Genomic DNA, 57,671 nt, shown 5'->3' on the forward strand with positions numbered 1-57,671 from the left:
GTCCCAGCCCGCCCATGGCCGTCCGCGCCTGTGGGGGCGCCATGCCGTGCTCGCAGCACTGGCAAATCCCGAACGCACCATCCGCAAGCTGTGGGGCACGCGCGAGGCATTGACCGCGCTCGATCTGCCCCCGGTGATCCCCGTCACCTATTGCGATGTCGCCGATCTCGGCCGGCTCGTACCCTCGGACGCGCCGCACCAGGGGCTGGTGGCCGAAGTCGAGCCGCTGGAGGATATCTGGCTGGGCGATCTGCTCGAACAGGGCGCAGAGGGCACACAGCCGCTGGTCGTGCTCGACCAGGTGACCGATCCGCACAATGTCGGCGCGATCCTGCGCTCGGCCGCCGCGTTCGGCGCACTGGGCATCGTCACCCAGGATCGGCATTCACCGCCCGAATCGGGCACGGTCGGGCGTGCCGCCTCCGGCGCGCTCGAACTCGTTCCCTGGGTGCGCGTCGTCAATCTGGCGCGGGCGCTGGACGAGATCGCCGAAGCCGGCTTCTGGCGGATCGGCCTGACCGGAGAGGCCAGTGCGACGCTGGCGGATTCGATGGGTGGTCCACGCATCGCGCTGGTGCTGGGTGCGGAGGGCGAGGGACTGCGCCTCAACACCCAGACGCATTGCGATACGCTTGCAAGGCTGCCGATCAGCCCTAAGGTGGAAAGCCTCAACGTGTCGAACGCGGCGGCAATCTCGCTCTACGCGGTCGCGACACGCTGAAGACGGGGGTGTCATGACGGTTTATCGCTTCGGTCGGCTGGCGCTTGCGCTGTGCGCGCCGCTGCTGCTGCTCGGCTGCATCCTGACGCCCGGCAAGTTCACATCGACATTGTCGGTGAATGCCGATCGCAGCTTCGCCTTCACCTATAAGGGCGAAGTGATCGCGGTCGACATGGCCGACGAGATGTCGAAGGGGCTCAATTCGGGCTCGACCGACAGCGATTCCGAATCGATCGAACCAAAGGACGCTGACCCGGAGAAGAAGGACAGCCTGTTCACGCCGACCGCATTCCAGCAGGACGACGACAAGGCCGAAGCCGCCAAGTCCAAGGCGGAAAAGGAAAGCAAGAACCGCGCGATCGCGGAGGCGCTGTCAAAGGAAGCGGGTTACCGCTCCGTCCAATATGTCGGCGACGGCAAATTCATCATCGATTACGCGATCAAGGGCACGCTCAACCACAGCTTCATCTACCCCTATAATCTCGATGCCGAGATCATGTTCCCCTTCATCGCCATCGAAGTGCGCGCCAATGGCGCCGTCCGCGTGAAGGCGCCGGCGTTCGGCAACGACAAGAGCGGCGACAAGTCGATGGGGATGGGTGGCATGGGCGGCGAGGACAAGGCCGCCAAGCTGCGCGAAGGCACGTTCACGCTCGACACCGATGCCGAGATCATCAGCCAGAATAACGAGGACGGCGTTCAGACGGTGAACGGCCGCAAGACCATGGTCTGGAAAGTCACCCCGCTCAGCCAGTCCGCGCCGACGGCGGTGCTGAAGATGAACAAGTAGATCCCGGAAATCGCTGTCGCTCCAGCGAAAGCTGGAGCCCATGCGATACCGGCAACGCTATCGCAGTATCAGCCACCCCATGGGCTCCAGCTTTCGCTGGAGCGACAGGGTGCGGGCCAACCTCAATCCTCGGCGGCGATGGTGACGCGCAGGCCGTCGAGATCGTCGCCGAAGGTGAGCTGGCACGACAGTCGCGAGCTATCGTCGCGGTGATCGGAGCTGTCGAGCAGGTCGTTCTCGTCCTCGCTCATCGCCGGCAGCTTGTCCGCGAATGCGGGATCGACATGGACATGGCAGGTCGCGCACGAGCAGCAGCCGCCGCACAGCGCGAGCAGTTCGTCGAAGCCGGCATCGCGGATCACTTCCATCACCGACAGTCCGGATTCACCCTCGACCGTCCGTTCGGACCCGTCCCGTGTCACGACGACCAGTTGCGGCATCTCAATCTCCCTTGCGTTCCCGCTGGGCTAATAGGGCGTACGGCCCGCAAATCAAGCACCCAGGCACGACGGGACTGTTCAGCATGGTCTGCATGCGGCATGAGAACAAAATGGCACTCTCTCAGGAACAGATCACCCGTTCGATCGACGCGATCGCCGCGATCGAACCCGGTTTCGCCGCCGCGCTCGGCCGGGTCGGCTATCCCGAGCCGCGCATCCGTGCGCGCGGATACGACACGCTGCTGCGCACGATCGTCGGCCAGCAGGTGAGCGTGAAGGCGGCCTCCGCGGTCTGGAGCCGGCTGGAGGAAGCGTTGGGCACCGGCTGCGATCCCGCCGCTCTGCTCGCCAGCGATTTCGACACGCTGCGCGGCTGCGGCCTTTCGCGCCAGAAACAGGGCTATGCGCGCAGCCTGGCCGAACTGGTCGTGTCGGGCGGAATCGACCTCCATGCGCTGCCGCAGGACGACGAGGCGGCGATCGCAGCACTCACGCGGATCAAGGGCATCGGCCGCTGGTCGGCCGAGATCTATCTGTTGTTCGCCGAGGGGCGGCCGGACATCTGGCCGGCGGGGGATCTGGCCGTCCAGATCGAGGTCGGGCGGATATTGGGGCTCGAATCGCGCCCAAGCGAAGCGCTGACCCGCGAGCTGGCGGAACGCTGGCGGCCGCATCGCGGGGCGGCCGCGATCATGACCTGGCATCACTATAACAGCGACATGGGCATCCCGGTCTGACGATTGCCGACCGGCGATGCGGGAAATTCGCTTGCATCGCCGATGGATGGAATGAAATCGTCTTCCCGATGAACCGGGGGGTCAACAGGGATTCGCAGGCGGCGGCACCGTCGCACCATGTGCGCTTCGCGCGTCCCGCCCCTGCGCTCGCCGACTGCCTGGCCGGCTACCACAGCTATGATGTCGAACTTCTGATCGATGAGACGCGGGAAGAGATCTTCTTTCCCGCCTGGGCGAATATCCGCTTTCAGCTGACCGGCAAGCCATGGGCGATGCGGTACGGTGCGGTCCGGATCGATCCGATCCCGCGCAACGCTCTGTTCGGACCGACGGGATGCGCCGGTTTCGCCGAATTCTCCGGCGGCCATATGTTCGGCGTCGGCGTGACTCCAATGGGCTGGGCGCGACTGATCGGCGGAGACGCCAGCCGCCTTACCGACACGATCCTGCCGCTCGAGGCCGTGCTGGGCGCCGATGCGGCCATGCTGGCCGCGCGGATCGCGGCGGTGCGCGACAGCTTCGAGGCGATGGTCGAAACGCTCGAGACCTATCTGCTCGCCCGGCTCGCACGGTCGCGCCCGGCGGCACCCGAGCTCGCGCGCATCATGGGCCTGCTCAACAACCCCGGTATCGAAAGCGTCGAACAGGCGGCTGCCCGGCTGGCGATGCCGGTGTGGCAGTTCACCCGGCTCTGCCGCCGCAATTTCGGTTTTGCGCCCAAAAGGCTGATGCGCCGCGCCCGCTTCCTGCGGACGCTGATGGCATTGCGCGAATCGTCGCCGCTGCCATGGACCGAGCGGATCGAGGAAAGCTATCACGACCAGTCGCATTTCATCCGCGACTGCCACGATTTCCTGGGGATGACGCCCGGTCAGTTCCTGGCGCGCGCGCAGCCTGTGGCCAGCACCTCATTTGCCGAACGTACGCGCGTGCTGGGCGCCCCCGCCCAGGCGCTGCAACGCGGATCGGACGATAGACCATGATCACGTAAGATTGAATCAATCTGGAGTGTGAAACGCAGTTCGGCGAAGCCAATCATGGTCTCAACCATTTGAGTAGAGCCTGATTGGCTGCGCCGTACTGACGTTTCACGCCATCGGCGGAAGCGCACAGCGCTTCCACCTCAAGCGATCAGGCTCTAGCGCCCGGGATTGACGGGAATCCGCGGCGCAACTCTTGTCGATGCGCAGGATCGCTCTATCTGATCTTGCGATGGCCAATAGCAACGCTCCCTCGCCCGCCGCCGCCGTCGAAGCCGCGGCCCCGCTCATCGAACGCGCCAAGCTGTTCGGCAATCCCAGCCGGGCCGCGGGTACGCTCAGCCCCGACGGCAACTGGCTGAGCTGGATCGCGCCGCGCGATGGTGTGCTCAACATCTGGATCGCGCCGTCGAGCGACCTCGCGGACGCGAGGCCGATCACGGTGGAGAAAGTCCGCCCGATCCGCGAGCATTTCTGGGCGCCGGACAGCCGATCGGTGCTCTATATCCAGGACAAGGGCGGCGACGAGAATTTCCTGCTTTATGGCGTCGATGTCGCGACGGGCGTCGAAACCAACCTCACCCCGTTCGAGAATACACGGGTGATGCTGGTCGGATCCTCGGTCACCATCAAGGACCGTATCCTGATCGGCCTCAACAATCGCGATCCGCACTGGCACGACATCCACAGCCTGGACCTCAACAGCGGCGCGCTGACCGAATTGATCCGGGGCGACGGTTTTGCCGGTTTCCTGGCCGACGACACACTGACGCTGCGGCTGGCGGTCGCCCCCAATGCGGCGGGCGGCATGGATTATTTTCGAGTCACCGACGGCGTGGTCGAAGACGAGCCCATCGCCTCCGCAGGCCTGGAGGATGCGCTGACCACCAGCCCGGCCGGCTTCACCACCGACGGCAAGACACTCTACTGGATCGACAGCCGGGGCCGGAACACCGCGGCCCTGATCGCGCAGGACGTCGCCTCCGGCGACAGCGTCGTCGTCGCGGAGGATGCGCGCGCCGATATCGGCGGCGTGCTCTCCGATCCGAAAACCGGCGTGATCCAGGCCTATTCGGTCGATTATCTCACCACCGAATGGACGGCGATCGATTCCGGCATCGGCGAGGATCTCGCCTTCCTCAAGGGCCGGCTGTCCGGTCATATCGCTGTCACCTCGCGCACAGAAGCCGACGACAAATGGACGATCGCATACGATGCCGTCACCGCATCGCCCGCCGTCTATCTCTACGACCGCATCGCGAAGACGCTCGACCGGCTCTATGTCAGCCGGCCCGAGCTGGACGGAGCGCCGCTCGTCGCCATGCACCCGCGCGAAATTCCAGCGCGCGACGGGCTGACATTGGTTTCCTATCTCTCACTGCCGCCGGGCAGCGACGCGGCGAGCGACGGGCGGCCGGATGCGCCGCTGCCGATGGTGCTGCTCGTCCATGGCGGGCCATGGGCGCGCGACGGCTATGGCTATAATCCCTATCACCAATGGCTCGCCAATCGCGGCTATGCCGTGCTTTCGGTCAATTTCCGCGGCTCGACCGGCTTCGGCAAGGCCTTCATCTCCGCCGCCGACCTGCAATGGGGCCGCAAGATGCATGACGACCTGATCGATGCGGTCGCCTGGGCGGAAGCGCAGGGCATCGCATTGCCGGGCAAGACCGCGCTCATGGGCGGCAGCTATGGCGGCTATGCCACGCTCGCCGGCCTCGCCTTCACGCCGGAGACCTTTGCGTGCGGCGTCGATATCGTCGGTCCATCCAATCTGGAGACGCTGCTGGCGACCATCCCGCCTTATTGGGAGGCGGCGCGCCAGCAATTCCACCAGCGCATGGGCAATCCCGAAACCGCGGACGGGCTGGCGATGCTCAAGGAGCGTTCTCCCCTCCACAAGGCAGGCGACATCCGCAAGCCATTGCTGATCGGCCAGGGCGCCAATGATCCGCGCGTCAACCAGGCCGAATCCGACCAGATCGTCGGCGCGATGAAGGCGCACGGCATTCCGGTCACCTATGTCCTCTTCCCCGACGAAGGCCATGGCTTCGCCCGGCCGGAGAACAACATCGCTTTCAACGCCGTCGCGGAAAATTTCCTCCAGGCCTGTCTGGGCGGCCGCGCCGAACCGATCGGCGATACGGTGAAAGCGTCGAGCGCCGAGGTACCCGAAGGCGCCGGATTCACGCCCGGACTGGAAGAAGCGCTGAAGTAAAATCCTCCCTGAAGGGGAGGGGGACCGACGACCGAAGGTTGGCGGTGGAGGGGTCGGCGACGCCAGTCGCCGCTACGCGGCTCACCCCTCCACCATGCCTGGCGGCATGGTCCCCCTCCCCTTCAGGGAGGAATTATTCCGCGAATCTCTTCCTTGCTTCCGCCATGCGGGCGATGCCCGCGTCGAGCGTCTCGTCGCGCTTGGCGAAGCAGAGCCGCGCGACCGAGGCCACCGGGTCCTCGGCGTAGAAGGCCGAAACCGGGATCGCCGCCACGCCACCCTCACGCACCAGCATCTGGCAGAATGTCTCGTCATCCATGCGGATGCCCGATCCCGGCAGATCGATCGAGAGGAAATAGGTGCCCTGGCTCGGCAGCACCGCCCATCCGGACGCTGCGAGCCCCGCGGTCAGCCGGTCGCGCGAGCGCGCGAGTTCGGCGCGCATTTCGACGAAATAGGCCTCGTCCTTGCCCAGCCCATAGGCGACCGCCGCCTGCAGGCTGGGTGGCGTGGTGAAAGTGAGGAACTGATGCGCCTTGGCCAGCACGCGCGTCAGCGCGGGGGCTGCGACCATCCAGCCGACCTTCCAGCCGGTGACCGAGAAGATCTTGCCGCCCGATCCGATCTTCACCGTGCGTTCGCGCATGCCCGGCTGCGCCATGATCGGCTGATGTGCCTGGCCGTCGAAGATCACATGTTCCCACACCTCGTCGCTGACGACGATCGCGTCGTGACGCACGACCCATTCAGCGAGCAGCGCCAGATCCTCTTCCGGCCAGACACTGGCGGTGGGATTGACGGGATTGTTGATGACCACGAGCCGGGTCTTGTCGCTGAACGCCGCCTCCAGCGCGGCTTCGGTCAGCCGCCATTCGGGCGGCTGGAGCCGGACAAAGCGGGGAATGCCACCCGCGCGCAGCACCAGCGGCAGATAGGCGTCGTACATGGGCTGGATCAGCACGACTTCGTCGCCGGGCGAGACCAGCGCCAGGATCGCCGCGGCCAGCGCCTCGGTCGCGCCCGAGGTGACGGTGACTTCGCTTTGCCAGTCGAGATCGAGGCCCTGGTGGCGGCCATAATGATCGGCGATGGCGCTGCGCAATTCGGGCAGCCCCGCCATCGGCGGATACTGGTTCGACATCGTCGTCAGCGCATCGGCGGCCGCCTGGACCACATCGGGAGGGCCGTTCGAATCGGGAAAGCCCTGGCCGAGGTTGATCGCCCCGGTTTCGCGCGCAAGGCCGGACATGACCTCGAAAATGGTGGTGGGCATGGAAGCATAGAGCGGGTTCATGCCAACACCCTTATCGTCATGCTGAACTTGTTTCAGCATCCATCTGCACGCCGTCCGATCTTGGGGTTGAAATATGGACCCTGAAACAAGTTCAGGGTGACGGTCTTGTCGGGACTGGGTAGAGCGCAACCATGGCAACCGTCTCCCTCCCAGAAGCGCGCCGGACGATCGTGGCGGTCGGGCGCTGGCTCGATTCGAAGGGCTGGGCGCCCGCCACTGCCGGCAATTATTCGATGCGGCTGGACGACGGCAGCGTCGCGATCACCGTTTCGGGCCGGCACAAGGGACGATTGACCGAAGACGATGTGATGCGCGTCGATGCGGCGGGCAATTCGCTCGACGGCAAGAAGCCCTCCGCCGAAACCGCGCTGCACATGGCCATCTATCGCGACTTTCCGGACGCGGGCGCCGTGCTCCACAGCCATTCGCCCCAGGCCGTCGGGCTCAGCCGCGCCTTTCCCGCCGCCAGTGGCTGGACGCTCGCCCAGCACGAGATGCTCAAAGTCTATCCGGGCATCGCCACCCATGATCTCAGCCGCACACTGCCGATCGTCGACAACAGCCAGGACATGGCGGTGATCGACGCGGCGATGGCGCCCCGCCTGCTGGACGCCGATGCGCTGCCCGCCTATCTCATCCGGGGGCACGGGCTTTACGGCTGGGGCCGCGACATGGCGGAAGCCGAGCGCGTGATCGAGGCGACCGAATGGCTGATCGCGGCAGAACTCGCCGAGATCGGCTTCAGGCACGGGAGCAAGGCATGAGCAATCTCCAGATCTTCGCCGAAAGCGGCGCATTGCTGTCCGAGACGAGTGAAGGCGATGCGATCGCAGAGGCGCTCGACGAGATCGGCGTAAGCTTCGAGCGTTGGCCGACACGCGATGCGGAGGGCGACATCCTCGCCGCCTATGCGCCCGAGATCGATCGATTGAAGGCCGAGGGCGGATACCAGTCGGTCGATACGATCAGCCTGGGGCCGGACCATCCCGATCGCGACGCGCTGCGCACCAAATTCCTGTCCGAGCATATCCATGCCGAGGACGAGGTGCGTTTCTTCGTCGCAGGCGAGGGCCTGTTCACGCTGCACAGCCAGGGCCGCGTCTTCAACATATTGTGCACCCAGGGCGACCTGATCCGCGTGCCCGCCGGCACGAAACACTGGTTCGACATGGGCCCCCGGCCCAGCTTCACGGCGATCCGGCTGTTCATCAATCCGGATGGCTGGGTGGCGCAATTCACCGGCGACGACATCGCCGCGCGTTTCCCGCGCCACGAACCGGTCGCGGCCTGAATGGTCGGCGCGGTCCTGACCGATATCGAGGGAACGACGAGCAGCATCGCTTTCGTCACCGATACGCTGTTCCCTTATGCCAAGGCCAATCTGCGCGGCTTTGTCGCGCGGAATCCCGGGATCGCCACGCCGCTGCTCGATGCGGTACAGGTGGAAGAGCCGGGCGATCCGGTCGAAACGCTGCTGCGCTGGATCGATGAGGATCGCAAGGCGACGCCGCTCAAGACGCTGCAGGGCCTGATCTGGGCGGAGGGCTATGCCGACGGCACGCTGCAAGGCCATGTCTATCACGACGCCGCTGACGCGCTGAGGCGCTGGCACAATGCCGGCATCGCGCTTTATATCTACTCCTCCGGATCGATCGCCGCGCAGAAACTCATCTTCGGCCACAGCAATGAAGGCGATCTGACGCCCTTGTTCTCCGGCTATTTCGACACCACCAGCGGACCGAAGAAAGAGGCGGAGTCCTATCGGACGATCGCGCGCGCGATCGGGCGCGAACCCGGCGACATCCTGTTCCTCTCCGACAATATCCAGGAAATCGACGCGGCACGTGCCGCCCGCATGCAGGCGATCCATATCGATCGCGAGACCGGCGGCGGCGAAATGGCGAGCTTTGCAGGGATCGAATTGTGAAACTCGAAGGCGCGCATCGCCGCTCGATCCAGCGGACGGCCGATGGCCGGGGCGCATTGATCCTCGATCAGCGCAAACTGCCCTGGACGGTGCAATGGGTGGAATTGCGCAGCGCAGAGGATGCGGCAACCGCGATCCGCGACATGTGGACACGCGGCGCGCCGCTGATCGGCGCGACCGCAGCCTATGGCCTGGCCATGGCGCTGGCGGAGAATCCGGACGGGCTGGACACCGCTCATGCGATGCTGCTGGCGACACGCCCGACCGCGGTCAATCTGCGCTGGGCGCTCGATACAGTGGCCGATGCGGTGCGCGCGCTGCCGGCCGAGGCGCGCGCCGACGCGGCCTTCACAAAGGCCGATGCGATCTGCGACGAGGATGTCGCGCTGTGCCGCGCGATCGGCGAACATGGCCTGGCGCTGCTGCGCGATCTCCATGCGAAGCATCCCGATCGGCCGATCAACATCCTGACCCATTGCAATGCCGGCTGGCTGGCGACCGTCGATTACGGCACCGCGACCGCGCCGATCTATCTGGCGCACGAGGCGGGCATCCCCGTCCATGTCTGGGTGGACGAGACGCGCCCGCGCAATCAGGGCGCGCTGCTCACCGCGTTCGAACTTGCCGGGCACGGCGTGCCGCATACGGTGATCGCCGACAATGCCGGCGGCCTGCTGATGATGCGCGGCCAGGTCGATGCGGTGATCGTCGGCACCGATCGGGTGACCGCCAATGGCGATGTCTGCAACAAGATCGGCACCTATCTGAAGGCGCTCGCCGCGTTCGACAGCGACGTGCCTTTCTATGTCGCGCTGCCCTATACCACCTTCGATCCCGACACGCCGTCAGGCGCGGAAGTGCCGATCGAGGAACGCGATCCGAGCGAGTTGACGGCGTTGTCGGATGGCGAGACGACCGTCCGCGTGACCGGATCGCCGGCCTATAACCCCGCCTTCGACGTCACGCCCGCGCGGCTGGTGACGGGCTATATCACCGAAAGCGGGATCAAGGACCGGATCGGCTGATCGCACCACAGGCTGTCATCACGAGCGCAACGAAGCGATCCAGGGATGCATCAGCATTGGATTGCTTCGTCGCTACGCTTCTCGCAATGACGCTCGGGCTCGGCTCAATTCCGCTTAGAAACTCAGCTTCCCGCTGATCCCGTAAGTGCGTGGCTCTCCATATTCGACGAGCTGGGTCTGGAAGAAATCGAAGACGCGATTGTCGATCCAGCGTTCGTCGAACAGATTGCGCCCCCATAGCGCCAGCGACCAGCGCTTGCCGTCGCCCACCAGCTCCACGCGTGCATCGACGGTGGTGCGCGCATCGAGCTTTTGCGTGGCGATATTCTCCGGCCCCGAAAAGGCGCCCGATTTATGGCTGACCTGGGCGGACAGATCGAGGCTGCCGAAGCCGACCGGCACCGAATAGGCCGCCCCCGCCGACGCGGTCAAGCGGGGTGCGTAGGGCAAGCGGTTGCCGTCCAGATCGACGCCGGGTCCACCGCCATCGGGGAAACGATCGAACTCGGCATGGGTGTAACCGAGGTCGGCCGTCAGCAGCAGGTTCTTGACGGGCGCCGCCTGGACGCTCGCCTCCGCCCCCCAGCTCGTCACCTTGGCGGCGTTGCGGAGCTGGAGCGAAGTCTGGCCGAAGCCGATATCGACGAACTGGTTGATCTGGTAATTGTGGTAGACCGCGTAGAAGGCGGCAGAGTTGAAGCGCAGCGTGCGATCGGCATTCTCGGTCTTGAAGCCGACCTCGCCCGAATCGACGCGCTCGGTCTTGAACGGCACACCGTCAAGCGTCAGCGGCAGGCTGATGAAATCGACGTTCCAGCCGCCGCTCTTGAAGCCGCGCGCATATTTCACATAGGCATTGGTCCGATCGGACAGCTTGAAGGACAGGCCCAGGGTCGGGTCGAAGCTGTCGACCGAGCGCGCATCGTCATAATCGGGAAGCGAAGCGAGGCCGAGCACCGCCGGCGCCGAAATCGCATAATCGACGATCCTCAGCTTCTCATGGCTGAAGCGCGCGCCGAGATTGAGCGTCAGCCGGTCGGTCAGTTCCCAGTCGGCCGAACCGAACGCGGCATAGGATTTGGTCTTCACCCGCGCGCTGACAATGCCACCCGGGCCGGGCTGCAGGCCGAGCCCCAGGAAACCGATCATCGAACCGCCCGAAACCACGCTCAGCGATTTGGCGCTTTCGTCGAAATAATAGAGGCCGGCGACGCCGCTCAGCGGCCCGCCCTTGCCGAAGGCGACGCGGACTTCCTGACTGAACTGGCGGAAGCTCTGGTCGAAATCGATGAAGAAGAAATCGAACGACGAGTAATCGAGATCGTTGGTGCGATCGTAGCGAGTCCAGCGATAGCCGCTGATCGCGGTCAAGGTCGCGCTGTCCGATAGATCCCAGTTGAGCGTCGCGGAACCGCCCGCCAGCTCGATGCGCTGGCGCGGATCGCGATTATAGGGCGTCCGGAACGCACCCGGTTCCTCGGAAGGGCCGGTGCCGAACGTGTCGGTGATCGCCTCGCCCGCCTGCTTGTTGCTGCGGTCTCGGCTATAATCGGCCGCCAGATCGAGCCGGACACCGTCGCTGAGATCGGCGCTCAGCTGCGCACGCGCACTGGTGCGATCGATATTGTCGAGATCGGTGCCGGTGGGCACGTTGAGCGTGAAGCCATCTCGCTCGCGGTGCGAGGCGGAGACACGCAGCGCCACGCCTTCGCCGAGCGGCGCGTTGACCATGCCGCGGATCTCGAACAGATCCTTGTTGCCGATACCGCCATCGACGCGACCCTCGAACGTCGACCCCGGGCGTTCGGTGACGATGCTGACCGCACCCGACACGGTATTGCGGCCGAAGAGCTGTCCTTGTGGACCGCGCAGCACTTCGATGCGGGCAATGTCGAGCGTATCCTGGTTGATCGAGGCGAACTGCCCCGCATAGACGCCGTCAACATAGACGCCGGCGCGTGTCGAGAAACCGATATTGCGCCCGCCGCCGCCGACGCCGCGGATGAAGATCGTGTCGATCGCGCCCTGGCGCTCGACCGAGAAATTGGGAACATAGCGTGAGAGGTCACGCAGCTCGTACGAACGCGTCGCTGCCAGCGTCGCCGCGTCGACCACACTGATCGAGATCGGCACATCGACAAGCGCCTGTTCACGCTTTTGCGCGGTGACCACGATATCATCGAGCGCACCCGCATCGCCGGCCGCATCCTGTGCGTGCGCCGCAACCGGCGCGCAGATCATGGCGATCGCAATCGCCCGTATCGAAACCATCTGTCCCTAATCCCATTGGCACGCGCCAGAGCGGCGCGCGACGACTTTTCAGACAATGGTTAACGGATAAGGAATTAGGATTTGGTTACCCGGTGGCAACAAGCCCCAGCCGGTCGCGCCGTATCCAGCGCCGCACCATCAGAACCGCCACGGCGGCGAGCCCGCTGGCCAAGCCCAACCAGATTCCGATGCCGCGCAGACCCAGCGGGAAGGCCAGAACGGTGCCGACCCCGATCCCGACCACCCAATAGCCGATACCGGCATAGAGCATCGGTACGCGGGTATCGTGGAGACCGCGCAACACGCCCGCACCAACCGCCTGCGCACCGTCGACGATCTGGAACAGCGCCGCGACCGCCAGAAATGACACCGCTAACCGGACCACCAGCGCGTTCGCCGGATCGGCGAGATCGAGGAAGACGCCGATCAGCAGCCGCGGCGCCCCGATCAGCACCATCGCCGCCAGCACGGAAAAGCCGAAAGCGATGGCGAGCGACAGCCAGCCGGCGCGCGCGACCGCGCGCGCGTCGCCGCGCCCCTGCCAGAAGCCGACCCGCACCGTCGCCGCTTGCGCAAGCCCCATCGGCACCATGAAGGCCATCGCGGCGATCTGGATCGCGATGGCGTGCGCGGCCAGCGACGGCTTGTCGATCAGCCCCATCAGGAACACTGCGGCGTTGAACACCGTCACTTCGAAAGCAAGCGTAACCGCGATCGGCAGACCCAGCGCCCACACCGCGCGATAGCGCGGCCAATCCGGCACCCAGAAGCGTCCCAATAGCCGATAGCGGCGGAATTGGCGATCGGTGCGGATGACGAGGAGCAGCCCCAGGAACAGGAGTAAATTGGTAAGTGCGCTCGCCAGCCCGGCACCCGGAAGCCCCATTGCGGGGATGCCGAGATGCCCGAAGATGAATATCCAGGCCAGCAGCGCATTGACCGGAAGCCCCGCCGCCAGCACGCCGACGGCCCAGTGCGGCCGCTCCAGCGCGGAGATATAGTTTCGCAGCACCAGGAAGAAGAGGTAGGGAAGCAGCCCCCATTGCAGCCAGCGCAGCATCCCGCCCGCCATCGCCGCAAGCGCGGGATCCTGATCCATCAGCAGCAGCAATGTCTCGCCGTTCCACATCGCGATCCACAACGGAATCGCGATGGTAACCGCGGCCCACCAGGACTGGCGGACGGTGCGGCGCACGTCGCGCACCGAGTTGAGGCGGCGACCGCGCTCGCTTGCGATCATCGGTGAGGCAGCGGTCATCAGCCCCATGCCGAAGATCATGCAGGCGGTGTAGAGATTGACGCCGAGCGCCGCGGCCGCAAGCGAATCCGCACCGAGCCTGCCGACCCAGATCAGATCGGTCGCATAGATCGCCGATTGCGCGAGATTGCCGAAGACGAGCGGCAAGGCGAGCAACACGGTCGCCCGCATCTCCGTCCGCCATTCGCCCTTTGCCGTTGCGTTCGTCATCACCCTGCCTCTTACGGGGCCGGGCTATGCACCTTAGCCGATGGAAGGTGAAGGCCCGTCGGCACGCTCAACGATGCAGATCCGCCGGCCGATCGATATCCGCGAGCATTGCCCCATCGGCAGGCACCAGAACCGCGCTGGCCAGCAATGCACGCGCACCGCGATCACCCTCGAGCGCAAGCAGTTCGAGCGCCATAGCTCTGGAGAACAAAGCGGGCGGCATCGCCTGTCCGTCGCGCGCGGACGCCACACATGCACCATCCGCCGCCAGCAGCGCATGAAGATGCGATGCCGGCACGAACGGCATGTCCCCGAGCATGACGAGCACGGCATCCACGTCGCGCTCCAGCGCGCACGCCACGCCGAGGCGGATCGAGCGCGACTGGCCTTGCGCCGGCGCATCGTTGATCACGATATCGAAACCGTCGAGCAAAGGCGCGGTCGCGGATCCACACACTGCGATCAACGCGCCGAAACCCAGTCCCGAAAGCGTCGACGTGGCGTGCGTGACAAGCGGTCGCCCGTTCAGATCAGCATGCAGCTTGTCCGCCGCGCCGAAACGCGTCGACCCGCCGGCGGCGAGCAGCAGCGCGGCGACGCGGTCAGCCGCGATCATTAGGGTCTAGCCCCATTATTTATGAGGCCGTGACGAGGGAGAATTGGGTTCATGGCTAGGCGTGAGTGCGCCGGATAGCAACGCGCTATCCGGCAATCGAGCAACGACGCCAGGAACCCAATTCTCCCTCGCCCGAAGGGTGGTATCATATCGGGCGATCCGCGGCGTCGGAACGCTTGCACGTGGCGATGGCTGCGCGCTCCTCCTGGCGGCTCATCCCGATCTGATACCATCACGACCTCATAAATAATGGGGCTAGACCCTAAAGGCGGCGACCATGCCCGCCGCGATCGACAGCGCGATCTCGGCCGGACCGATCGCGCCGATGTCGAGCCCCGCCGGACCGTCGATCCGCGTCAGCGCTTCAACCGGCACCCCGGCCGCAGCCAGCCGGTCGAGCCGCGCCGCATGGCTGCGCCGCGATCCCAGCGCCGCGACATAGCCGGTCGGTGCCGCCAGCGCGGCGATCAACGCGGGATCGTCGATCTTGGGATCGTGGCTGAGCGTCACGACCGCAGTCGCCGCATTGGGCCGGCGTGCGGCCACGGCATCGTCGGGCCAGCCATCGTCGAGCTCGGCCCCGGGGAAACGCTCGGCGGTCAGGAAACGACCGCGCGGATCGATGATCACCGGCATCACGCCGATCTCGCGCGCAAGTCCGGCCAGCGCCTGCGCGATCTGCACCGCGCCGACGATCAGCAAGCGGCGCGGCGGCAAATAGCGATTGTGAAACCCATCTGCCGCGCCCTCGACGCTGCGGCCGGTCTCGAGATCGGTCGAAACGGTGAGCGTATCGCCCCGCGTCCGCGCGGCCGCGATCCGATCGAACAGGATCGGGGGAAAGCCGCTTTCCGACACCGGCTGGACAAAGACCGCAATCTCGCCGCCGCATGGCAGCCCCACTTCCCAGGCCGATGCATCGGCAACGCCGAAACGCATCAGCCGCGCTGGCGCACCGGCGATCACCTCCGCGGCGGCGTGGAGAATCTCGGCCTCGACGCACCCGCCGGAGACCGATCCCTCGAAACGGCCATCGGCGTTGACGATCAGATGGCTGCCCATCGGACGGGGCGCGGAGCCCCAGGTCGAAACGACCGTCGCCAGTGCAAGCGGTGCGCCCTGCCAGCGGCGTGCGGCGTCCAGGATGATATCGACATCGGCCATTCCCTCTCCCTAGCGGTCCATACCGGGGAGAGGGAAGCCGTCCTTAAGGTTTATACCAAGCTGCGGATGCGTCAGCATCCCTGCACCTTGGTATTAGAGGCCGAGATTGAGCGAGACGCGGAAGGCAAGCGCGACGCGGCCCTGCTGTTCTTCAGCGCTGGCCTCGCCACCGAGCTGGAAGTCGCCAAGCCCGCCAACGGCGCGGAACTTGCCGACCCAGCCATCGGTGCGCTGCTCGGGCTCGAGCGTGAAACGCTCGCCTCCCTTGAACTGCGCGATGGTCGAGCCGAGCGATCCGCCGACGATCTGCCGGCGACCACCTTCGAGTTCGATACGCATCCAGGTCGAATCGGGTTCGCGTTTGCCGAAGTTGAGGCCCGCGGCGACGCTGCCGGTCGCGGCCAGTTCGTCGCTCTTGCGACCCAGCACGGTCAGGTTGAAGGCATCGCCGCCGCCCGTCTCGGTATAGCCGTCCTCGTCGAGCTTGTAATAGTCGATCGCCGCGGCCGGGCGCAGCGAGATGCGGCCGAAGCGCAATTCGTATGAGACACCGCCCGACGCCGAATAGAGCTTGCCGTTCCAGGCGCCACTCGCGGTGCGCGATATCGTCTCGCTGCCGATCCGGCCGCTGAACAGGCGGATGCCGTCGAAATCGATCTGCGCCGCCGAGACGCGGGCAAAGGCATTCAATCCGCCCCATTGGCCGCGCCAGTGCGCCGCCAGCTCGATCTGGTCGGCCGTCACTTCGTTGGAGGTATCACCATCGGAATCCTTGCCCGACAGGTAGGCGACGGACAGGCCGACATTGCCGAAGCCGCCGGTCTTGATCTCAATCCCGCCCGAGGCGCCCCAGCCGGTGATGTCGTAGGACGCGGTATCGCCGATGCTCTTGGACGTGCCCCACGCCACCTGCTGCAGCCAGAATCCCCAACCGCCCTGATCGCTCATCGGTGCATTGGGATCGGCCAGATAGCGCGCGGTGGCGCGCGAGCCCTGGGTCACCGTCTCGAAGGCACCACCCGCATGGTCAGGCAGCATGCTGGCGACCGCGCGACGGAAATCTGTACCATCGGCATAGCCCAGGAACACGTCGGCCACCTTCTTGTCGCTGTCGAGCACCTTGAAGATCGCGTCATAGGCGCTCGCCTGCGACCGATTGAGTCCGAGTTCGGTCGAGGTCTTGCGCGCGATGTTGAGCTTGACCTCACCCGCCGCGTCGTTCGCGGTCACATTGCTCTTGAACATGAAGGGCAGCGCCGCCGCTTCGCTTGCCAGATTGGCGCCCCCCGTCATCGATCCCGATTTGACGATGAGATATTCGCCCTCGGCATCGCTGACATTGGCGAGCGACACCGCCACTTTCGATCCCGCCGCGAAGTTCGCGCCGCCACTCACCAGATATTGGGTGAATTTGTTGGCCTGCGCATCGATATTGACGCCGATCGTGCCCTGGCCGTTCACCGCAAGCGACGAGACGGCAACAGCATTGGTGCCCTGGACGAGCAGCTTGCCGCCATTGACGGTGATCGCGGCTCCCGTGCTGTTGAGCAGAGTACCAGTGAAGACCGACGTGCCACCGAGCGTCAGGCTGTCGGCACCGCCGCCAAAGTCGAGCGTGCCCGTCATCGTCGACATGCCGGCAAGCGCAATGGTGTCGACGCCCGCGCCGAAGCTGACATTGCCGACATATTTCGCGTCGCCGCTCAACGCCAGCCGGTTGGCGCCCGCGCCGAAGCTGGCATTGCCGGTCACGGTACCGTCGGCGATATCGAAGGTGTCCGCACCCGCGCCGAACAGGATGTTGCCGCTGATGACGGGTGCCGCGACGCCACTGGCGACCGCGAGTTGCTTGATTGTCGCGCCGGCATTGTTGGCCGAAAGGTCGATCGCGATCGCATTGCCGCTCTTGCCGGTCGCCACGATCGAGCCGCTATTCTCGACCAGCGCCAGCGTGCCCGCTTTGTCGGAGATCGCGATCGCGGTTCCGTCGCCCGCGGCATCGGCTTGGATCTTGCCGCTATTGGCGAGCGAGCGGACGTCGGCGCCCGCGTCGATCGCAACGGCGCGTACCAGCGAGCCGGCGGCGCTCCCTCCGGAGGCGGTGATGCTGCCCGAATTCTTGATCTTGGGAACACTCGCGCCACTCCCGACGCGCAGCGCCGTGGCATTGGCACTGTTGGCCGTCGCGCTGATCCCGCCGGTGACGGTCATCCCGCCGGCGACGGTGACCGGCGCACCGGCCCCGCCGATCACCATGCCGTTGGCCGCGACGTCCTTGTAGACGCCCGCGCCGGCGATGGCGCCGTTGATGACGATGCCGTGACCATCGGCATTGCCCGCAACCGCACCGATCGTGGTCGCGGTGCTGTCGGAACCGATCTGGACGGCTGGTGCCGCGCCATAGGAGGTAACGGCGGCGCTGCCCTCATTGGCGTCCGGAATGCCGTCCTTGTCCTCGTCGGCATCATCCTTGTTGTTGTCCGCGGGCGGAATGGCGAAGAGGATACCGCCGCCGACATTGCCGGTGACGCGCAGCGCCGGTCCGCCCTGGAGCAGATCGTCGGCATCGAGCTTGCTGACATCGCTCGGCGCGGTGGTCGAGCGGTAACCGGAGGACGAGATCGCGCCCTGGATGACGAGTGCGCCGCCGACATTGCCGTCGATCGCGACGCCGACCGCGCCCGCGCCGCGCGCCGAGACCGCCGCCTGGATCTTGACGTCGCCGCTGACATTGCCGGTGCGCACGCCATAGCTGCGGTCGCCGGTCACCGAAATGGTGCTGCCGGTGTGCGAAAGCGATCCGGTCAGCGGGCCGCCGAGCGAAATGCCGGCGCTGTCATTGCCCTCGATCGTGATGTTGCCGCTATTGGCGATATTGCCGGTGAAGGCGCCGTCGGTGCGGATGCCGAAGCGGTTGGAGCCCTGGGCGAACGGCCCGTCGAGATCGCCGTCATTGTCGGTATCGGTCGCGGTATAGTTTTCGTCGATGGTGATCGTGCCGGTGTTGGTGATGCTCGACGTGACCCCGGCATTGGCGCGGATTCCGGCAGCGCCGTTGGCACCGGTGATCTGGATCGTGCCTTCATTCTTCACGCTGTTGTTGCTGTCGATCGTGACAGCGGTGCCATTGGCCGGTTTCACCGAGCCCGCGGAGGTGATGCGGATATCGTCGGCGCCGCCGCCCTTCACGGTCGAGGTCGCAACCGGCGTGGTGCGGGCGGTATCGATCGCGGTCTCGGCGCGCAGCGGGCCGACGGTCGCGATCAGCGCGATCGGGGTCAGGCAGGTACAGGCAAGAAGGGTACGCATTGGAACTCCGTCATTGGGCAGCGGAGCGTCGATATGCGCTCCGTGAATGCCCGCATGACGGCGCGATGCGGGAGGACCCGCACGAGATTTCGATCAACCGATGTCGGATGGCTCTGCGTGAAGGTAACCGGTTCCCGGTTTTCCGCGGGATATGCTAGAACCGGATATCCATGCCGATGCGCAACGTGCGCGGGCGGAGCGGCGTGATCTGCCGCTCGTGCGGCAAGGTGAAGGGCGAACCGAGCGCGAAGCGATTGCCGATCGTGTCGAACAAATTGGTCGCGCTCAGGAACAGGCCATAGCCGCCCCGCCCGATCCGCGCGCTGAGCGCGGTATCGAGATAATTGCCTTGCGAAACGCCGAGCACCGGCCCGACGCCGAGCCGCGAGCGGCCGACATAGCGCGCCCAGCCCGACACGCGCAGGTCGAAACCGCCGCGAAGAACCGTGCTATAGTCCGCGCCGATCCGCGCATTGAACCGCGCGACATTGGGTAGATCGTCGCTTTCCGCGATCACCGCCGTCGCCGGGAGCGGGAATATCGCGCCAAGACCGCCATTCGACACGCCAGTGCCGCCGTCATAGGCGACCAGTGACGAGCGCAACACCACCGCCGGCGCGAACGGATCGGTGAGCTTGCTGTCCGCATAGACGCCGGACGCCTCGAGCAGCAGCCCGGGCAGTGGACGCCAGCCGATCGTCGCGTCGACCGACCAGATCCGGCCATCGCCGATATTGTTGGTCGCCGGCAGGCCGGTGTCGTCGATCAGATCCGCCTGGATATCGTTCCAGCGGGTATGCGCGATCGACAGCGCAATGTTCAGATCGCCAGTACCGGTGCCGCCATAGCGCAGACCGACTTCGGTCGAAGCGACATCGTCATTCTGGTAACGCTGGACGAAATTGTTGCGGACCGCGATGCCGCCGGGCCGGAACCCTTCCTGATAGCGCGCGAACAGCGTGAAATTGCTGCCGGGGGAATAGTTGAACGCGAGCGAGGGCAGGAATGTCGTCTCCGACCGCCTCGCCTGCGACTTTACGTCCGCTTCCTCCAGCAACGGCGCATCGAGCGCATCGCCCGACAGCCGGGCATGCGTCAATCGTCCGCCCCCCGTCACACTGAGCGACGGGGTGATGGCGAGCGTCATTTCGCCGAACAGTGTGGCTTCGTCGACGCGGTTGGAAACGCCGGTGACGTTGTTGATCATCTCCGCGCCGGTACTGCGCGCAAGCCGATAATGGTTCCGCACCAGGCTGGAGCCGACCACCCAGCTCAGGCCGCCATCCATGTCGTAGGCAAGGCGATTCTCGCTCGACAACAGGGTGATGCGACTCAACTGGCGGAACAATGTCGGCGGCCCGTCGGGCTGAGTCGCGTCGTAGGTCTCGTCGATATCCTGGCGCACGATACCGGTGGCCGAAACGAAGCTGAGCCCCGAATCCCATTGCTTGCGCAACACGAACTGGCCGAGCGCATAATCATTGCCGAACGCCTGTGCGATCGGGCTTTCCTTGACCAGATCCGCCACCAGATCGCGATTGGCATATTGACTGTCGCGCCCGCGGATCGACTGATAGGTGCCGCCGATATCGACCGTCCATCCCGGTGCCGGTTCCGCACGCAGCGAGATGCGGCCGCCATAGGTATCGGTGCGATTGACGTCCTTCAGATCGCGCAGCGTATCGTCGATATAGCCGCCGTCGCGCACCGCATAGCCGACCGCGCGCACCGCCACCGCGTCACCGGCAATGGGCAGGTTGACCATGAAGTTCGCATCGTAGCTTGGTGCGCCATGGGCCGTCGCCGCGGCCGACAGCGCCGCGCTCGCCTGGGTTTCGCCCAGCCGTGGCGCGACCGGCAGGATGCGCATGACGCCGCCGAGCGAACCCGCGCCGTGCAGCGTGCCCTGCGGTCCCTGCAGCACCTCGATCGTCGCGATATCGTACAGCCTGAGATCGGGATCGGGCGCGTTGTAGTTCAGCCGCGTCTCGCCGAGATACTGGCCGACCGTCGCCTGGGTCGGGCCGTTGAAGCTCGAATCGGCGATGCCGCGGATGAACAGCTTGTTGCGTCCGGGGCCGAAATGCGTGGATCCGACGCCAGGCAGACGCTGCGCGATCGCATCGGTGCCGCGGCCTTCGGCACCCACCGGCAGGTCGTCCATCCTTAAAACCGAAACGCTCCCCGGATAATCGGAGAGCGGAGTCGCACGCTTGTTACCGGTCACGATGATGTCGTCGGGCGGCGGTTCCTCGACCGTCATCACGGCGGGCCGAATGACCGCGCGCTGCACGACGCGCTGCGGTGTCGGGACCATGCGCCGAACGATCCGCCAACTGTCCGCGCCGATATTCACAAAGCCCGCATCGGTGCCGTCGAGCAGCTTCTGCAACGCCTGGCGGACGGTGAACTGGCCGCGCACCCGGCGCACCGGCAATGCCGCCAGCCGTGGATCGGACACGCCGATGCTGATCCCCGCCTGGCGCCCCAGTGCGACGACGGCGCTGCCCAGCGATCCGGCCGGCAAGTCGACCGGACGACGCGTCTCCGCCTGGGCGGCGGATGCACTCGCCACCAGGGCGATCGCAATCAGCGCGCGTTCAGCGTTCCGCATCGCTCCCCGCCATGAGCACCCAGCCATTGCCTTCGCGCCGCGCCGACACGCCGAGCACGGCACCGGCGCGCGGCACCGCACGTTCCGCACCGCCATCGAGCAGGATCACACCACTGAACCGGCGACCGCCCAGGCCGGGCGCCGCGGCAACCGGCACGCCCAGATTGCGTGACAGATCGTCGGCGACCGTAGCGAAGGCGGTGCCGCTGTAGATCAGCCGCCCTTCGCGCCAGGCCGCGACCGCGCCGGGATCGGTGTCGCCGGCTTCGGCGCGGCGGCCATCGACCGCGCGCAGCCTGCGTCCCACGGGCAAGGTCACCCGCTCGCTGCCCTTGCCGTAGATCACCACGCCTTCGGACACCGCGACTTCGGTCACGCCGCTGCCGCGCACGACGTTGAAGGCGGTTCCGGCATCGGTCAGCGTCGCGCCGCCCGTCTCGACGATGAAGGGGCGGCTGGCGTCGTGGACGACGGTGAACAGCGCCTCGCCGCGTTCGAGCTGCGCGAAGCGGGGATTGTCGCGATCGAGCATCAGCCGGGTCCCGCCGTTCAGATCGATACGGCTGCCATCGGCCAGTGCGACGCTCTGGCGCTGGCCCGCCGCCGTCTCGACAGCATAGGTCGCGCTGGCGGGCATCAGCACCGAATAGCCGGCGACCGCGACCAGCGACGCGGCGACCGCGCCCCAGCCCATCGCCATGCGCCGGGTGGGGCGCCGCACAGGTGCCGCCAGCGGTTGCGGCGCGGGTGCGGCAAATGCCGCCATGTCCTGATCGGCGAGAGCCATTTCGTCGTAGATTTGCGCGTGCATCGGATCTTCCTCCAGCCACAGCATGAAGGAGTCCCACCCCGCGAATCCGGGATCGCGCTGGCGAATGAGCCAGGCGATCGCTTCGTCTTCGATGGTGGTGCGCGGTGTGTTCATGTCTGTCTCAGGACCATGACGCCGCGGCGCCCGCTAATCCGCATCGTCCTGCCTCCTTAATTCGATCATCGCCCGATAGGCCTTTTGCAGGTCCTTCTCGACCGCGCTCAGGCTGATGCCGAATTCCTGTGCGATATCGCGCTGGCTGACCCCGTCGACGCGGAAACGCCGGAACACCGCGGCCGGGCGCTCGCCGAGCGCGGCAAGCGCGGCCTCGGCCTTGCGCAACCGTTCGCGCGCGATCAGCAGCCGTTCCGCCGACGGCTCGTCGGAGACCCCCGCGACCGTCGTGCCCGCGGCATCGGACCAGTCATGGTCGCGGCGCTGCGCACGCGAGGTCGACCGGTGACGGTCGAGCATCAGATTGTTGGCGGTGGCGTAGAGATAGGAAAGCGGCTCGGCGATCGGCCCCGCCTGGGCGCCCGACGCGCGCAGCCACAATTCGTGCAGCAGATCCTCCGCCGCGTCGCCCCCGCCGCGCGCGCGCAGGAAACGCAGCAGCATATCCCGGTTCGCGAGGAACACCGCTTCGAGACCGCCGACGGTCATGGGTTGCTGATCGGCCCGAAAAACACGTGCGCTCCATGCAGCGGATCGACGGTTCGATGCAAGAGGCGCCCCCCCTTTCGACCCCCGTCCGATTTTTCCGTGCGGGTTTCGCAGCGCCACGGCGTCTTACCGGCAAGCCTCGATTTGTATCCCCCCCGAGGTGACCCACTCCCCCAGACAGTGGGCCGGGGAAGGCAGCGTATCAGCCTTCCCCGGGAATTCTCCGGACGGGAGCGCGTGGCGTGCCAACGGCATCCGAGCGCTTCCCTTGGCCTCGGCGCCCAGCCGAGCGCGCTCCCGTCCGGTTTTTACTGCCATATCGCCTAGGGCGTGGCTGCGGCCGGCATGTAGCGATCGCGCAGATCGAGCGGACGCGCGGTCAGCGGCATCTGGATGCCCTTCACGAACACGGCCTGTGGCTGTGACAGCGGTTCCAGCGGATCGCCGTTCCATAACACCAGATCAGCCTCTTTTCCTGCATCAAGCGAACCGATTCGGTTCGCAACGCCGAACACCCTTGCCGGATTGATTGTGATCGCGGCGACCGCAGCCGCATATGGCAGCCCCCGGGCGACCGCATTGCCCGCACCGTAGCGCAGCTCGCGCGCGCGGTGCGCGACGCCGCTGCCGGTCTTGATGATCAGCGTCACGCCCGCGGCGTCGAGCCGGGCGGCATTCTCCTCGGTCGCGCCAAGTTCGGAGAAGCTCCGCGGCAGGTTCACGAGCGGATCGACGATGACGGGCACGCCCGCCGCCGCGATCTGCGGCGCGACACGCCAACCCTCCGCCGCGCCGTCGAGAATGATCCTCAATCCTTCCTCGCGCGCTACGCCAAGCATCTCGACGATATCCGATGCGCGATCGACCTTGACGATCACCGGCATCTTCCCCTCGACGACGGGAACCAACGCTTCGAGATCGATGCGCGACAGCGGCTGCGGGCGCCCCGCGCCACGATCGTAAGCGGCGCGATTGCGTGCGAAGTGACGGACGTCCGCAAGCGTCGCCTTCAACTGGACGATCGCCGAACCGCGGGCGCCGCCGGCACGCTCGGCACCGCTTTCGCCCATTTCGAGCACCATCGCGACGCGCGGACGCGTCACCATGTCGGGCTGCTGCGCCAGGTCGATCACCGCCGCCTGCCCCGAAAATTGCAGCTCGCGGCCGCGCCGGTCGTCATAAAGCGGGGTGGTCACCGCATGGGTGATGCCCGCCAGCCGCGAGACCGGCAGCAGGATCGAATCGGGATTGAGCCCATGCGAGATATCGAAGCCCGCGCTGATCCCGGCGCTGTGCGTCGCGCGATCGGCGCTCGTCGGCACCTGGCTGACCTCGACCGCGCCCAGGCTGCTGTCCGCCTGGATGAAGCCCGGCGTCACCACCCCGCCCTTGCCGTCGATCACGCGTGCACCCGCCGGCACGGCCACGCCGGGTCCGGCCGCGACGATGCGACCGTCGCGGATCAGCACGGTGCCGCGCGCGACCTCGCCCGCCGGCCCCATGGTGATCAGCCGGGCATCGACGATCGCGACCGTCTCGGCTGCGGCCTGAGAGGACAGAATGAGCGCAAGCGCACCCAGCAGCAGACGGATCATCGCGAGCCTCCCGGCTGACCGAGGGTGAAATCGGAATGCGGACGATAGCTCTTGTCGGAGCGATCGAAGACGATGCCGCCATCGATCCAGACCTTTTCCGCGCGCGCATAGATGCTGAACGGATCGGCGCTCCACAGCACGACATCGGCATTCTTGCCGGGCTCGAGCGTGCCGACCTTGTCGGCAATGCCCAGCGCCTTGGCCGAGTTGGCGGTGAACCATTTGATCGCCTCGGCCTTCGGGATCTTCAGCCCCGCACGCCAGGCCGAGGACAAGGCGACCGCCGCTTCCTGGTTCAATCGCTGGATCACCAGCGGATCGTCCGAATGGATGATCGCGCAGCCGCTGGCCGCGTGGATCAGGGGCGCATTCTCCTCGATCGCGTCGAACACCTCCATCTTATACCCCCACCAGCTTGCCCAGGTGGCGACGCAGATATCCTCCTTCACCAGCATCGGCGCGATCTTGTACGCCTCGTTGGCGTGGTGGAAGGTGCGGATGCGGAAGCCGAATTCGCGCGCGATATCGATCATGTTCGCCATCTCGTCGGCGCGGTAGCAATGATTCTGGACGAGGATCTCGCCCTTGAGCACGCCGGCCAGGGTTTCGAGCTGGAGGTCGCGCTTGGGCGGGTCCCCCGTCTTGCCGCCCTTTTCCCATTTATCCCAGCGGCGCGCATAATCCTGCGCGTCGATCCAGGCCTTGCGATAGCCCGCGACATTGCCCATCCGCGTCGCGGGCGAGCGCCCCTTGGCGCCATAGACACGCTTGGGATTCTCGCCGCACGCGATCTTGAGGCCATAGGGCGCGCCGGGGAATTTCATCGCCTGCATCGTGCCCGCGGGCACATTCTTGAGCGTCACCGTCCGCCCGCCGAACAGGTTCGCCGACCCCGGCAGCACCATCAGGGTCGTCACCCCCGCCTGGCGCGCGGCATCGAGCCCGGGATCCTGCGGCCAGACCGAATGCTCGACCCAGGCCTGGGCGGTGTTGGGATCGGTCATCTCGTTGACGTCGTTGAGCGCGTCCGCGCTTTCGGGCTGCGACCAGGCGCCAAGGTGCGAATGCGCGTCGATCACCCCCGGCGTCACCCATTTGCCGTGCGCGTCGACGCGCTGATAGCCGTCGGGCACTGCAAGCCCGGCCCCGACCGCGACGATCCTGCCACCGTCCATCAGCACCGTGCCGTCAACGATCTCCGCGCCCGTCGCGGTCAGCACCGTTCCACCGACCAGCGCGACGCGGCCGGCGGCCGGCGTGCGATAGGTGCTCGGAAACGGGTTGGCGTCGATCGCCCGCACCGGCTCCGCCGACGCCGCGACAGGCGCGGGCTGCGGAGCGGTGGCGCAGCCTGCAAGCGCGGCGGCCGTCAACAAAACGAGCGCGGCGTGCCTCATTTGCCGTCCGGCGTCACCGAGCGGACCACGCCGCCCTTCTCGTCGAGGAAGTCGATCGAGGCCTTGCCGTCGGGCATGACCTTCATCAGGATGCGCGGACGGCCCATCGCGTCGTTGAGCATCACTGCGGAATCGCGGTCGCGGGTCTTGCCGACATAGACGCGCTGGCGGCCGAACGTGCCCTCCGCCTGGAATTTCTGCGCCAGCGCGGTCTTTTCGGGACCGTCGGGCAGCTTGGTGAAGCGGACGGCCGCATCGAAATCGAGCGGCGCATCGGGCCGGTCGTTGACGATCATGCCTGCCCAGCGGCGTCCGTCATATTCGCTCTGGGTCAGCTGGATCACCTGATCCTGCTCGAACTGGTCGAAACTCAGATGGCCGCCGCCCGAGACTTTTCCGTCGGGGCCCTTCTGGCCGCTGAAGGTGAGACCGCCATTCTCGGTGCCCTCATTATTGTAGAAGATGATCCCGGCGCCGCGATTGCCGCCGGGATGCGGGCGTTCCTTGCCATGGAAGATGATGCCCGGCGAGCGGCTGGTGTTGGACACGATCATGCGGAGCGTGCCGTCATCCTCACGGACATTGATACGCTTCACATCGATCTCGTCGAACGCCGCTTTCTTGGGCGTCGTATCCGCCATCGCGCCGGTTCCGAGCGAAAAGGCCATGGCGGCGGTGAGCACGCCCGAATAGAGGATGAGGAGCCTGTTGCCGTTCATTGTTTCTCTCCTGTTGAATCATGCGCCGTGATGGCGGGAAGATAGCGGTCGCGCAGTTCGGTGGCGCGCGAGGTCATCGGTTGTTCGACGCCGCCGATCAGCACGGCGACGGGGCGCGCGACGGTTTCCAGCGGATCGCCGTCCCAGATCACGATATCCCCAGCCTTGCCCGTTTCGAGCGAACCGATGCGGTCGGCGAGACCGAAGATGCGCGCCGGATTAATCGTCATCGCGGCAAGCGCAGCCTGCCACGGCAGGCCGTTGGCGACGGCATTGCCGGCATTGTAGCGCATCTCGCGCTCGCGGTGATTGCCGTTGCCCTGGATCGCGATCGTCACGCCGGCGGCGGCAAGGCGGCGGGCATTGCCGAGCGTCGCGCCGAGCATCTCGAACGAGACCGGATTATTCTCGATCGGCGTGATCAACACCGGCACCTTCGCCGCCGCGATCTCGCGCGCGACGCGCCAGCCCTCGCCGGCGCCCTCCAGGATCAGCTTCACTTTCTCCTCATGCGCCATCGCCAGCGCGTCGCGAATGTCCGACGCGCGATTGACGCTGACGAGCAACGGCATCCGCCCTTCGACCACGGAAAGCAGAGCCTCCAGATCGACGCGCGACAGCGTATAATCGCGGGTCTCACCGCGATCATAGGCGGCGCGGCGACGCGCGAAGTCGCGCACCTCGGCGAAGATCGCCTGGAGCGCGACGAGTTCGGCCGCGCGCGCGCCGCCGGCGCGCTCGGCGCCGGCATCGCCCATGTCGAGGACCATCGCGACGCCGCGCTTCATCAGCATCGGCGCACCGCCGAGCGACACCGCCGCCGCCTGCCCCGCGAAGAGCAGCTCGCGGCCCGCCGCATCGTCATAGGCCGGCGTCGCGATCGCGCTGGTGATGCCGCCCAGTCGGGCAACGGGCAGCAGCAAAGAATCCGGATTGAGGCCATAGCCGGCGTCGAACGCCGCGCTGATGTCGCTTTTATGCGTGCCGCGATCGTCGGTCGATTCAACCGCGCGCACCTCGATCAGGCCGAGCGCCGTGCCCGACGCGACCAGGCCGGGCGTGACGATCCTGCCGGCGGCATCGATGATCCGGGCGCCCGACGGCACGGGCACATCCGCGCCGACCGCGACAATCCGCCCGTCGCGGACGATGACGGTGCCGCGCGCGATCTCGCCCGCGACGCCCATCGTCACGACGCGCCCGCCGGTGATCGCCACGGTCTCGGCCGCCGCCGGCATCCCGACGGTCAGCATCAATGCAGCCAGGATGTGCCGGATCATCGCGCGAACTCCTGCCCCGGCTGGCCGAGCACGAAATCGGACGGCCCCTGATAGCGCGGATCGGCACGATCCCAGCTCAGCGTACCGTCGATCCAGACCTTTTCCGCGACGGCATAGACGCTGAACGGATCGGCGCTCCACAGGACGAGGTCGGCCATCTTGCCAGGCTCCAGCGTGCCGACGCGATCGGCGATGCCCATCGCCTTGGCCGGATTGGCGGTGATCCAGCGGATCGCCTGCCCGCGCGAGATCTTCATGCCGGCATGGTTGGCGGCGGTCATCGCGATCCCGGCCTCCTGATTGAGCCGCTGGATCAGGAGCCCGTCGTCCGAATGGATGATCGCACAGCCGCCCGCCGCGTCGATCATCGGCGCATTCTCCTCGATGCCGTCGAGCGATTCCATCTTCGCGCCCCAGCTGTTCGCCCAGGTCGCGACGCAGATATCCTCCTTCGCGAGCAGGGGCGCGATCTTGTAGGCTTCATTGGCGTGATGGAAGGCGCGGATATGGAAGCCGAATTCGCGCGCGACGTCGATCATCACCGCCATCTCGTCGGCGCGGTAGCAATGATTCTGGACGAGGATCTCGCCCTTGAGCACGCCGGCCAGGGTTTCGAGCTGGAGATCGCGCTTGGGCGGATCGCCGACTTTCCCGCCCTTTTCCCATTTGTCCCAGCGCTTGAGATAGTCGGCCGCGTCGATCCAGGCCTTGCGATAGCCCGCGACATTGCCCATCCGCGTCATCGGCGCGCGGCCCTTGCCGCCATAGACGCGCTTCGGATTCTCGCCGCAGGCCATTTTGAGGCCATAGGGCGCGCCCGGGAATTTCATCGCCTGGGTGGTGACGGCGGGCACATTCTTGAGCGTGACCGAACGGCCGCCGAACAGATTGGCCGAGCCCGGCAGGATCATCAGCGACGTGATGCCGCCGCCGCGCGCAAGCCGGAATTTGGGATCCTGCGGCCAGACCGCATGCTCGGCCCAGACCTCCGCGGTGTTGGGGGAGACGGCTTCATTGCCGTCCTCATGCGAAGGCGTGCCGGGAGACGGATAGACGCCGAGATGCGAATGCGCGTCGATGATGCCGGGCGTCACCCATTTGCCGCGGCCATCGACGCGCCGATAGCCGTCGGGAATGGCGAGATCGGGGCCGACCGCCTCGACCCTGCCATCGCGCACCAGGACGGTGCCGGTCGCGATCTCCGCGCCCGTGCCCGTCAGGATCGACGCGCCGGTGATGGCGAGCGGCGGTTGCGGCGCAGGACGATAGGTGGAGGTAAAGGGATCCCCGCCACCGACATCCTGCGCCGCCGCAACGCAGCCCGCCACAAGCAGCAGCGCCGCGCCGATCAGCCGGCCAGCATCCAAAACCGTTCGTTCCGCCGCTGACCCCATGTTCGAACCTCCACCCCACCCAGGACGAGTGACGGGGGCGAAGAATCCGCCACTCGCTTTTTACGATGGAGCGATGGCGGATTTGCCCGCCCGAACCATCGTCTCGGGCAGGGAAGATCCGCTTTTCCTTGCGGATATCATGAGGGGCTGGGCCATAGTGAGTGAACATCGTCTGGCGCGTCGTGCCGCCAATCTTTCGACCAGCTTTCCAGCACCGCATTTTCCGTCGGAACTCGAAGCCGATGTGATCCCGTTCGATTCGGGTTTCGCGGCGCCACAATTGCTGCCCGACCTGACCGAATATGCGATCGCGGCGCTCAACACGCATCGCGAGGAGACGCTGCAATATTCGCCCACCCACGGCCAGCCCGAACTACGCGGCTGGCTGTCGGAACTGATGAACGAGGATGGCTGCGCGCTGACCCCCGACCATCTGCTGATCGTCAACGGCGCCAAGCACGGGCTGGAGCTGATCTGCCGGCTGCTGCTCGACGAGGGTGACGCCGTGGTCGTCACCGCGCCGACCTATTTCACCGCGATTCCGATCTTTCGCAGCTTCGGCGTCGATTTCATCGAGGTCGGCCAGGATGCCCACGGCATCGACGTCGCGGCGCTGGAGACCATGCTCGATGCGCGCGCCAAGGAAGGGCTGGCGGCACCCAAGCTGATCTACAATGTCGCCGATTTCCACAATCCGACGGGCGCCACCATGTCGCTGGAGCGTCGCCAGGCGCTGATCGCGCTGGCCGAGGCGCGCGGCATCGCGGTGGTCGAGGACACACCCTATCGCCGTGTCCGCTTCGAGGGCGAGACCGTGCCGTCGCTGAAGGCGCTCGACCGCACCGGCAACGTCATCCATGTCGGCACATTCTCGAAGCTGGTCGCGCCGGGCCTGCGCATCGGCTGGGTCGCCGCCGATCCCGATATCATCGCACGGCTGATCCGGCTGAAATCGGATGGCGGATCGTCGCCGCTCGTCCAGCGCATCATCTATGAATTCGGCCGCTCGCCCGCCTTCGCCGCGCATATCGAGCGTGTCCAGGCGGTCTATCGCGAGCGGCGCGACCGGATCGTCGCAGCGGTGCGCCGCGAAATCCCGGCGGCCGAGATCGCGGTGCCCGAAGGCGGCTATTATGTCTGGGTGACCCTGCCGTCGCATGTCGACGGCGATGTGATCGCCGCACTTGCCGCCGAGGCGAAGGTGAACCTGATCGCCGGCAGCACCTTCTTCGCGACGGGCGGTGCCGGCAATGCACGCGCGCCCAGGAACCATATCCGCCTGTCGTACAGCTATGCGACGCCGGAACAGATCGACGAAGGTGTTCGCCGTCTGGCCGGGGCTTATCGGTCGGTCGCGGGCTGATGGCATCGGCTTCGCAGCCGCTGGTCGAGTTCCGCGGCGTCGAGAAGCGCTATGGCGGCGGAACCCGTCCGGCCGTCGCGGGGCTCGACCTGAGCGTCGCCAAGGGCGAATTCCTGACTTTGCTCGGGCCCTCGGGATCGGGCAAGACGACGACGCTGATGATGCTCGCCGGCTTCGAGACGCCGACCGCCGGCGACATCATGCTCGACGGCCGCTCGCTGGCGAAGCAGCCGCCGCACAAGCGCAACATGGGCGTGGTCTTCCAGAATTATGCGCTGTTCCCGCATATGTCGGTCGCACAGAATCTGGCATTTCCGCTGAGCGTGCGCGGCCTGCGCAACCAGGACATCACGGCGCGCGTCGACGAGGCGCTGGCGCTGGTCAGGCTCGACGGGCTGGGCCATCGCCGGCTCGACGCACTGTCGGGCGGCCAGCGCCAGCGGGTCGCGCTGGCACGCGCGCTGATCTTCAAGCCCGACCTCGTGCTGATGGACGAGCCGCTGGGCGCGCTCGATCGCCAGCTTCGCGAACGGTTGCAGGCCGAGATCAAGCGCATCCAGCGCACTTTGGGCCTGACCATCGTCTATGTCACCCACGACCAGAGCGAGGCGCTGACCCTGTCCGACCGGATCGTGGTGTTCGCCGACGGCGCGGTGCAGCAGATCGGCACGCCGCAATCGATCTACGAACATCCCGCCAATGCCTTCGTCGCCGGTTTCGTCGGCGAGAATAACGGCCTGGCCGGCACCGTCACCACGCGCGACGGCGACACCTGCGAAGTGCGGCTGGAGGGCGGCGAGACCATCCGGGCGACCGCGATCGGCGACATCGCACCGGGCGCACGCGTCGTCACCACCGTCCGCCCCGAACATGTCGGCATGGACGACGGGGTCGGTGGTTATTGCAACCGGCTGGATGCGCGTGTCGACGAACTCGTTTATCATGGCGATCACAGCCGGATCCGGGCGACCCTGCCGGGTGGTGCGACGCTGACGATCTGCGCACCGCGCGAACGGGGCATCAAGCCCGCCGACGCGCTGCCGATCGGCTGGTGCGCGGACCGATGCTTCGCCTTTCCGGCCGACGACTGGGTAGAGGATCCGCTGGGGGAGACGCGATGACTCTGTGGGGGCGCACCAGATGGGCCTTTGGCGCGGCGATCGGCCTGGCAGCCGCGACGATCGCATTATCCTCCTGCGGGTCCGATTCCGCGACGCGCCCGCTGACCATCGTCGGCTGGGGCGGATCGTCGCAGGATGGGCATCGCAACGCCTATTGGACGTCGTTCACAAAGACGACCGGCATCAAGCTGCGCGAAGACACCTGGCATGGCGGTGTCGGCGTGATCCGGACCAAGGTGATCGGCGGCGATTCGAGCTGGGATATCGTCCAGGTCGAGACCGAGGACCTGATCCTGGGTTGCGAGGAAGGCCTGTTCCAGCCGCTCGACTGGGCGGCGCTGGGCGGTCGCAACGCCTTCATTCCCGCCGCCGTCCATGAATGCGGCGTCGGCGCGATGCTGTGGTCGTATCTGATCGGCTATGACGGCGATCGCATCAAGGGTCCCGGGCCGCAGAGCTGGGCCGATTTCTGGGATGTGAAGCGTTTCCCGGGCAAGCGCGGCATGCGCAAGACGCCCAAATATTCGCTCGAATTCGCGCTGCTCGCTGATGGCGTGCCGCCCGCGCAGGTCTATCCCACGCTGCGCACCGCGGCGGGCGTCGACCGCGCATTTCGCAAGCTCGACGCACTCAAGCCCGATATCGTCTGGTGGTCGTCGATCTCGCAAGTGCCCGACCTGATCGGATCGGGCGAAGTGGCGATGTCGGTGACGAGCCCCGGCCGGCTGATCGTCGCCAACCAGACCGAGAAGCGCAATTTCAAGGTGAGCTGGCACGGCAATATCTATGCCGTCGATTATTGGGTGATATTGAGCAACAGCCCGCGCAAGGCCGAGGCCAACGAACTGCTGCGCTATATGACGCGCCCGGAAAACCAGATGCGCCTGCCCACCTTCATCCCGACCGGCCTGACCAATGTCGAGGCGGGCAAAAGGATCGATCCGCGCTACAAGCGGGATACCCCGTCCGATCCCGCCAACATGACCGACGCGCTCGCGCTCGATGGCGATTTCTGGGTGGAATATGGCGACCAGCTGACCCAGCGCTTCAATGCCTGGGTCGCGCGCTGAGACGATGATGTCTTCGTCCGCTCAACCCGAGGCGCCGTTGGTCCTTCGAGACGGGTCTTCGCCGGGCTCAGCCCCTCCTCAGGATGAGCGGGGAGCGGGAGCCGCAAGATCGCCGCGACGCTGGTGGACTTTCGCCTTGGTCGCGCCGCTGCTGCTGTTCCTGCTGGCGAGCTTCATCGTGCCGGTGCTGATGATGCTGTCGCGCGCGATGACCGATCACGAGCTTGCCGATAGCTGGCCGAAAAGCGCGGAACTGCTGTCGGCATGGAACGGAAACGGCCTGCCCGACGACGCGCTGGCGCAGACCGTTGCCGTCGAGATGCTGGCGGCACGCCAGGCAGGCACGCTCAATCGCGTCGCCAACCGGCTCAATTACGACGTGGTCGGATCGCGGACCCTGCTCTACACGACCGCCGACCGTCTGGCGGCGGGTGCGCCGGGCAATTCGCTCGCCGACCTGGTGCGGATCGATCCTCGCTGGGCGAACCGGACCTATTGGTCGGCGATGCGCCACGCCGCGGGGCCGCTGACCAGCTATTATCTGCTGGCCGCGCTCGACCGGCGGATCGATGCCGACGGCGCCGTCGTCGCGGTCTCACGCGAACAGGCGGTGTTCGTCGACATCTTCCTGCGCACCTTCAAGATCAGCCTGGTCGTTGCCCTGCTCTGCACTTTGCTCGGCTATCCCGTCGCCTATCTGCTCGCATCGCTGCCCGAACGCCGCGCCAATCCGCTGCTGATCCTGGTGCTGCTGCCCTTCTGGACCTCGGCGCTGGTGCGCACCACTGCCTGGGTCGTGCTGCTGCAGACCAACGGAATTGTGAACGGCCTGCTCGAACAGATCGGGCTGATCGATGTGCCGCTGCAGCTGATCTACAACCGGCTGGGCGTCTATATCGCGATGACGCACGTCCTGCTGCCCTTCTTCATCCTGCCGCTCTATGGCGTGATGAAGGGGATCGAGCCGTCGGCGATGCGTGCGGCGAGCTCGCTCGGCGCGACGCCGCTCACCGCCTTCCTCAAAGTCTATCTGCCGCAGACCATGCCCGGCGTGCTCGCCGGCGCGATCATCGTCTTCACGCTGGCGCTGGGCTATTACATCACCCCGGCTCTGGTGGGCGGCGGCGCCGACCAGATGATCAGCGGATCGATCGCCTTCTACACCAACCAGTCGCTCAACTGGGGCATGGCGGCCGCGCTCAGCCTGTTGCTGCTGATCCCCCTGCTGCTGATGGTCTTTGCCGGGCGGACGATGGCGCGGACGGTGCCGGCATGAGCGCGCACGGCATCGCACAGCGCGGCTGGGGCCGTTTCGTGCTGATCGGCTATTGCAGCCTGGTCTTCGCCTTTCTGGTGCTGCCGATCCTGGCGGTGGTGCCATTGTCGCTCAATCCCAGTGCGTTCCTGGTCTTTCCCGAGGATGGCCTGTCGCTGCGCTGGTACCGGGCGCTGTGGGAATCGCCGCAATGGATGCGCGCCTTTCGCAACAGCCTGTCGGTCGCCACCGCGACGACATTGATCGCGACGCCGCTCGGCACGCTGGCCGCGATCGGCCTCGCCAATATGCGCTCACGCGCCAAGCCGCTGATCGTCGCCCTGCTGTCCGCGCCGATGGTGGTGCCGGTGGTGGTGGTCGCGATCGCGTTCTATTTCCTGTTCGCGCCGCTCGGGCTGGTCAACGGCTTTGCCGGGCTGGTCGTCGCGCACACCGTGCTTGCCCTGCCCTTTGTCGTGATCGTCGTCCACGCCTCGCTCCAGGGCTTCGATTTCGAACTGGCGCGTGCCGCGGCGAGCCTGGGCGCCCGGCCCTATGTCGTGGTGCTGCGCGTGCTGGCGCCGCTGATCGCGCCGGGCATCGCGGCAGGCGCGGTCTTTGCCTTCATGACGTCATTCGACGAAACGGTGGTGGCCCTGTTCATCGCCGGTCCCGACCAGCGCACGCTGCCGATGCAGATGTTCGAAGGCGTGCGCGAGCAGATCAGCCCGGCGATCACCGCCGCCGCGACTTTGCTCGTCATCGCATCGACCGCGCTGCTCGGCACGGCGGAACTGCTGCGCCGCCGCGCCGACCGGCTGCGCCCCGACCGGCCATGATCGAGATTCCGTCCGAGACCGAGCTGCGCCAGCGCGCAGGCCGCAAATGGCGCAGCTATCCCGCCGACGTCATTCCCGCCTGGATCGCGGACATGGATTTGATGCCGGCGCCGGCGATCATGGACACGCTGTCCGAGGCGCTGCGGCTGGGCGATTTCGGCTATGGGCTGACGATGGCGAACAACGGCGTGCCCACCGCCTTTGCACGCTGGGCAGAGCGGCGCTGGGACTGGCGGGTCTCGCCCGAAGACGTAATGCTGATGCCCGACGTCGTCGGCGGTATCGCCAATTGCATCGAGGCGCTGACCGCGCCGGGCGACGCCATCCTTGTCCAGACGCCAGCCTATCCGCCGCTGCTGAGTTCGGTGCGGACCGCGGGACGGCGATTGATCGAACAGCCACTGGTCGACGACCGGATCGATCTGGCCGAACTCGACGCGCTGCTGGGCCGGGAACAGGTGCGGATGATGCTGTTCTGCCATCCGCACAATCCCAGCGGCCGATGCTTCACCGCGCTCGAGCTGACCGGCATTGCCGAGCTTGCGCGCCGCCACGACGTGATCGTGATTTCGGACGAGGTTCATGCCGACCTGACTTACAAGCCGCATCGCCATATCCCCTTCGCGACGATCGCGCCCGAACGCACGGTGACGCTCAACGCGCCGAGCAAGGCGTTCAATGTCGCGGGGTTGCGCACTGCGGTCTGCGCGACGCGCGGCGAATTGCTGGCCAGGCTCAAGGCCTTGCCGTCGACGCGCTGGAACGCCTTTTCCGCACCGGGCGTCCGCGCCGCGCTGGCGGCGTGGAGCGATGCCGGTGAGGATTGGCTGATCGCCTGTGTCGACCATCTTCAGGCGCGGCGCGATCAGCTTGCGGTGCTGCTCGCGCGGCATTGCCCGGCGATCGGTTATGCGCCGCCCGAGGCCGGCTATCTGGCCTGGCTCGATTGCCGGGCGCTGGGTCTCGACGATCCGGCGGGGTATTTTCTGGAGCGGGCGAAGGTCGCGCTGTCGGCGGGGCCGGATTTCGGCGCGCCGGGCGAGGGCTATGTGCGGCTCAATTTCGCGACTTCGGCGGAGATATTGGAAGAGATTGTGGGTCGGATGGGCCGGGTGCTGAGATAAGGAGCCGGACAGTCAAATTGTCCGCTTGCGCTTTTCCGCAGCCCCTCTCCTCCCTGTGCCAAAGGCACGGGGAGGGGGACCGCCGACCGCAGGTCGGTGGTGGAGGGGAAATGCGATGACTCATTCCCCGCCATAGCTGGCGAGAATCCTGCGAGAATCTGGTTCGAAAGTCGCGTGGGGCGTTGGCATCCTATTTCCCCTCCACCACCAGCCTTTGGCTGGCGGTCCCCCTCCCCATCGCTTCGCGATAGGGAGGAGAATGCGTACCGTCACACTCCCATGAAGTCCCGAACAACACTGGGCTTTCGCCGGAATGACGCTGGACGCCATCACCCGCCCCACACATCCGCGCAGAGCCTTGCGAAATTGCCGCCCAGCAGCTTCTCGATCCGCCGTGCGGGCCAGCCGCGTGCCGCGAGATCGTCGGCGAGGCGGAGGAAGCGTGCGGGTTCGTTATAGTCGGGCACGAGATTGAGGATATCGGGCGCCTCGCCCGGCGCCGCGACGCCCATGGCCTTGCGCTCGTCATAGAAGCGTTTCTGCGCCGCCAGCGCCTCCGGCCCGGTCGGCGCCGCGCGGATGCCGCCGTCGGTGCCGAGCGCGACATGATCCTCGCCCGCCACTTTCACGACATGTTCGATATGGCGGATGACGTCCTCGGCGCGCGCCTGGCCCTGCGCGCGCAGGAAGGGCATGAAATAGATGCCGGCGACGCCGCCCTTGTCGGCAAGCGCCTTCAGTTCCGCGTCCGACGTGTTGCGCGGCACGTCGACCAGCGCGCGGCAGCCGGTGTGGCTGATCGCGATCGGCGCGGTCGACGCGGCGATGGCGTCGGCGATGGTGCGCGCGCCGGCATGGCTGGCATCGACCAGCATCCGCCGCGCGTTGAGCGCAGCGACGACATCGCGGCCATAGGCGCTGAGCCCGGCATTGGCGGGCTCCAGGCAGCCGTCGCCGACCAGATTGCGGATATTGTAGGTCAGCTGGACGATGCGCACGCCGAGCAGATCGAACAGGTCGAGCCGGCCGATCTCGGTTTCGAGCGGGACGCTGTCCTGGAAACCGAAGATCACGCCCAGCCGTCCGCTGTCCTGCGCCAGTTTGAGATCGGCTGCGCTGCGGACCTGGAGCATCTGGTCGGGAAAGGCGGAGACGAAGCGCGCATAGCGGGTGATGCGGCGCAAAGTTTCCTCGAAGCGGCCCGGCGCGCCGCCGCCCGCCCCCACCGTCTGGTTGATCGCGGTGAGGCCCGAGGCGCGGAAGGCATCGAGCTGTGCCTGGATGCCCGGCGATTTGGGATCGAGATTGCCGAGCGAGCCGAGCCCGTCGATCACCATCGCGCGGGCGTAGCGTTCGGCACCGAAAGTCTGCGCGCCCGCTCTTCCGGCGAATGCCAGAGCCGCAGCGCCGGCAAGCACCGCGCGGCGACTGGGGTGCTTCACGTCCGCATCGCCGTTTCGAACCATGTCGCCTGATCGGCGCCGGCGACCTCGGTCAGATGCCTGAGGAAGATCGGCGTGGTGTGGACGGGCTCGCGCGCCATCGCGATCATCAGCCGGTCCATCGCCGGGCGCCCGATCCTCTTGTCGAGCTCCCACAGGATCAGTGGTCCCTTGCCGTAGAGCTGGACGCGGTTGGGGCGGCCATGGCCCATCACCGGGCCGGCATCCTTGCTGCCCTCCACCTTGGACGCGATATTCTTCGCCAGTTCGTCGGCGCCGAAGGTCGCCTCGACATAGCGCATCGACATATATTCTGCGGCGGATTCGACCAACCAGAAATCCTCGCTGAGCGGGCTCGCCAGCATCCACCAGGCATGGCCGACCTCGTGCGCGACATAGCGCGCCGGATTGACTTCCGGGACGTCCTCGCCCGAGCGGCCGCCTTCGGAAAGCACGGTATAGGCGGTGCGCGCATAGCCCATGCCGCTCTTGCGCCAGACCTGCGCCATACGCACCTTGCGCGGCAGCGGGCCGAACATCGCCTCGAAATAGCGCGCCGCGCCCTCGGCATGCTTGACGTAGAAGCCCGAAAGCCGTGTCGAAAGATCGCGCCCGAAAAATTCGACGCCATGCGCCTCCGCGCGCTGCAACCCCTGCATCGCGACCATCGGCAGGTCGATATCGATGAAGTCGCGGCGGATGCGGACGCCGGTCTTCGTCCGTTTCACATCGCCCTGGGCGACGACGACGAGATCGGGGGCCAGCCCCTCGATATCGGCGTCGACGGTGAAGCGCGTCTGGATGTCCGCGCCGATCGGGATCCACATATGATCGATGAACAGCTCGAACCCTTCGGGCCGCAAGGCGGCGGCGTTGCTGTCATGTTTGGTGTTGATCTGCCCGGTATAAAGGAAGCGCAGCTTGACCGGCGCCGCGGTCGGCTTCGCGAAATGGAAAATGTAGCGCGTCAATTCCTCGACCGGCTTTTCCGCCGGCTCGGTCGTCACCGTCACGCCGCGCGGCAGCTGCATCGGCTGCAGCGCGAAACGCCGCGAGAGCAGGAACGCCTTTTCGCTCGCCGCTTCGGTCAGGGTGACCGTCACATCGGCCTTCAGATTGCCCTGCGGGTCGAAATCGGCGTTAACCCGATAATGGGGCGGCGCGGCATAAGCGCTCGCCACGGACAGAAGGGCGGTGACCAGGCCCGAGACGATACGCATCATTCCCCCTATTTCTTGTAGATCGTGCCGCCCTTCATCACGAAGCCGACATGCTGAAGTGTGGTGACGTCGCTCAGCGGATCGCCGCGCACCGCGACGATGTCCGCCGCCTTGCCCGGCGCGAGCGAGCCGATCGTCGAGAGCAGGCCGAGATGGTCGGCGGCATTGACGGTCGCGGCGCGGATCGCCTCGAGCGGCGTCAGCCCGGCGCGGACGAGCAGCGAGAATTCACGGGCATTCTCGCCATGCTTGCTCACGCTGGCATCGGTGCCGAAAGCGATGCGCACGCCATGCTTGTGCGCGAAGGCGGCCGACTGGAGCATGAGCGGCCCGACCTCCAGCGCCTTGGCGCGGACAGCGGGTGACAGGAAGCTTTGCGGATCATTGCCCCAGCGCGTCACCGTATCGCCGGCGAGCAGGGTCGGGATCAGCCAGGCGTTGTTCGCCTTGAACAGCTTCACCGTCTCCGCATCGAGATTGGTGCCATGTTCGATCGAATCGCCGCCCGCGCGCAGAAAGGCGTTCATCGCGGCGGCATTATGCGCATGCGCGGTGACGCGGCGGCCGAGCGCGTGGGCGGCATCGACGATCGCCTTCATCTCGTCATCGGCGAATTGCTGACCAAGGCCCGATGCCTGGTCCGCCAGCACCGATCCGGTCGCGACGATCTTGATGAGATCGGCGCCGCGATGGATGGTCTCGCGCGTCACGCGCCGGCAATCGTCGCCGCCCGAACACAGGCTGGGCCGGCGGACGAGATGGCCGACATCGGGCCGGTAGCCCGCCGGGTCGCCCGCGCCGCCATGCGGGCTCAGCGCGTTGCCGGCAGCGACGATCCGCGGCCCAGGCACCTTGCCCGCGGCGATGCCGTCGCGCAGCGCGAAGATCGCGTCATTCTCCTCACCCAGATCGGCGACGGTGGTGAAGCCGGCATCGAGCGTGATGCGGGCATAGCGCGCGCCGTCGATCGCGAGATCGGCGGCGGTCTGCACGGTGCGGCGCAATTTATCGTTGGGGCCGTTTTCGTGGCAGATATGGACATGGCTGTCGATCAGCCCGGGCAGCACGAAACTGTCGGCGAGATCGACGACGTCGCCTTCGCCGACAAAACCGGCCCGGATCTCCGCTACCTTGCCGGCGCGCACGACGATGGTCTGGCGTTCGAGCACACGGCCGCTGGCCGGATCGGCGAGCAGCCGGCCGGCATGGATATAGGTTGCCGGTGCCTCCTGCGCCGCAGCGCCCCAGCCCAGCGCCGCGATCGCCAGCGCCGCGCCAAGCATCAACCATGGTCTTTTCATCGGTTCAGGCCCTTCCCGCCGCCCGCGATCCAGGCGGCAATCTGCTCGTCCAGGATCGGCAGCGGCAGCGGCCCGGCCCCAAGCGCGACGTCGTGAAAGGCGCGCAGGTCGAACGCCGCGCCGAGCTTCGCCTTTGCGCGGCTCCTCAGCTCGAGGAACTTCTGCATGCCGACATAATAGGATGTCGCCTGGCCGGGAATGACGATGTAGCGGTCGATCTCGCGCTGATTGTCATAATGGCTCGACGGCATGTTTTCGTCGAAATAGGCGGTGGCCCGTTCGCGCGTCCATTTGAGGTGGTGGATGCCGGTATCGACCACCAGCCGGCAGGCGCGCATCAGTTCCAGCGAGAGCCGGCCGAAATCCGAATAAGGATCGGCATAAAGCCCCATTTCCTTGGGCAGGCGCTCCGAATACAGCCCCCAGCCTTCGCTGAACGCGGCGATGCTCGCGAAGCGGCGGAATTTGGGCAGCCCCGTCATCTCGTGCGCGATGCAGGTTTCGACATGATGGCCCGGAATCGCTTCGTGATAGAGCGTCGCGGCAAGCTGGTAGCGCGGCTGCGCCTTCATATCGGCCAGGTTGATATAGAAGATGCCCGGCGACGATCCGTCCTGCGGCGGATTGCGATATTGCGCCTTGGGCGCCGATTTCTCGCGCCAGGCCTCGGTCGGGCGGACGACGACCTCCGCCCTGGGCAGCACGCCGAACAGCTCGCTTTGACGCTTGCGGATCTCGTCGAGCAGCGCCTCCGCCTCCGCGACATAGGCGGCGCGGCCGGCGTCGGTGTCGGGGTGATAGAATTGCGGATCGCTGCGCATGAAGGCGAAGAAATCCTGTAGCGTCCCCGTAAAATCGACGCGCTTCATGATGCCGCGCATCTCGTCATGGATGCGCGCCACTTCGCGAAGGCCGAGCGTGTGGACGTCCGCGGCCTTGAGTGGCAGCGTCGTATAGGATTCGAGCTGCGCCTCGTAATAGGCCTGGCCATCGGGCAGCTTCCAGATGCCATCGACGGTGTCGGCCTGGGCCTCGGCGGCGCGCAGATGCGCGATCAGCGCGCGATAGCCGGTGGCGAAGCCGGTCTGGAGCGCGGCGATGGCGCGCGCGAGCAGATCGGCACGCTCGGCATCGCTGAAACCGGCCTTGGCCACCTTTGCCCTGAAATCGGCGAGGATCGGGCTGTCGGCCACGCCCGCGTCAAAGGGGACGCCCTTCAGCATATTCTCGCAAGGGCCGATCACCTGCGCATAGACGAAGCGCGGCGGGCGGATGCCCTTGGCCTCCTGCCGGACCAGCGCCGCGATCGCCTGGACCATCAGCGGCCCGACCCCGGCAACGCGCGCGATATAGGCATCGGCGTCCGCCCTGGTGGCGATCGGATGGCTGTTGGTGAGAGTGCTCGGCACCCGCGTGTGCAGGCCGCCCATCTGCGTCATCGCATAATCATGATCGCGCCAGCGGAAATCGGCGATGCCGCGTTCGGCCGAGCGTTCGAAGATGCGATAGCTCAGCCGCGCCTGGGGCGAGAGTTTGGCCGGATCGAAGCGGCGCAGCGCGGCCAGATCCTGCTTGAGCAGTTCATGGCTTTCGAGCACGCGCGCTTCGCCGATATCGTCCCATTTATCCTGGTCGCGACGGATGCCGAGCGCCGACTGGCGCGTCGGGCTGCGATCGAGGCCACGCTGGAAGACGCCCTCGAAAAACGCATCGAGCCGGGCATCCTCGTCGGTTTCGGCGGCGAAGAGCGGCGGCATGGCGAGCGCGCCGAACAAAAGGGCGGCCGATGCCGCGAACCGGCGCCGGCTGATCATGCCGCCTGTCCCTTGCCGGCGATCCATCGGTCCACATTCTCCTCCAGCATGGGAAGCGGCAAGGCGCCGCTGCCCAGCACGACATCGTTGAAGCGGCGGATGTCGAAACGCGCGCCCAGCGCCGCGCGCGCGCGATCGCGCAACGCCACCAACCGGAGCTTGCCCATCTCATAGGCGCAGGCCTGGCCGGGGGTGACGATGTAGCGCTGGATCGCGGTGACATTGTCGTCATGGCCCGAGGGCGTATTCTCGTCGAGCCAGGCCACCGCTTTCTCGCGGCTCCAGCGCAACGCATGGACGCCGGTGTCGGTGACCAGCCGGCCGGCGCGCATCAGCTCCATCGAGAGCCGGCCGAATTCCTGCCACGGATCGCTGTAGAGCCCCATTTCGAGCGGAAGCTGTTCGGCGAACAGCGCCCAGCCCTCGCTGAAGGCGGTATAGCCGTTGAAGGCGCGGAATTTGGGCAGGCCGGTCAACGCCTGGGTGACCGCCTTCTCCAGATGATGGCCGGGCACGCCCTCATGATAGGACAATGCCGACAGCTCGAAGATCGGCAGGTTCCGCATCGTCCGCGTGTTGACGTAGAGGATGCCGGGGCGCGATCCGTCGGCCGATGGCGCGAAATAGCCGGCGGTGCCCGCCGACGCCTCCAGCCAGGGCTCGACCGGTTTCACCAGCACGTCGGCGCTCGGGACATGGCTGGTGAGTTCGCCCAGCCGCGCCGTCACCCCCGCGATCTTGGCGCGCATCGCGTCGAGATAGGCGGCCTTCCCCTCCGGCGTTTCCGGATAATAGAAACGATCGTCGGTCTGGACGTGCGCGAAGAATTGCGGAAGCGTGCCCGAGAAACCGGTGCGCTTCATCAGCGCGCGCATTTCGCCGTGCAGCCGCGCGGTTTCCTCCAGCCCGATCCGGTGCACCTCCGCCGGTGAAATCGGCAGGGTGGTTTCCCAGCGCAGCGCGGCGGCATAATAGGCGTCGCCATCGGGCAGGCGCCAGACGCCGTCATTATAGGTGACGGTGCGCCGCCCCTCTTCGAGATGGGCGATCAGGTGACGGAAGCCGGGCTCGAACCCCTGTTTCAGCCCCGCTTCGGCGGCGACCGTCAGTTTCGCCTTTACGGCATCGGCGATGGCGAGCCTGGCGATCTTCGCCTTGAAATCGGCGAGGATCGGGCTGTCCGCCCCGTCGGCCTGGAAGGGGCGTCCGGTGATCAGCTTCACGCAATTGCCGATGACGAGCGGATAGGAAAAAGCGGGCGGACGCACCCCGGCCGCCGCCTGCGCCTCAAGCTCCGCCACCACCTGTGCGAGGAACGGCTTCACATTGTGGAGGCGCGCGACATAGGCCTCGGCATCGGCGAGATCGGCGATCGGATGATTGTTGATCAGCGTCTGCGGGATCGAACGCTGCGGCCCGCGCATCTGGCAGACCGGATAACGATTGCCGCGCCAGCGATGGCGCTCGATCGTCTCGTTCGCGTCATATTCGAAAAGGCGATAGCTGAGCGCCCCTTCCGGCGTCAGCGCGTTGCGATCGAAGCGTTTGAGCGCGGCCAGGTCGCGCCGAAGCTGGGCCACGTTCGCCACCGCATGCGTCGCGCCGATATCGGGCCAGCGATCCTGCCCCGCCTTCACCCCCATGCCCGACTGGGCGCCGGGATCGCGCGCCAGATTGCGCTGGAAGACGGTTTCGAAAAAACCGTTGAGGCGATCGGTCTCGGTCGGGCTGGCGGCGGCCCATGCGGGCGTGGCCGCGAACGCGGTGCTGGCTGCGAGGAAGTCGCGTCGGGTGGGCGTGTTCAGGACCATGATGGCGTTCGGGAGAGGCCCTGCCCGCCTCTTCCTTCTCCGTTTGCTTCGAGCGCAGGTTCGAGCTTGTCGAGAACCGCAGTCGAGAAGTTGCCGGACGCAGCGCTTCTCGACGGTCGCGTCTCGACTTCTCCGCAATGCGGAGAAGTTGATCCTGAGCGCCTGCCTTGGCAGGCAGTCGAAGGGCTCGACGCTGCTCGAAGCAAACGGAGGGCAGAGATCACAAGCCCTCTCACCGGCCGATCGGGAAGTCGCCGATCGGCGAGACCTGTCCGGCATCGGCGGTGGCGGCCGGCGTGCCCTTCACATATCGGTCGAGGAACGCCTTGATCGTGCGATAGGCGACGATCTGGTTGGCTTTCTTGCGGAAGCCATGGCCTTCATCGGGGAAGACGACATAGTCGACGGGCACGCCGTTCGCCTTGACCCTGGCGACGATATCCTCCGATTCGGTGGGCAGCACGCGCGGGTCGTTCTGGCCCTGGAGCACGAGCAGCGGCTTGCGGATGTTCGCGGCGTGGAACACCGGCGAGATCTTCTTCAGATAGTCCGCATCCTTTTCGGGATCGCCGACCTCGGTGAAGAGCAGGCGGCGAAGATCCTCCCACCAGCTTGGCGTGTTGGCGAGCAGCCTGGGCCAGTTCGACACGCCGTAGAGATCGACGCCGGCGGCGAAAGCATCGGGCCGGAAGGCCAGCCCGGCCAGGGCCATATAGCCGCCATAGCTCTGCCCCTGGATCGCGACCTTTGCCGGATCGACGAACGCGGTCTCGGCGAGCATCGCCTTGGCCGCGACGACATCGTCGAGATCGGCGTCGCCATGGCGCTTGTCGTCGAGATGATAGAAAGTCCGGCCCGATCCGCTGCTGCCGCGATTGTTGATCTCGAACACGACATAGCCGTGATTGACGAGATACTGGACGAGCGGGCGATAACCGATCGCGCTTTCGTCGCCCGGCCCGCCATGGACGTGGATCACCGCGGGCAGCCGGTCGCCCGCCTTCGCGCCCCTGGGCACATAGAGGATGCCGGGCACCGAGACGCCGTCATAGGATTTGAAGCGCACCACCCTGCCGGGCACCAGATCCTCCGGCGCGACCTCGGGCGAGCGCGCGCTGAGCAACGGCGTGCGCTTGCCCGTCGCCAGATCGAGCATCAGCACATCGCCCGGCGTCGCGCCGTTGGACGCGCGCAGCACCGCCTTTTTCGCATGGTTGGCGAGCAGCAGGCCGACACTGGCGTCGGGCATCGGATTGATGAAAGGCAGCGGCCTGAAGCTTTTCGCGTCGAGCAGCCAGGGATGCGACCGTGCATCCTGGTTGACCGAGACGACGAGCGTGCGCCCGTCGCGCGAGAAGCCCGCGCCCGACACGTCCCAATCGGGTTTGAAGACGGTGACGCGCCTGCCCGTCACCACATCCTGCCGGACGAGGAAGGTGAATTCGCCGCCGTCATCGGTGGTGTAGAAGAGTTCGGAGCCGGTGGGCGCGAAGCTCTGCGGCTCGCATGCCACCGGCTTGCCCTCGGCGGTGAGCTGGATCAGCTTCGCCGCGGTGCGATCATAGACATAGCAATGCTTGGTCGCGTTATCGACGATGCGGCTGAGCCCGACATAGCGGCGGTCGGCGCTGACGGCGCGCACCTGATAGGCCTTGTCGTTCTCGAACAGCCGGGTCTTGGCATAGCCGTCGGCCTTGATCTCGTAGAGATCGAAATAGCGAGGATCGCGCTCATTGGTCTGGACGAAGAAGGATTTGCCGTCCTGCGCCCATTCGACGAAGCGTGCGACATGCTTCGCGCCCGGCGTCACGTCGCGCGTGGTGCCGTCCAGCTCGCGGACATAGATATGCGCCAGTTCGTTGCCGCCCTGGTCGCTCGAAAAGAGGATGCGCTCGTCATCGGGAAAATAGCTGATCGCGCTCACCGTCTCCTTGACCGAATTGGTGAGCGCCGTCGCCGGACCGCCCGTCGCGGGCATGACGTAGATATTGGCGATGCCCGTCCGGTTGCTGGTGAAGATCAGCCTGGAATCGTCGGGCGACCAGGACACGCCGCCGATCGAATCGCCGGCCATGAGCTGTTCGATCGTATAGTCCTTCGCCCCCGCGACGGCGGGGGCGAGCAAGGACGCAGCGAGAAGGCCCGTCAGGGCCGGCAAAAAGGATATCCGCATCATCCCCCCAAAGTCGACATGGGTGGCCGGGCGGCATGGGAGCACCGCCCGGCAATGGCCTCAGAAATTGACCGACGCACGCGCCTGGAAGGTTCGCCCGATCGGATCATAAGCGCCGAACTGCCCGAGCACGATCGCCTCGTAGGGCACCTTCTTGTCGAACAGGTTCCGCACGCTGAACTGCAGGCGGAAATTCTCGGCGACCCGGAAGCCCAGAGAGGTGTTGACCATCGTATAGGCCGGCACGTTGAGGATCGGGATATCCTCGATCGTCAGCGTATTGCTCGCCTTGACCTTGTCGGTCCACATCACCTGGACATCGAGATCGAAGGGATCGAACGCATAGCCGATCCGGCCATTGAGCCGCCAGGACGGGGTCCCGACTTCGCCCGCCGAATCGAGAACCGGCGCTGCGCCCGACGTTTGCGACGTGTATTTCGCGACGTGGAATGCCTTGATGCCGAAGCGGAGCTGACCGACCTCACCCGACGACGATGCGATGTTGGGGACCTCCATCGTATATTGGAGTTCGCCGAGGATACCCTCGAAATCGGTTACCGCGCTATTGTAGTAGGATTCGAGATAATTGTCGGCGATATCGCCAGCGATGCGAGCCCGACCCGTCGCCGCGCTCTGGGCCGCCGCCTGAGCCGCTGTCAGTCGACTGAAAGCGTCACAACCACCCTCGTTGGGATAATTGGTGCTGTCATAACAAGCCGACTGCGCGCTGGCCAAGGTGAAGCGCGAAATCGCTCCGCGCAGCTTGACACTGCTATAGTCCATCGAGAAGCGCAGCCCCGGGATCGCTGGCGGCTGGTACACAACGCCGAGCGACCAGCTATTCGCCTTTTCATTACCCAGATTGGGGTTGCCGCCGACCGTGCCGAATGGTGATGCCCCGTCCGTCGTCGGTGCGAAACCCGCCACATTCGTCACGCCCACGGCCGCAAGCGCCGCCGTACAGTTCGCGCGACGAGCCGTCGGGTTCGGGCCGCTGTCGATGCGGGTTCGGTCGCAGAGATCGTTGCCGGCGCGCGCGGTCGGTGTGGAGTTCAGGAACAGCTCGACAAGCGACGGCGAACGGATGGCGCGGGTATAGACGCCACGCAGCGTGATCCCTTCGAGCACGCCCCCCAGGCGCGGCTCCAGCCGACCGCCGGCCGACCAGGTGATGTCGCCGCCCGCCGTCGAATGATCGACATAACGGATCGCGCCCTCGAACTGGGCGGACCGGATCAGCGGCACGCCCATTTCGTCGTCGATCAACGGCACGATCGTTTCGCCGTAGATCTCGTCAGTGTTGAAGCTGGCCTTGGGCGCATCGGGGAAGCCGAGTGCGCCGCCCAACAGAGTGAGGCCGCCATTGATGATGTCGTTGCCCGCGAAATAGCCGGCCTCTCGACGATGTTCGTAACCGATGCTGAATGAGATCGGCTCGGCGATACCGAACGGCAGCTTGCCACCGATATTCGCCGTGAATGCCTCGAGTTCGTTGACACTGATGCCGACGCCTTGATCGATGACCGCAGCCGCCGCTTCGGGACTGAAGGCATTCTGGCCGAACAGGTTCAGCGGGATGCAGCTCCCGCCGACACGGCAGGTGACATTGCCCGGCGTACCGACGACATCGATCGCCTGCAGGAAACGTGTCCGGTTGATCTGGTTGAACTCGGACGAATTGCGGCTGCGCCCATAATTATAGGCAAGATCCCAATTCCACTTCTGACCGGCGACGGCGAACTCGCCCTTGAAGCCGGCAACGATGCGATAAACGTCGAGTTCGGTCTTCGCCGGCCGGCTGTCCGCGATGTCGTTGAGATTACGATCGAGGCGGAAGCTCGTCAGGCCGTTGGCGACCAATATGTTCCGCGCCTGCTGCGACAGATAGGGATTGTCGACGCTGAAGGTCAGGAGCGGCCCGCCCAGGCCCCCGGACGCATATTGGAACAGATCGCTGAGCTTCGTACCGCTGGTATGTGCATAGGATCCTTCGACGAAGAAATTGATCCCGTCGGTAATGTCGAAATTGCCCATCGCATTGAGCAGGATGCGATGATTGGGCGACAGCAGCAGCGCGTGATCGGCAGGATTCAAGCCATCGCCGCCATCGCGATACGCGCCCTGATCGCCGATATAGCGCGCGCCAAGATTGAGCGGCACCAAGTCTCCGTTCGGCGCAAACTGCATCGGCACGCCGTTCTGGGTGATATTGGTCAACGTGCCTGGGCGGAAGGGCAACCCCCCTTCGGAGAGGATCGCCAAACGCCGATCGACGACCTTTTGCGCCGCGATGCCGTCATTGCGGTCGGTATTACCCGATGACGCCAATACGAGCCGCGGGAAACGGCCGCTGAGCAGCATGCCTTCCTGCCGCACATATTCGGCGCCCAGCACGATATTGCCGCGCCCCTCCATGAAGTTCCGACCGAACAACGCACGCACCGACTGATTGGCAGCATCGCCGCGATCGCTGATGCTCGTCTGACCAGTCAGTTCGAGGCCGTGATAATCCTCTTTCAGAATGACGTTGACCGTCCCCGCGATCGCGTCCGTGCCGTAGACCGGCGCACCGCCGATCGCGACGGTCTCGACGCGTTCGATCAGCCCGACGGGGATGAGATTGAGATCGACCTGCGAACCCGGGCTGACGGTGCTCCCGGTGCCCGAAACGGTGTTCGAAGATACGAAGCGTCGACCATTGACCAGCGTCAAGGTGCGCTGCGAACCAAGGCCGAAAAAGTCGGCAAAGCTCTGGGCCACGCCCAGATTGCCCTGCGCGGTGCCGATCTGGCTGTTGTCCGCCGGCGCGAAGCCAGGCGTATCCTGCAGCGCCTCGAGAACATTGGTATAGCCGCGGCGCGCGATCTCCGCCGCGTCGGTGGTCGAAGCGGCCTGGAGCGTATCGAAGCCGGTGCGTTCGATGCGCGATCCGGTGACGACGATCTCGCCGCCGGTGCTCGCGCCATCCCGGGATTCACCCTCGGCGCCCGCCTTGCGGATGACGACCGTGCCTTCGCTGGACACGCTGACCGTCAGGCCTTTGTTGGCCAGCATCTGACGCAAAGCCTCAACCGGCGTGTAACTGCCCTGGACGGGATTTGTGGTAACGCCCGAAAGATCGTCGTTCGGCGCCATGATCTGCAGCCCGGACTGGATCGCCAGCCGCTGCACTGCGGAACTCGCGTCACCCGCGGGCAGGTTGTAGCGTTGCTTGTCCTGTGCTGCCGCCGGCGCCGCCCAGAGCAGCGCCGCTGCGCCACCGAGCAGGATCGCGCGCTTGCCGAACCGAACTGATTGCCCCCAATTCATCGAGTTTCTCCCTGCCCCGAGAGTGCGAACCAATCGCCTCCATTGCAGAAGAGTGACGGTGCGATGAAATCCGCTATTCGCTTAGAGCCTGTTTGGGAAATGTGCGGAAGAGCACATTTCCAAGGCCGCACCGGCCCACTCCCCCACCCGGCCTCCCAGATGATACTGCCGTTGGGAGGCCGGGTGGGGGAGTGGGCGGAGCAGGCCAAGGTTCCGACGATGCGAAGCATCGTTGGAATGCCTGTGGAGGGCGGTGCGGGATGCGCCAAAGGCGCATTTCCAAACAATCGCTCAGTGCGAAGGCGAATTTTGCTGGCGAACCAGCCGCAATTCCTGTCCGTTCTGCACTACATCGGCATTGAATGCGCGCGCCGCCGCGGTTGCGAAGCCGCGCGAATCGCCCAGTTTGAAGACGCCCATGAATTCGGCGCGCGCCAGGGTCGGATCGTCGATCACGACATGCAGGTCGGAATGCCGGTTCACATCGGCCGCGGCCTTGCCGAGCGGCTGTCCCTCGAACACCAGCAACCCTCGACGCCAGGCGGTCATCCGTTCGACATCGGCGGCCTCGAGCACCGCCTTGCGCGGGCCGGTCGCGGCCGCGACGAATTGTTCGTTGCGCTTCAGATAGCGCGGTGCGGCATTGCCGGGCACGCCGGCGACCGCGACGACGCCCTGTTCGACCGTGACCTCGACTTCCTTGTTCTCGACGCCGACCGCGAATTCGGTGCCGACGGCGCGGACCGCCAGCCCGTTGGCATCGACGATGAAGGGGCGCGCCTTGTTGTGCGCGACCTTGAAATAGGCAGCACCACGCCGGAGGATGATCCGCCGCACATCATCCTCATAACGGACCTGGATCGCGGAATCGCCGTTGAGCACGACGGTGGAACCGTCATCGAGCGCGATCTCCCGCACTTCGCCCTTGCCCGTCGAGACCCGGCCGGCAAGCTGGTCGTAAGCGACGCCGCCGCCCAGCAGCGCGACGGCGAGCGAGGCCGCCATCGCGTAGCGCGGCCAGCGTTTCGGGCGACCCTCGACGACCGGCGCCTCGATGCGCGAGCCGCTGTCGAGCGAGGCGACACGATCGATATCGAGCCAGAGCGCCTGGGCACGCACATAGGCGCCGAGATGGCGCGGCTCGGCAAGCCAGGCTTCGAGCGCCTGGCTTTCGGACGGGTCTAGCTGGCGTTCAGCGGACCGGATCGCCCAGGCGGTCGCCTGGACGTCGATGTCAGCCCCACTTCCAGAACCTGCGCTCACCAGACCGTCTATCCTTTGCGCCGACATCCGGCGTCTTCTTCATTTCTTCCGAAACCAGGCGAAGCGCCTTGGCAAGATGTTTCTCGACCGTGCTCTCCGCGATCCCCATCCGTTCGGCGATCTGCCGCTGCGACAGTTCGTCGAACTTCTTGAGCTGGAAGGCCTGCCGGCATTTGGGCGGAAGCCCCTCCAGGATCGCGTGGAGCCTGGCCACTTCCTCCTGCCCGCTTAGCCGGCGATGCGCGCCGATCTCGTCATCTATGATGTTCAGCGATTCCAAATCCGCCACGAGTTCGATCGCGACGATGCGCGAGCGGCGGATCTGTTCGCCGACGATATGGCGCGCGGTGACGAACAGATAGGCGCGGGCATTGCCGATCGCGTCGATATCCGCCGACCAGATCCGCGCATAAGCCTCCTGCACCACTTCGTCGACGTCGCACGAGGTCAGCCCCCGAATGCGCCCGGCAAGCCATTTGCGCACGTCGGACTCGTGCGGAAGCACTTCGCGCGCAAACCAGCGGAGTCGGGACTGATGATCCATCGCGCGCAATGGCATCATCGATCGGGTCGCCCGTCAAGGAAAAATGACAGGATCGTGAAAGTTTTTTGAAATAAATCAAAATGTTACCTGATATGTGCACATACACGAACGGCCGGAGGCAAGCCCCCGGCGCGTGATTCCGGATCGGAGCGGCCTTCACTGGGTGATGCGTTTCACCACCTTGCCGCTCTCATCCAGGAATTCGATGCTCGGTGCGCCGTCCGCGCCGACCTTGAGCAGCAGCCGCGGCTTGCCGTTCTTGTCGGCGAGCCGGACGATCGCATCCTCCTGCGTCTTGCCCGCGAACAGCCTTTCCTGCCCCATGCCGCCCTTCGACATGGCGAAAGCCTGCATCTCGCCGCGGATCTTCTGCTTTTCCGCATCGGTCGTCGCGCGGGCGGCGGCGTCGCTCATTTCCATCAGCGGCTTGATCGACCAGTCCGGCCGATCCCAGACGCGCAGCCCTGCGGTGCGCCGGCCATTGCCCTCGCTATATTGCAGGCCGACGGTCTGATCCTGTTTGTACTGGTCGAACATCAGGCTGCCGCTCGCCGCGCGCTTGTCGCCCACGGTGCTGCTGCCATAGCTGAGGCCGCCGACCTCATCGCCTTCGTCGTTGAAGAACAGCATGCCGCCGCCCGTGCGGCTGTGATGCTTATATTCCTTGCCCTCCATGAACAGGCCGGGGAAGCGTTCGGAATTGGCCAGCACCAGGCGGTATTTGCCGTCGGGCTCGACGATGTTGATCCGTTTCACGCTGATCTCGTCGAAGTTCGTCTTGGCCGGCCCGCCATCGGCCATCACCCAGGCGGCGGGGATCGCGGCGCCGGCGAGGAAAGCAGCGCCGATCAGTGCCAGCCTCTTGCCCTTCGGTCCCATCGCCATTCCCCTCAATAATTCCAGTCGGCGACCGACGTGCCGGCGGGCGCGGTCTTGCGGACATGGTCGGCGACTTCGCGGACGACGCCCGCCCAGTCGGTATGGTGCCAGTTATGGCCCTTTTTCGGCCGACCATATTCGAAGCGGATCGGATAATCCTTGCCCGCGACCTCTCCCATCATGTCCTGGAAGCGATAGACGGCGAGGTTGAGGTAGAAATCGTCCATCTCGCCGGCGAAGAAATTGAGCTTGCCGCGCAGCTTGGGGCCAAGCACCGGCCAATTGTCGCGGACATAGGCCGACAGGTCATAACCATGCTCGCGCATATATTTGACGACGCTCTTGTCGATCGCGCCGGTCTTCTTGTCGAAGAGCAGCACGGGATAGCCGTCCGCACCGACCGGGCCGTGTGTCGCCTGCCAGATATCGAGCTGGTAGTAAGAGCGCCCCTTGGACCCCAGCATCCCCTCAAGTGCTGCAAGGCTGCGCAACGGGAAGAGCGGATGGCCCTCGCGGCTGCGGCGGAACGGCTTTTCCGTCGCATTCCATTCGTTCACGCGCAGCGTGAACATATTGTCTTCCTTGTAGACGTCGGTCAGCTGGTAGCGGCTGAAATCGATCGGATCGGGATTGAACACCCAGGCGCCGCCGATCAGGTCGGGATAATGGAGCTGCATCGCCAGCGCTTCCCAGCCGCCGGTCGAGGCGCCCTCGACGATCCGGCCATAGGGCTGGTCGATCAGGTGGAAGGTCTTTTCCAGATAGGGCATCAATTCCTTGGTGATCGCATCGCCCCAGGGCCCGTTATTGGCCGAATTGAGCGCATAGCTCTCGATGAAATAGGGGCCGGGCGAGACCAGCGCGATGCCGACCATGCGCGGGAATTTATCCCCCATCCATTCCTGTGCGAACTGATAGCCGGTCTTGACGTTGGCATCCGCCGCGGCGGCGCGCGCGCGATCGCTGTCGCTCTTGGGATCGGCGTCGAAATTGAACGGGCCGCCGAAATGGCCGAACGTGTAGATGGCGGGATAGCGCGCCTTGGGATTCTCCGCCCAGCCCTTGGGCAGCAGCACTTCGGCGCCGATCGTCATCGGCACGCCCCAGAAGTCCGACAGGATCTTGCTCTTGATGCTGACGCGCTTGATCCAGGGGGTGTCGGGCTCCTCGGGAACCGGCCCCATCTTCTCGGTCAGCGACAGCGGCACGACCGTCGCGGATGCGGGGTCGAGCCGCAGCTTGGTCACCTTGCTATAGGGATTGCCCGGCGCCTGGAACGCGATGACGCGCTGCTTGGGGATCGGCACCCAGATGGTGTGGCCATCGGACCTTTTGGCCTCGGTATAGAGGATCAGCAGCGCCTGGACGCTATAGTCGCCCGCCGGCAATTTGGAGAGATCGAAGGGGAAGCCGTCGGCCTTGGCATCGACGATCCGGGTTTCGCCGGGCTTCAATCCTTCGACATCGACGCCGAAGGCCGGCGGCCCGTTCATGCCGATGGCGAGCCGCGGCTCGGGCGTATCGCTTCGCGCGGTGACGACGATCAGGCGACCGGTGACCGGACCCTTGGCAGCGCCGGCGGGCAAGGTCACCTCGAAGCGCAATTGCGCATGTGCCGGCATCGCCATGGCGAACGCCAGCAGCGCGCCGATGCCCAGAACGATCCTTTTCGCGATCCAGCTTAGCTGCACGGATACCCCCCTCGACCCAATCCCATACCGGGATGATGCACGGCCGCGGACAATCCGCCATTGGAGATTTGGGGGAAGTTATTGCGCGATGGCGAGCAGTTCGATCCTGAAGACCAATGTCGCGCTGCCGGGAATCTCGCCGCGTCCGGCAAAGCCGTAGCCGAGATAGGCGGGCAGCGCGATTTCCCATTGTTCGCCGACGCGCATCATCGGCAAGGCCTCGCGCCAGCCGCGAACGACGCCGGCGACGGGGAAGGTCGCGGGCTCGCCGCGCGCATAGCTGCTGTCGAAGACGCGGCCGTCGATGAAGCGGCCCTCGTAATTCACGGTCACGCGATCGCTGGGGAGAGGGCGCGGCGCGTCGGTGGCGGCGGCGCGCGCAATCCGGTAACGCAACCCGCTCGGCGTGGTCCGCCAGCCGGCATCCGAGGCGAGGCCGGTCAGATAGGATTGCTGCGCGTAGAGCGCGTTGCTGTCCAGTGCAGGACCCGGCGGGGCGGGCTTGCGGCCGAGTTCGCGGTCGAGATAGCTCAGGATCAGCGCGGTGCGATATGCCTGCTCGTTGCGATTGGCCGTGCCCGAATGGCCGCCATCGACATTCTCGTAATAGTAGAAGGCATGGCCCTGCTCCTCCAGCCGCGCCGCGAATTTGCGCGCATGGGCGGGATGGACGCGGTCGTCCTTGGTCGAGGTCAGGATCAGCGGCCGCGGGTAGGCGCGGTCGGGCCGGATATTGTGATAGGGCGAATAAAGCCGCAGCCAGGCCCAGTCCCCCGCACGATCGGGATCGCCATATTCGGCCATCCATGACGCGCCGGCGAGCAATTTGCTGTAGCGCTTCATGTCGGTGAGCGGCGCGCTCATCACCACCGCGTCGTAGAGGCCCGGGCGCTGGAGGAAGACGGCGCCGGCCAGCAGCCCGCCATTGGATCCGCCATAGATGCCGACGCGCGACGCGGCCTGCGACGCACGCAGCGCCTCGGCGACGGCATGGACGTCGTCATAGGATTTCTGCCGGCCGGGGCCGATCGCGGCGGCGTGCCAGGCGGGGCCGAATTCGCCGCCGCCACGGACATTGGCGATGACATAGGCATTGCCCGCCTCCACCCAGAGCTGCGCCATCGCGGACAGATAGGTGGGCAGGCTCGGCTGGCGGAACCCGCCATAGGCATGGATCAACGCCGGCAGCGGACCCGCGGCATCCCTGGGCCGCACGAGGAAATAGGGAATGCGCGTGCCGTCGCGCGAGACCGCCCAATGCTGCGACACCGCATAGCGCGCCGCATCGAAGCGCGGCGGCACCGATGCGATGCGGACGGGGGCGCCGCCATCGGCCAGCGCGTACAGCGTCTCCGGCCGGGTCAGGCCCTGGACGACATAGAAGAGCGTCTCTCCATCGCGATCGGCATCGGCCAAAGCGAGCGCGCTGTCGGGCGCCACCGGAATCGCCTTTGGCGGCCGGCCGGCGCGCAGCGCGACCAGCCGTGCCGCGACATTGTGGAGCAGCCCGACATAGAGCGTCGACCGTGTGGCGGCGACCGAGACGATCGATTCCCCCGCGGCCGGCACATAGACGGTTTCGAGCGACGGCACGGCGGCCGTCAGCCGCCAGGCGACGAGCGCGCCGGCGGGCAGATCGCGCAGCGGCGATTGCAGGCGGGCGATCACGCGATCGCCGATCATCGCCTGATAGGTCGCATCCTCGGGCAGCGGCGCGCGCATGGTACGCCCGTCGGCGCGGAGATGGAGCAGTTCGGCATCCCAGGTCGTGCGGTTGCGCAGGATCAGGACATGGTTGCGCTCGACGATCGGCCGCAGCCAGACATCGGTCGCTGGCGCTTCGTAGAGCAAGGCGGCATCGGCCAGCGCCGTGCCGCGCGTCCAGCGGCGCAGCTGGCGGCCATAACCCGAACTGTTGAGCGTGCCTGCACCGAAATCGGAGACCAGCAGCAGATGATCGCCATCCTGCCAGACCAGATCGGCCTTGGCCTCGGGCGTGACGAAGCCGCCCTCGACGAAGCGGGCCTCGACCCGATCGAACTCGCGCCAGGTGACGGCATCCTTGCCGCCGTCGGACAGCGCGACCATGCAGCGGCGATGCTCGGGCGCGAGGCACGTCGCGCCGCGCCAGACCCAGTTGCGCTTCTCCTGCGCGGCCAGCGCGTCGAGATCGAGCAAGGTCCGCCATAAAGGCGCCCCGGCAACGAAGCCGCGTCGCTCCGCCGCGCGCCACAGGCCGCGCACATTGTTCGCATCCTGCCAGAAATTGACGATATCGGCGCCGGCGGCGCGCGGCATTGCCAGCCGGTTGCGATCGTTGAGGATCGCCGCCGCGTCCTGCTTGTGGCGATCGAAAGTCTTGCCGGCTTCGAGCGCGGTGCGCGACCGCGCATTCTGCGCGGCGACCCAGTCGAGCGCGCGCTGGCCCTGGGTTTCCTCCAGCCAGAGATAGGGATCGTCGCTTTGGGCGGGCGCCGCGGCCGAAAGCAGCAGCGCCGCCGCAGCCGCGAACGCACGCATCACTTTCACGGCTTGGCCCGGCTGAGCGTCGTACGCTGGACCGAACTGGGATGCAGCGTGACGACACCCTTGGCGGCCGGCTGATCGGTCGCGGAGATGATCTCCTGCTCCAGCATGTCGCCGCGCTTGCGGGTGATCACGGTGAGCAGGTGATCGTCATATTTGAAGATCGAATAGAGCGTGTCGCCGAGCAGCCGGGTCGGCAGCTTGATGCCGTCACCTTCGTCGACGGTATATTCGCCCTCGCCCGCGAGCCGGCAGAGCCGATAGTCCTTGAGGTGGCGCAGTTCCGAACCGTGGAGATAACGCGTCCGCCAGGTCGCGCACTCACCCTCGCGCTCGGGCAGCTTGCCCGCCTCGAAGATCACGTCGATCCGCTCGGCGCCCGCCCGGCCCGGCAAATTTTGGAGCACGCCATGCCAGGTGCCCGTCCAGCTCGGGTCGAGCGCAAGGGAAGCGGACGGCGCCATGAAAAGCGCCGCCGCCACGATCATCGACAATCGCATCGGTCTTCCTTCAGAATTTCAGCGAGATGCCGGAATAGAAGAAGCGGCCGACATTATCGAAATTCGCCCCGCCGAAACCCGCGCCATAGATGCCGAGCGGCGGCTTGCTGTCGAACAGATTGTCGATGCCGATATAGAATTCGCTGCGCTCGTTGATCATCGCGCCCATGCGGAGATCATGAACGAAGCGGCTGCCGGTCTTGCGATATTCGGGCGGCAGCGAATCGGGGTTGAGCGCGGGCTGGCCGCCGACGCTTTCGAAATTGGCGACGGGGCCGCGATACTGGCTGGAGAAATAGCGCAGATCATGGTCGAGGCTGAACGCACCATAAGTCAGCGTCGTGCCGAAATTGGCGGCGATCCGCGGACGCGAGACCGTTTCCACCTGCTGGGTCGGGAAATCGGGCTGGGTGGGCGACAGATAATCGTCGCGATCGATCACATAGCTGCCGACCGCGCGGAAATCGACGCGCACCGGCCCGACCGGGAAGCCATAGCGCGCCTCCACATCGACGCCCGAGGCGGTCAGCTTGGTCAGGTTGACGGCGCGCTGTGCGATGTCGGTGATCTCGTGCGTCGTCGGATCACGCGTGATCAGCGGGCAGAAGACATTGTCGATCGTCGGCGAATCGACGCACTGGTTGATGATCGTGTTGACCGGGATCGAGGTGATCGCGTCGGTCAGCTTGATGTTGTAATAATCGACGGTGAGCGAGAAGCCCGGCAGGAAGCGCGGGGTCAGCACCATGCCGAGCGTCCAGGTCGTGCCCTTTTCGACGTCGAGATTGGGATTGCCGCCGGTGGAACCCGGAACCGTCGAGCCGATCGTGCCCGCGACGAAGCCCGCGGGAATGCCGAGCGCGCGGCAATTGTCCGCACGCTTCGTCGTGCCCTGGTTGATGTTGCCCACCGAGCAGGGATCGAAGACGCTGAAGCGCGTGCCCACCGTCGGCTGGAACAGCTCGGCGAGATTGGGCGCGCGCGCCGCGCGCT

At 66.0% G+C, this 57,671-nt stretch carries 44 protein-coding genes (1 of these 44 running past the window's edge); 15 read left to right on the forward strand and 29 right to left on the reverse strand.

The window, feature by feature from the left end:
• Both rlmB and AC3WN8_RS23975 read left to right on the forward strand, forming a co-directional pair.
• A partial coding sequence (gene rlmB / locus AC3WN8_RS23970) for a 23S rRNA (guanosine(2251)-2'-O)-methyltransferase RlmB (RefSeq protein WP_492672017.1) occupies window positions 1-721 on the forward strand: 721 nt, incomplete at its 5' end.
• A gap of 13 nt (window positions 722-734) precedes the next feature.
• A complete protein-coding gene (locus AC3WN8_RS23975) occupies window positions 735-1,511 on the forward strand; it encodes a hypothetical protein (RefSeq protein ID WP_492672018.1) in 777 nt (258 codons plus the stop codon).
• 122 nt (window positions 1,512-1,633) lie between these two features.
• On the opposite strand, the gene AC3WN8_RS23980 is transcribed toward AC3WN8_RS23975, so the two are convergent.
• Window positions 1,634-1,951 (reverse strand): 2Fe-2S iron-sulfur cluster-binding protein, encoded by a 318-nt coding sequence (locus AC3WN8_RS23980; protein ID WP_492672019.1) that lies wholly within the window; start codon window positions 1,949-1,951, stop codon window positions 1,634-1,636.
• 110 nt (window positions 1,952-2,061) lie between these two features.
• Here AC3WN8_RS23980 and AC3WN8_RS23985 point away from each other — a divergent pair, with 110 nt between their 5' ends.
• From AC3WN8_RS23985 to AC3WN8_RS23995, 3 genes are all read left to right on the forward strand, one after another.
• Entirely contained in the window at window positions 2,062-2,688 is a 627-nt protein-coding gene (locus AC3WN8_RS23985; RefSeq protein ID WP_492672020.1) for a DNA-3-methyladenine glycosylase family protein, read from the forward strand.
• Window positions 2,689-2,756: 68 nt separating this feature from the next.
• The gene (locus AC3WN8_RS23990) at window positions 2,757-3,671 is read left to right on the forward strand and encodes an AraC family transcriptional regulator (RefSeq protein ID WP_492672021.1); all 915 of its coding nucleotides are present in this window, start codon (window positions 2,757-2,759) and stop codon (window positions 3,669-3,671) included.
• A gap of 229 nt (window positions 3,672-3,900) precedes the next feature.
• On the forward strand, window positions 3,901-5,886 hold the full coding sequence (locus AC3WN8_RS23995; RefSeq protein WP_492672022.1) for a S9 family peptidase: 1,986 nt from the start codon (window positions 3,901-3,903) through the stop codon (window positions 5,884-5,886).
• 133 nt (window positions 5,887-6,019) lie between these two features.
• On the opposite strand, the gene AC3WN8_RS24000 is transcribed toward AC3WN8_RS23995, so the two are convergent.
• Complete coding sequence (locus AC3WN8_RS24000; protein ID WP_492672023.1) at window positions 6,020-7,180, reverse strand: aminotransferase; 1,161 nt, start codon at window positions 7,178-7,180, stop codon at window positions 6,020-6,022.
• A gap of 131 nt (window positions 7,181-7,311) precedes the next feature.
• On the opposite strand from AC3WN8_RS24000, the gene AC3WN8_RS24005 reads away from it, so the two are divergent.
• From AC3WN8_RS24005 to mtnA, 4 genes are read left to right on the forward strand one after another with little or no spacing between them, the layout of a single operon-like run.
• Window positions 7,312-7,944 (forward strand): methylthioribulose 1-phosphate dehydratase, encoded by a 633-nt coding sequence (locus AC3WN8_RS24005; protein WP_492672024.1) that lies wholly within the window; start codon window positions 7,312-7,314, stop codon window positions 7,942-7,944.
• Window positions 7,941-8,471 (forward strand): 1,2-dihydroxy-3-keto-5-methylthiopentene dioxygenase, encoded by a 531-nt coding sequence (locus AC3WN8_RS24010; RefSeq protein WP_492672025.1) that lies wholly within the window; start codon window positions 7,941-7,943, stop codon window positions 8,469-8,471. The genes AC3WN8_RS24005 and AC3WN8_RS24010 overlap by 4 nt, the downstream gene beginning before the upstream one ends.
• Window positions 8,472-9,107, forward strand: coding sequence for an acireductone synthase (gene mtnC / locus AC3WN8_RS24015; RefSeq protein WP_492672026.1), 636 nt, complete (start codon window positions 8,472-8,474; stop codon window positions 9,105-9,107).
• A complete protein-coding gene (gene mtnA / locus AC3WN8_RS24020) occupies window positions 9,104-10,132 on the forward strand; it encodes an S-methyl-5-thioribose-1-phosphate isomerase (protein ID WP_492672027.1) in 1,029 nt (342 codons plus the stop codon). Before mtnC ends, mtnA begins: the two co-directional genes overlap by 4 nt.
• Before the next feature lie 114 nt (window positions 10,133-10,246).
• On the opposite strand, the gene AC3WN8_RS24025 is transcribed toward mtnA, so the two are convergent.
• The 13 genes from AC3WN8_RS24025 to AC3WN8_RS24085 form a co-directional block, all read right to left on the reverse strand.
• Window positions 10,247-12,403 carry a TonB-dependent receptor gene (locus AC3WN8_RS24025; protein ID WP_492672028.1) on the reverse strand — a complete coding sequence of 719 codons (2,157 nt, stop codon included), beginning with the start codon at window positions 12,401-12,403 and terminating at the stop codon, window positions 10,247-10,249.
• 85 nt (window positions 12,404-12,488) lie between these two features.
• Entirely contained in the window at window positions 12,489-13,871 is a 1,383-nt protein-coding gene (locus AC3WN8_RS24030) for an MATE family efflux transporter (RefSeq protein WP_492672029.1), read from the reverse strand.
• A gap of 67 nt (window positions 13,872-13,938) precedes the next feature.
• Window positions 13,939-14,487 (reverse strand): nucleotidyltransferase family protein, encoded by a 549-nt coding sequence (locus AC3WN8_RS24035; protein WP_492672030.1) that lies wholly within the window; start codon window positions 14,485-14,487, stop codon window positions 13,939-13,941.
• Between the two features lie 255 nt (window positions 14,488-14,742).
• Window positions 14,743-15,651 carry an XdhC family protein gene (locus tag AC3WN8_RS24040; RefSeq protein WP_492672031.1) on the reverse strand — a complete coding sequence of 303 codons (909 nt, stop codon included), beginning with the start codon at window positions 15,649-15,651 and terminating at the stop codon, window positions 14,743-14,745.
• 93 nt (window positions 15,652-15,744) lie between these two features.
• Window positions 15,745-18,960: an autotransporter domain-containing protein gene (locus AC3WN8_RS24045; protein ID WP_492672032.1), complete on the reverse strand. Its 3,216-nt coding sequence runs from the start codon at window positions 18,958-18,960 to the stop codon at window positions 15,745-15,747.
• 154 nt (window positions 18,961-19,114) lie between these two features.
• Window positions 19,115-21,574, reverse strand: a complete 2,460-nt coding sequence (locus AC3WN8_RS24050; RefSeq protein ID WP_492672033.1) for a TonB-dependent receptor — start codon at window positions 21,572-21,574, stop codon at window positions 19,115-19,117.
• A complete protein-coding gene (locus AC3WN8_RS24055; RefSeq protein WP_492672034.1) occupies window positions 21,561-22,499 on the reverse strand; it encodes a FecR family protein in 939 nt (312 codons plus the stop codon). Before AC3WN8_RS24055 ends, AC3WN8_RS24050 begins: the two co-directional genes overlap by 14 nt.
• 33 nt (window positions 22,500-22,532) lie before the next feature.
• Window positions 22,533-23,048, reverse strand: coding sequence for an RNA polymerase sigma factor (locus AC3WN8_RS24060; protein ID WP_492672035.1), 516 nt, complete (start codon window positions 23,046-23,048; stop codon window positions 22,533-22,535).
• 323 nt (window positions 23,049-23,371) lie between these two features.
• Window positions 23,372-24,643, reverse strand: a complete 1,272-nt coding sequence (locus AC3WN8_RS24065) for an amidohydrolase family protein (protein ID WP_492672036.1) — start codon at window positions 24,641-24,643, stop codon at window positions 23,372-23,374.
• A complete protein-coding gene (locus tag AC3WN8_RS24070; RefSeq protein ID WP_492672037.1) occupies window positions 24,640-26,040 on the reverse strand; it encodes an amidohydrolase in 1,401 nt (466 codons plus the stop codon). The genes AC3WN8_RS24065 and AC3WN8_RS24070 overlap by 4 nt, the downstream gene beginning before the upstream one ends.
• The gene (locus AC3WN8_RS24075) at window positions 26,037-26,759 is read right to left on the reverse strand and encodes a hypothetical protein (RefSeq protein WP_492672038.1); all 723 of its coding nucleotides are present in this window, start codon (window positions 26,757-26,759) and stop codon (window positions 26,037-26,039) included. Before AC3WN8_RS24075 ends, AC3WN8_RS24070 begins: the two co-directional genes overlap by 4 nt.
• Window positions 26,756-28,039 (reverse strand): amidohydrolase family protein, encoded by a 1,284-nt coding sequence (locus tag AC3WN8_RS24080; protein WP_492672039.1) that lies wholly within the window; start codon window positions 28,037-28,039, stop codon window positions 26,756-26,758. The genes AC3WN8_RS24075 and AC3WN8_RS24080 overlap by 4 nt, the downstream gene beginning before the upstream one ends.
• A complete protein-coding gene (locus tag AC3WN8_RS24085; protein ID WP_492672040.1) occupies window positions 28,036-29,433 on the reverse strand; it encodes an amidohydrolase in 1,398 nt (465 codons plus the stop codon). Before AC3WN8_RS24085 ends, AC3WN8_RS24080 begins: the two co-directional genes overlap by 4 nt.
• A gap of 157 nt (window positions 29,434-29,590) precedes the next feature.
• On the opposite strand from AC3WN8_RS24085, the gene AC3WN8_RS24090 reads away from it, so the two are divergent.
• The 6 genes from AC3WN8_RS24090 (at window position 29,591) to AC3WN8_RS24115 (ending at window position 36,205) form a co-directional block, all read left to right on the forward strand.
• A complete protein-coding gene (locus AC3WN8_RS24090; RefSeq protein ID WP_492672041.1) occupies window positions 29,591-30,796 on the forward strand; it encodes an aminotransferase-like domain-containing protein in 1,206 nt (401 codons plus the stop codon).
• A complete protein-coding gene (locus tag AC3WN8_RS24095; protein WP_492672042.1) occupies window positions 30,796-31,917 on the forward strand; it encodes an ABC transporter ATP-binding protein in 1,122 nt (373 codons plus the stop codon). The genes AC3WN8_RS24090 and AC3WN8_RS24095 overlap by 1 nt, the downstream gene beginning before the upstream one ends.
• Entirely contained in the window at window positions 31,914-32,987 is a 1,074-nt protein-coding gene (locus tag AC3WN8_RS24100) for an ABC transporter substrate-binding protein (protein WP_492672043.1), read from the forward strand. Before AC3WN8_RS24095 ends, AC3WN8_RS24100 begins: the two co-directional genes overlap by 4 nt.
• 136 nt (window positions 32,988-33,123) lie before the next feature.
• Window positions 33,124-34,263 (forward strand): ABC transporter permease, encoded by a 1,140-nt coding sequence (locus tag AC3WN8_RS24105; RefSeq protein WP_492672044.1) that lies wholly within the window; start codon window positions 33,124-33,126, stop codon window positions 34,261-34,263.
• Window positions 34,260-35,081 carry an ABC transporter permease gene (locus tag AC3WN8_RS24110; RefSeq protein WP_492672045.1) on the forward strand — a complete coding sequence of 274 codons (822 nt, stop codon included), beginning with the start codon at window positions 34,260-34,262 and terminating at the stop codon, window positions 35,079-35,081. Before AC3WN8_RS24105 ends, AC3WN8_RS24110 begins: the two co-directional genes overlap by 4 nt.
• Complete coding sequence (locus tag AC3WN8_RS24115) at window positions 35,078-36,205, forward strand: MalY/PatB family protein (protein ID WP_492672046.1); 1,128 nt, start codon at window positions 35,078-35,080, stop codon at window positions 36,203-36,205. Before AC3WN8_RS24110 ends, AC3WN8_RS24115 begins: the two co-directional genes overlap by 4 nt.
• A gap of 329 nt (window positions 36,206-36,534) precedes the next feature.
• Here the strand turns inward: AC3WN8_RS24115 and AC3WN8_RS24120 are convergent, their stop codons facing one another.
• From AC3WN8_RS24120 to AC3WN8_RS24185, 14 genes are all read right to left on the reverse strand, one after another.
• Window positions 36,535-37,647: a dipeptidase gene (locus AC3WN8_RS24120; protein ID WP_492672047.1), complete on the reverse strand. Its 1,113-nt coding sequence runs from the start codon at window positions 37,645-37,647 to the stop codon at window positions 36,535-36,537.
• Entirely contained in the window at window positions 37,644-38,867 is a 1,224-nt protein-coding gene (locus tag AC3WN8_RS24125; RefSeq protein WP_492672048.1) for a gluzincin family metallopeptidase, read from the reverse strand. Before AC3WN8_RS24125 ends, AC3WN8_RS24120 begins: the two co-directional genes overlap by 4 nt.
• A gap of 8 nt (window positions 38,868-38,875) precedes the next feature.
• Window positions 38,876-40,168 (reverse strand): metal-dependent hydrolase family protein, encoded by a 1,293-nt coding sequence (locus AC3WN8_RS24130; RefSeq protein ID WP_492672049.1) that lies wholly within the window; start codon window positions 40,166-40,168, stop codon window positions 38,876-38,878.
• A complete protein-coding gene (locus AC3WN8_RS24135; protein ID WP_492672050.1) occupies window positions 40,165-41,982 on the reverse strand; it encodes a DUF885 domain-containing protein in 1,818 nt (605 codons plus the stop codon). The genes AC3WN8_RS24130 and AC3WN8_RS24135 overlap by 4 nt, the downstream gene beginning before the upstream one ends.
• On the reverse strand, window positions 41,979-43,793 hold the full coding sequence (locus tag AC3WN8_RS24140) for a DUF885 domain-containing protein (RefSeq protein WP_492672051.1): 1,815 nt from the start codon (window positions 43,791-43,793) through the stop codon (window positions 41,979-41,981). The genes AC3WN8_RS24135 and AC3WN8_RS24140 overlap by 4 nt, the downstream gene beginning before the upstream one ends.
• A gap of 232 nt (window positions 43,794-44,025) precedes the next feature.
• Window positions 44,026-45,966 carry a S9 family peptidase gene (locus AC3WN8_RS24145; protein ID WP_492672052.1) on the reverse strand — a complete coding sequence of 647 codons (1,941 nt, stop codon included), beginning with the start codon at window positions 45,964-45,966 and terminating at the stop codon, window positions 44,026-44,028.
• A 60-nt stretch (window positions 45,967-46,026) separates the two neighbouring features.
• The gene (locus AC3WN8_RS24150; RefSeq protein WP_492672053.1) at window positions 46,027-49,275 is read right to left on the reverse strand and encodes a TonB-dependent receptor domain-containing protein; all 3,249 of its coding nucleotides are present in this window, start codon (window positions 49,273-49,275) and stop codon (window positions 46,027-46,029) included.
• Window positions 49,276-49,566: 291 nt separating this feature from the next.
• Window positions 49,567-50,538: a FecR family protein gene (locus AC3WN8_RS24155; RefSeq protein WP_492672054.1), complete on the reverse strand. Its 972-nt coding sequence runs from the start codon at window positions 50,536-50,538 to the stop codon at window positions 49,567-49,569.
• Window positions 50,510-51,100: an RNA polymerase sigma factor gene (locus AC3WN8_RS24160; protein WP_492672055.1), complete on the reverse strand. Its 591-nt coding sequence runs from the start codon at window positions 51,098-51,100 to the stop codon at window positions 50,510-50,512. Before AC3WN8_RS24160 ends, AC3WN8_RS24155 begins: the two co-directional genes overlap by 29 nt.
• A gap of 138 nt (window positions 51,101-51,238) precedes the next feature.
• Entirely contained in the window at window positions 51,239-51,961 is a 723-nt protein-coding gene (locus AC3WN8_RS24165) for a hypothetical protein (RefSeq protein WP_492672056.1), read from the reverse strand.
• Window positions 51,962-51,972: 11 nt separating this feature from the next.
• On the reverse strand, window positions 51,973-53,652 hold the full coding sequence (locus AC3WN8_RS24170) for an alpha/beta hydrolase-fold protein (protein WP_492672057.1): 1,680 nt from the start codon (window positions 53,650-53,652) through the stop codon (window positions 51,973-51,975).
• A 78-nt stretch (window positions 53,653-53,730) separates the two neighbouring features.
• Complete coding sequence (locus tag AC3WN8_RS24175) at window positions 53,731-56,172, reverse strand: prolyl oligopeptidase family serine peptidase (protein ID WP_492672076.1); 2,442 nt, start codon at window positions 56,170-56,172, stop codon at window positions 53,731-53,733.
• A 5-nt stretch (window positions 56,173-56,177) separates the two neighbouring features.
• Window positions 56,178-56,678 carry a hypothetical protein gene (locus tag AC3WN8_RS24180; protein ID WP_492672058.1) on the reverse strand — a complete coding sequence of 167 codons (501 nt, stop codon included), beginning with the start codon at window positions 56,676-56,678 and terminating at the stop codon, window positions 56,178-56,180.
• A gap of 10 nt (window positions 56,679-56,688) precedes the next feature.
• Window positions 56,689-57,671, reverse strand: the final stretch of a protein-coding gene (locus AC3WN8_RS24185) for a TonB-dependent receptor (RefSeq protein WP_492672059.1). The gene runs 2,233 nt beyond the window's last position; only the last 983 of its 3,216 coding nucleotides appear in the window; the start codon falls outside the window, past its right edge; the stop codon is at window positions 56,689-56,691.

The sequence above is a fragment of the Sphingobium sp. FW305-3-2-15-F-TSA7 genome (assembly GCF_058787155.1).

What these genes read in the sequence shown, in the direction of transcription:
- AC3WN8_RS23975 (WP_492672018.1), top strand. Translation starts at nt 735, where the DNA reads ATGACGGTTTATCGCTTCGGTCGGCTGGCGCTTGCGCTGTGCGCGCCG.
- AC3WN8_RS23980 (WP_492672019.1), bottom strand. Translation starts at nt 1,951, where the DNA reads ATGCCGCAACTGGTCGTCGTGACACGGGACGGGTCCGAACGGACGGTC.
- AC3WN8_RS23985 (WP_492672020.1), top strand. Translation starts at nt 2,062, where the DNA reads ATGGCACTCTCTCAGGAACAGATCACCCGTTCGATCGACGCGATCGCC.
- AC3WN8_RS23990 (WP_492672021.1), top strand. Translation starts at nt 2,757, where the DNA reads ATGAACCGGGGGGTCAACAGGGATTCGCAGGCGGCGGCACCGTCGCAC.
- AC3WN8_RS23995 (WP_492672022.1), top strand. Translation starts at nt 3,901, where the DNA reads ATGGCCAATAGCAACGCTCCCTCGCCCGCCGCCGCCGTCGAAGCCGCG.
- AC3WN8_RS24000 (WP_492672023.1), bottom strand. Translation starts at nt 7,180, where the DNA reads ATGAACCCGCTCTATGCTTCCATGCCCACCACCATTTTCGAGGTCATG.
- AC3WN8_RS24005 (WP_492672024.1), top strand. Translation starts at nt 7,312, where the DNA reads ATGGCAACCGTCTCCCTCCCAGAAGCGCGCCGGACGATCGTGGCGGTC.
- AC3WN8_RS24010 (WP_492672025.1), top strand. Translation starts at nt 7,941, where the DNA reads ATGAGCAATCTCCAGATCTTCGCCGAAAGCGGCGCATTGCTGTCCGAG.
- mtnC (WP_492672026.1), top strand. Translation starts at nt 8,472, where the DNA reads ATGGTCGGCGCGGTCCTGACCGATATCGAGGGAACGACGAGCAGCATC.
- AC3WN8_RS24025 (WP_492672028.1), bottom strand. Translation starts at nt 12,403, where the DNA reads ATGGTTTCGATACGGGCGATTGCGATCGCCATGATCTGCGCGCCGGTT.
- AC3WN8_RS24030 (WP_492672029.1), bottom strand. Translation starts at nt 13,871, where the DNA reads ATGACGAACGCAACGGCAAAGGGCGAATGGCGGACGGAGATGCGGGCG.
- AC3WN8_RS24035 (WP_492672030.1), bottom strand. Translation starts at nt 14,487, where the DNA reads ATGATCGCGGCTGACCGCGTCGCCGCGCTGCTGCTCGCCGCCGGCGGG.
- AC3WN8_RS24040 (WP_492672031.1), bottom strand. Translation starts at nt 15,651, where the DNA reads ATGGCCGATGTCGATATCATCCTGGACGCCGCACGCCGCTGGCAGGGC.
- AC3WN8_RS24045 (WP_492672032.1), bottom strand. Translation starts at nt 18,960, where the DNA reads ATGCGTACCCTTCTTGCCTGTACCTGCCTGACCCCGATCGCGCTGATC.
- AC3WN8_RS24050 (WP_492672033.1), bottom strand. Translation starts at nt 21,574, where the DNA reads ATGCGGAACGCTGAACGCGCGCTGATTGCGATCGCCCTGGTGGCGAGT.
- AC3WN8_RS24055 (WP_492672034.1), bottom strand. Translation starts at nt 22,499, where the DNA reads ATGAACACACCGCGCACCACCATCGAAGACGAAGCGATCGCCTGGCTC.
- AC3WN8_RS24060 (WP_492672035.1), bottom strand. Translation starts at nt 23,048, where the DNA reads ATGACCGTCGGCGGTCTCGAAGCGGTGTTCCTCGCGAACCGGGATATG.
- AC3WN8_RS24065 (WP_492672036.1), bottom strand. Translation starts at nt 24,643, where the DNA reads ATGATCCGTCTGCTGCTGGGTGCGCTTGCGCTCATTCTGTCCTCTCAG.
- AC3WN8_RS24070 (WP_492672037.1), bottom strand. Translation starts at nt 26,040, where the DNA reads ATGAGGCACGCCGCGCTCGTTTTGTTGACGGCCGCCGCGCTTGCAGGC.
- AC3WN8_RS24075 (WP_492672038.1), bottom strand. Translation starts at nt 26,759, where the DNA reads ATGAACGGCAACAGGCTCCTCATCCTCTATTCGGGCGTGCTCACCGCC.
- AC3WN8_RS24080 (WP_492672039.1), bottom strand. Translation starts at nt 28,039, where the DNA reads ATGATCCGGCACATCCTGGCTGCATTGATGCTGACCGTCGGGATGCCG.
- AC3WN8_RS24085 (WP_492672040.1), bottom strand. Translation starts at nt 29,433, where the DNA reads ATGGGGTCAGCGGCGGAACGAACGGTTTTGGATGCTGGCCGGCTGATC.
- AC3WN8_RS24095 (WP_492672042.1), top strand. Translation starts at nt 30,796, where the DNA reads ATGGCATCGGCTTCGCAGCCGCTGGTCGAGTTCCGCGGCGTCGAGAAG.
- AC3WN8_RS24100 (WP_492672043.1), top strand. Translation starts at nt 31,914, where the DNA reads ATGACTCTGTGGGGGCGCACCAGATGGGCCTTTGGCGCGGCGATCGGC.
- AC3WN8_RS24110 (WP_492672045.1), top strand. Translation starts at nt 34,260, where the DNA reads ATGAGCGCGCACGGCATCGCACAGCGCGGCTGGGGCCGTTTCGTGCTG.
- AC3WN8_RS24115 (WP_492672046.1), top strand. Translation starts at nt 35,078, where the DNA reads ATGATCGAGATTCCGTCCGAGACCGAGCTGCGCCAGCGCGCAGGCCGC.
- AC3WN8_RS24125 (WP_492672048.1), bottom strand. Translation starts at nt 38,867, where the DNA reads ATGCGTATCGTCTCGGGCCTGGTCACCGCCCTTCTGTCCGTGGCGAGC.
- AC3WN8_RS24130 (WP_492672049.1), bottom strand. Translation starts at nt 40,168, where the DNA reads ATGAAAAGACCATGGTTGATGCTTGGCGCGGCGCTGGCGATCGCGGCG.
- AC3WN8_RS24135 (WP_492672050.1), bottom strand. Translation starts at nt 41,982, where the DNA reads ATGATCAGCCGGCGCCGGTTCGCGGCATCGGCCGCCCTTTTGTTCGGC.
- AC3WN8_RS24140 (WP_492672051.1), bottom strand. Translation starts at nt 43,793, where the DNA reads ATGGTCCTGAACACGCCCACCCGACGCGACTTCCTCGCAGCCAGCACC.
- AC3WN8_RS24145 (WP_492672052.1), bottom strand. Translation starts at nt 45,966, where the DNA reads ATGCGGATATCCTTTTTGCCGGCCCTGACGGGCCTTCTCGCTGCGTCC.
- AC3WN8_RS24150 (WP_492672053.1), bottom strand. Translation starts at nt 49,275, where the DNA reads ATGAATTGGGGGCAATCAGTTCGGTTCGGCAAGCGCGCGATCCTGCTC.
- AC3WN8_RS24160 (WP_492672055.1), bottom strand. Translation starts at nt 51,100, where the DNA reads ATGATGCCATTGCGCGCGATGGATCATCAGTCCCGACTCCGCTGGTTT.
- AC3WN8_RS24165 (WP_492672056.1), bottom strand. Translation starts at nt 51,961, where the DNA reads ATGGGACCGAAGGGCAAGAGGCTGGCACTGATCGGCGCTGCTTTCCTC.
- AC3WN8_RS24175 (WP_492672076.1), bottom strand. Translation starts at nt 56,172, where the DNA reads ATGCGTGCGTTCGCGGCTGCGGCGGCGCTGCTGCTTTCGGCCGCGGCG.
- AC3WN8_RS24180 (WP_492672058.1), bottom strand. Translation starts at nt 56,678, where the DNA reads ATGCGATTGTCGATGATCGTGGCGGCGGCGCTTTTCATGGCGCCGTCC.